Annotated in this window: 55 protein-coding genes, 1 tRNA gene and 1 other RNA gene (1 of these 57 cut by a window edge); 34 read left to right on the top strand and 23 right to left on the bottom strand. The window is 71.9% G+C overall.

Annotation, left to right across the window (positions count from 1 at the left end; genetic code table 11):
• The 3 genes from ACTHM3_RS07925 to ACTHM3_RS07935 form a co-directional block, all read right to left on the bottom strand.
• The coding region (locus ACTHM3_RS07925; protein WP_440405574.1) for an RNA polymerase sigma factor at positions 1-1,332 on the bottom strand (1,332 nt) is incomplete at its 3' end.
• A 122-nt stretch (positions 1,333-1,454) separates the two neighbouring features.
• Complete coding sequence (locus ACTHM3_RS07930; protein ID WP_440405575.1) at positions 1,455-2,816, bottom strand: MFS transporter; 1,362 nt, start codon at positions 2,814-2,816, stop codon at positions 1,455-1,457.
• Positions 2,817-2,851: 35 nt separating this feature from the next.
• Positions 2,852-3,763 (bottom strand): proteasome assembly chaperone family protein, encoded by a 912-nt coding sequence (locus ACTHM3_RS07935; protein WP_440405576.1) that lies wholly within the window; start codon positions 3,761-3,763, stop codon positions 2,852-2,854.
• A gap of 105 nt (positions 3,764-3,868) precedes the next feature.
• Between ACTHM3_RS07935 and ACTHM3_RS07940 the strand changes: the two genes are divergently transcribed.
• From ACTHM3_RS07940 to sucB, 3 genes are all read left to right on the top strand, one after another.
• The gene (locus ACTHM3_RS07940) at positions 3,869-5,356 is read left to right on the top strand and encodes a leucyl aminopeptidase (protein ID WP_440405577.1); all 1,488 of its coding nucleotides are present in this window, start codon (positions 3,869-3,871) and stop codon (positions 5,354-5,356) included.
• 97 nt (positions 5,357-5,453) lie between these two features.
• A complete protein-coding gene (lpdA, locus tag ACTHM3_RS07945; protein ID WP_440405578.1) occupies positions 5,454-6,827 on the top strand; it encodes a dihydrolipoyl dehydrogenase in 1,374 nt (457 codons plus the stop codon).
• A 45-nt stretch (positions 6,828-6,872) separates the two neighbouring features.
• Positions 6,873-8,483, top strand: coding sequence for a 2-oxoglutarate dehydrogenase, E2 component, dihydrolipoamide succinyltransferase (gene sucB, locus ACTHM3_RS07950; RefSeq protein ID WP_440405579.1), 1,611 nt, complete (start codon positions 6,873-6,875; stop codon positions 8,481-8,483).
• A gap of 24 nt (positions 8,484-8,507) precedes the next feature.
• Here the strand turns inward: sucB and ACTHM3_RS07955 are convergent, their stop codons facing one another.
• Positions 8,508-9,914 carry a protein kinase domain-containing protein gene (locus ACTHM3_RS07955; RefSeq protein ID WP_440405580.1) on the bottom strand — a complete coding sequence of 469 codons (1,407 nt, stop codon included), beginning with the start codon at positions 9,912-9,914 and terminating at the stop codon, positions 8,508-8,510.
• 106 nt (positions 9,915-10,020) lie between these two features.
• On the opposite strand from ACTHM3_RS07955, the gene lipB reads away from it, so the two are divergent.
• From lipB to ACTHM3_RS07975, 4 genes are read left to right on the top strand one after another with little or no spacing between them, the layout of a single operon-like run.
• Positions 10,021-10,683, top strand: coding sequence for a lipoyl(octanoyl) transferase LipB (gene lipB / locus ACTHM3_RS07960; RefSeq protein ID WP_440405581.1), 663 nt, complete (start codon positions 10,021-10,023; stop codon positions 10,681-10,683).
• On the top strand, positions 10,680-11,699 hold the full coding sequence (lipA, locus tag ACTHM3_RS07965; protein ID WP_440405582.1) for a lipoyl synthase: 1,020 nt from the start codon (positions 10,680-10,682) through the stop codon (positions 11,697-11,699). The genes lipB and lipA overlap by 4 nt, the downstream gene beginning before the upstream one ends.
• Positions 11,700-11,748: 49 nt before the next feature.
• A complete protein-coding gene (locus ACTHM3_RS07970) occupies positions 11,749-12,468 on the top strand; it encodes a DUF4191 domain-containing protein (protein WP_440405583.1) in 720 nt (239 codons plus the stop codon).
• Between the two features lie 8 nt (positions 12,469-12,476).
• Entirely contained in the window at positions 12,477-13,073 is a 597-nt protein-coding gene (locus ACTHM3_RS07975; protein ID WP_440405584.1) for a class I SAM-dependent methyltransferase, read from the top strand.
• 7 nt (positions 13,074-13,080) lie between these two features.
• Here ACTHM3_RS07975 and ACTHM3_RS07980 read toward each other — a convergent pair whose 3' ends face one another.
• Entirely contained in the window at positions 13,081-13,494 is a 414-nt protein-coding gene (locus ACTHM3_RS07980; protein ID WP_440405585.1) for an RDD family protein, read from the bottom strand.
• 150 nt (positions 13,495-13,644) lie between these two features.
• Here ACTHM3_RS07980 and glnA point away from each other — a divergent pair, with 150 nt between their 5' ends.
• A complete protein-coding gene (gene glnA / locus ACTHM3_RS07985) occupies positions 13,645-15,069 on the top strand; it encodes a type I glutamate--ammonia ligase (RefSeq protein ID WP_440405642.1) in 1,425 nt (474 codons plus the stop codon).
• Between the two features lie 294 nt (positions 15,070-15,363).
• On the opposite strand, the gene ACTHM3_RS07990 is transcribed toward glnA, so the two are convergent.
• Positions 15,364-15,978, bottom strand: a complete 615-nt coding sequence (locus ACTHM3_RS07990; protein ID WP_440405586.1) for a TetR/AcrR family transcriptional regulator — start codon at positions 15,976-15,978, stop codon at positions 15,364-15,366.
• Positions 15,979-16,041: 63 nt separating this feature from the next.
• Here ACTHM3_RS07990 and ACTHM3_RS07995 point away from each other — a divergent pair, with 63 nt between their 5' ends.
• Both ACTHM3_RS07995 and pnuC read left to right on the top strand, forming a co-directional pair.
• Positions 16,042-16,449 carry a hypothetical protein gene (locus ACTHM3_RS07995; protein ID WP_440405587.1) on the top strand — a complete coding sequence of 136 codons (408 nt, stop codon included), beginning with the start codon at positions 16,042-16,044 and terminating at the stop codon, positions 16,447-16,449.
• Positions 16,450-16,550: 101 nt separating this feature from the next.
• Positions 16,551-17,261 carry a nicotinamide riboside transporter PnuC gene (gene pnuC / locus ACTHM3_RS08000; protein WP_440405588.1) on the top strand — a complete coding sequence of 237 codons (711 nt, stop codon included), beginning with the start codon at positions 16,551-16,553 and terminating at the stop codon, positions 17,259-17,261.
• Positions 17,262-17,298: 37 nt separating this feature from the next.
• Here the strand turns inward: pnuC and ACTHM3_RS08005 are convergent, their stop codons facing one another.
• On the bottom strand, positions 17,299-20,181 hold the full coding sequence (locus ACTHM3_RS08005; RefSeq protein ID WP_440405589.1) for a bifunctional [glutamine synthetase] adenylyltransferase/[glutamine synthetase]-adenylyl-L-tyrosine phosphorylase: 2,883 nt from the start codon (positions 20,179-20,181) through the stop codon (positions 17,299-17,301).
• A 22-nt stretch (positions 20,182-20,203) separates the two neighbouring features.
• Complete coding sequence (locus ACTHM3_RS08010; protein WP_440405590.1) at positions 20,204-21,541, bottom strand: glutamine synthetase family protein; 1,338 nt, start codon at positions 21,539-21,541, stop codon at positions 20,204-20,206.
• A 67-nt stretch (positions 21,542-21,608) separates the two neighbouring features.
• On the opposite strand from ACTHM3_RS08010, the gene ACTHM3_RS08015 reads away from it, so the two are divergent.
• Positions 21,609-23,360, top strand: a complete 1,752-nt coding sequence (locus ACTHM3_RS08015; RefSeq protein ID WP_440405591.1) for an NAD+ synthase — start codon at positions 21,609-21,611, stop codon at positions 23,358-23,360.
• A gap of 246 nt (positions 23,361-23,606) precedes the next feature.
• On the top strand, positions 23,607-24,425 hold the full coding sequence (panB, locus tag ACTHM3_RS08020; protein ID WP_440405592.1) for a 3-methyl-2-oxobutanoate hydroxymethyltransferase: 819 nt from the start codon (positions 23,607-23,609) through the stop codon (positions 24,423-24,425).
• A gap of 19 nt (positions 24,426-24,444) precedes the next feature.
• Here panB and ACTHM3_RS08025 read toward each other — a convergent pair whose 3' ends face one another.
• Positions 24,445-24,927 (bottom strand): hypothetical protein, encoded by a 483-nt coding sequence (locus ACTHM3_RS08025; protein ID WP_440405593.1) that lies wholly within the window; start codon positions 24,925-24,927, stop codon positions 24,445-24,447.
• A 120-nt stretch (positions 24,928-25,047) separates the two neighbouring features.
• On the opposite strand from ACTHM3_RS08025, the gene ACTHM3_RS08030 reads away from it, so the two are divergent.
• Positions 25,048-25,866, top strand: a complete 819-nt coding sequence (locus ACTHM3_RS08030; protein ID WP_440405594.1) for a DUF72 domain-containing protein — start codon at positions 25,048-25,050, stop codon at positions 25,864-25,866.
• A gap of 13 nt (positions 25,867-25,879) precedes the next feature.
• On the opposite strand, the gene ACTHM3_RS08035 is transcribed toward ACTHM3_RS08030, so the two are convergent.
• Positions 25,880-26,059 carry a methionine aminopeptidase gene (locus ACTHM3_RS08035; protein ID WP_440405595.1) on the bottom strand — a complete coding sequence of 60 codons (180 nt, stop codon included), beginning with the start codon at positions 26,057-26,059 and terminating at the stop codon, positions 25,880-25,882.
• Between the two features lie 11 nt (positions 26,060-26,070).
• Here ACTHM3_RS08035 and map point away from each other — a divergent pair, with 11 nt between their 5' ends.
• Positions 26,071-26,940, top strand: coding sequence for a type I methionyl aminopeptidase (gene map / locus ACTHM3_RS08040; protein WP_440405596.1), 870 nt, complete (start codon positions 26,071-26,073; stop codon positions 26,938-26,940).
• Here map and fgd read toward each other — a convergent pair.
• Positions 26,937-27,944, bottom strand: coding sequence for a glucose-6-phosphate dehydrogenase (coenzyme-F420) (gene fgd, locus ACTHM3_RS08045; protein ID WP_440405597.1), 1,008 nt, complete (start codon positions 27,942-27,944; stop codon positions 26,937-26,939). The genes map and fgd overlap by 4 nt on opposite strands.
• 50 nt (positions 27,945-27,994) lie before the next feature.
• On the opposite strand from fgd, the gene ppgK reads away from it, so the two are divergent.
• The 5 genes from ppgK (at position 27,995) to ACTHM3_RS08070 (ending at position 31,861) form a co-directional block, all read left to right on the top strand.
• On the top strand, positions 27,995-28,756 hold the full coding sequence (gene ppgK, locus ACTHM3_RS08050; protein ID WP_440405598.1) for a polyphosphate--glucose phosphotransferase: 762 nt from the start codon (positions 27,995-27,997) through the stop codon (positions 28,754-28,756).
• 75 nt (positions 28,757-28,831) lie between these two features.
• A complete protein-coding gene (locus ACTHM3_RS08055; RefSeq protein ID WP_440405599.1) occupies positions 28,832-29,359 on the top strand; it encodes a histidine kinase in 528 nt (175 codons plus the stop codon).
• 74 nt (positions 29,360-29,433) lie between these two features.
• Complete coding sequence (locus ACTHM3_RS08060) at positions 29,434-30,270, top strand: DUF4097 family beta strand repeat-containing protein (RefSeq protein ID WP_440405600.1); 837 nt, start codon at positions 29,434-29,436, stop codon at positions 30,268-30,270.
• A gap of 32 nt (positions 30,271-30,302) precedes the next feature.
• On the top strand, positions 30,303-31,094 hold the full coding sequence (locus ACTHM3_RS08065; protein ID WP_440405601.1) for an ABC transporter ATP-binding protein: 792 nt from the start codon (positions 30,303-30,305) through the stop codon (positions 31,092-31,094).
• Positions 31,091-31,861 (top strand): ABC transporter permease, encoded by a 771-nt coding sequence (locus ACTHM3_RS08070; protein ID WP_440405602.1) that lies wholly within the window; start codon positions 31,091-31,093, stop codon positions 31,859-31,861. Before ACTHM3_RS08065 ends, ACTHM3_RS08070 begins: the two co-directional genes overlap by 4 nt.
• A gap of 30 nt (positions 31,862-31,891) precedes the next feature.
• On the opposite strand, the gene ACTHM3_RS08075 is transcribed toward ACTHM3_RS08070, so the two are convergent.
• Complete coding sequence (locus ACTHM3_RS08075) at positions 31,892-33,787, bottom strand: amino acid transporter (RefSeq protein ID WP_440405643.1); 1,896 nt, start codon at positions 33,785-33,787, stop codon at positions 31,892-31,894.
• 136 nt (positions 33,788-33,923) lie between these two features.
• Between ACTHM3_RS08075 and ACTHM3_RS08080 the strand changes: the two genes are divergently transcribed.
• The 10 genes from ACTHM3_RS08080 to ACTHM3_RS08125 all read left to right on the top strand — a co-directional run bounded on the left by ACTHM3_RS08080 (position 33,924) and on the right by ACTHM3_RS08125 (position 43,132).
• The gene (locus ACTHM3_RS08080) at positions 33,924-34,463 is read left to right on the top strand and encodes a DUF6611 family protein (protein WP_440405603.1); all 540 of its coding nucleotides are present in this window, start codon (positions 33,924-33,926) and stop codon (positions 34,461-34,463) included.
• Entirely contained in the window at positions 34,441-34,569 is a 129-nt protein-coding gene (locus ACTHM3_RS08085) for a hypothetical protein (protein WP_440405604.1), read from the top strand. The genes ACTHM3_RS08080 and ACTHM3_RS08085 overlap by 23 nt, the downstream gene beginning before the upstream one ends.
• Complete coding sequence (locus tag ACTHM3_RS08090; protein WP_440405605.1) at positions 34,566-34,655, top strand: potassium-transporting ATPase subunit F; 90 nt, start codon at positions 34,566-34,568, stop codon at positions 34,653-34,655. The genes ACTHM3_RS08085 and ACTHM3_RS08090 overlap by 4 nt, the downstream gene beginning before the upstream one ends.
• A complete protein-coding gene (kdpA, locus tag ACTHM3_RS08095; protein WP_440405606.1) occupies positions 34,655-36,343 on the top strand; it encodes a potassium-transporting ATPase subunit KdpA in 1,689 nt (562 codons plus the stop codon). Before ACTHM3_RS08090 ends, kdpA begins: the two co-directional genes overlap by 1 nt.
• Positions 36,344-36,347: 4 nt before the next feature.
• Positions 36,348-38,465 (top strand): potassium-transporting ATPase subunit KdpB, encoded by a 2,118-nt coding sequence (kdpB, locus tag ACTHM3_RS08100; protein WP_440405607.1) that lies wholly within the window; start codon positions 36,348-36,350, stop codon positions 38,463-38,465.
• A gap of 24 nt (positions 38,466-38,489) precedes the next feature.
• A complete protein-coding gene (gene kdpC / locus ACTHM3_RS08105; RefSeq protein WP_440405608.1) occupies positions 38,490-39,083 on the top strand; it encodes a potassium-transporting ATPase subunit KdpC in 594 nt (197 codons plus the stop codon).
• A gap of 15 nt (positions 39,084-39,098) precedes the next feature.
• Positions 39,099-41,588, top strand: a complete 2,490-nt coding sequence (locus tag ACTHM3_RS08110) for an ATP-binding protein (RefSeq protein WP_440405609.1) — start codon at positions 39,099-39,101, stop codon at positions 41,586-41,588.
• The gene (locus ACTHM3_RS08115; protein ID WP_440405610.1) at positions 41,588-42,277 is read left to right on the top strand and encodes a response regulator; all 690 of its coding nucleotides are present in this window, start codon (positions 41,588-41,590) and stop codon (positions 42,275-42,277) included. The genes ACTHM3_RS08110 and ACTHM3_RS08115 overlap by 1 nt, the downstream gene beginning before the upstream one ends.
• Before the next feature lie 110 nt (positions 42,278-42,387).
• Positions 42,388-42,591: a transcription antiterminator/RNA stability regulator CspE gene (gene cspE, locus ACTHM3_RS08120; protein WP_440405611.1), complete on the top strand. Its 204-nt coding sequence runs from the start codon at positions 42,388-42,390 to the stop codon at positions 42,589-42,591.
• Between the two features lie 109 nt (positions 42,592-42,700).
• Positions 42,701-43,132 carry a VOC family protein gene (locus tag ACTHM3_RS08125; protein ID WP_440405612.1) on the top strand — a complete coding sequence of 144 codons (432 nt, stop codon included), beginning with the start codon at positions 42,701-42,703 and terminating at the stop codon, positions 43,130-43,132.
• Between the two features lie 10 nt (positions 43,133-43,142).
• Here ACTHM3_RS08125 and rnpB read toward each other — a convergent pair.
• Positions 43,143-43,534: RNase P RNA component class A (rnpB, locus tag ACTHM3_RS08130), an RNA gene on the bottom strand.
• A 39-nt stretch (positions 43,535-43,573) separates the two neighbouring features.
• Between rnpB and ACTHM3_RS08135 the strand changes: the two genes are divergently transcribed.
• Positions 43,574-44,386 carry an HAD family hydrolase gene (locus ACTHM3_RS08135; RefSeq protein WP_440405613.1) on the top strand — a complete coding sequence of 271 codons (813 nt, stop codon included), beginning with the start codon at positions 43,574-43,576 and terminating at the stop codon, positions 44,384-44,386.
• Here ACTHM3_RS08135 and ACTHM3_RS08140 read toward each other — a convergent pair.
• From ACTHM3_RS08140 to ACTHM3_RS08170, 7 genes are read right to left on the bottom strand one after another with little or no spacing between them, the layout of a single operon-like run.
• Entirely contained in the window at positions 44,383-44,802 is a 420-nt protein-coding gene (locus ACTHM3_RS08140) for a reverse transcriptase-like protein (RefSeq protein ID WP_440405614.1), read from the bottom strand. The two genes, ACTHM3_RS08135 and ACTHM3_RS08140, sit on opposite strands and share 4 nt — an antisense overlap.
• Positions 44,799-45,539: a zinc ribbon domain-containing protein gene (locus ACTHM3_RS08145; protein ID WP_440405615.1), complete on the bottom strand. Its 741-nt coding sequence runs from the start codon at positions 45,537-45,539 to the stop codon at positions 44,799-44,801. The genes ACTHM3_RS08140 and ACTHM3_RS08145 overlap by 4 nt, the downstream gene beginning before the upstream one ends.
• A 10-nt stretch (positions 45,540-45,549) precedes the next feature.
• The gene (locus tag ACTHM3_RS08150) at positions 45,550-46,365 is read right to left on the bottom strand and encodes a Nif3-like dinuclear metal center hexameric protein (RefSeq protein WP_440405616.1); all 816 of its coding nucleotides are present in this window, start codon (positions 46,363-46,365) and stop codon (positions 45,550-45,552) included.
• 9 nt (positions 46,366-46,374) lie between these two features.
• Entirely contained in the window at positions 46,375-48,996 is a 2,622-nt protein-coding gene (locus tag ACTHM3_RS08155; RefSeq protein ID WP_440405617.1) for a cytosine permease, read from the bottom strand.
• A gap of 11 nt (positions 48,997-49,007) precedes the next feature.
• Positions 49,008-50,063, bottom strand: coding sequence for a hypothetical protein (locus tag ACTHM3_RS08160; RefSeq protein WP_440405618.1), 1,056 nt, complete (start codon positions 50,061-50,063; stop codon positions 49,008-49,010).
• Positions 50,060-51,226 carry a hypothetical protein gene (locus ACTHM3_RS08165; protein ID WP_440405619.1) on the bottom strand — a complete coding sequence of 389 codons (1,167 nt, stop codon included), beginning with the start codon at positions 51,224-51,226 and terminating at the stop codon, positions 50,060-50,062. Before ACTHM3_RS08165 ends, ACTHM3_RS08160 begins: the two co-directional genes overlap by 4 nt.
• Positions 51,223-51,864: a response regulator transcription factor gene (locus tag ACTHM3_RS08170; RefSeq protein WP_440405620.1), complete on the bottom strand. Its 642-nt coding sequence runs from the start codon at positions 51,862-51,864 to the stop codon at positions 51,223-51,225. Before ACTHM3_RS08170 ends, ACTHM3_RS08165 begins: the two co-directional genes overlap by 4 nt.
• Before the next feature lie 94 nt (positions 51,865-51,958).
• Between ACTHM3_RS08170 and ACTHM3_RS08175 the strand changes: the two genes are divergently transcribed.
• Positions 51,959-52,129 carry a hypothetical protein gene (locus tag ACTHM3_RS08175; RefSeq protein ID WP_440405621.1) on the top strand — a complete coding sequence of 57 codons (171 nt, stop codon included), beginning with the start codon at positions 51,959-51,961 and terminating at the stop codon, positions 52,127-52,129.
• 3 nt (positions 52,130-52,132) lie between these two features.
• On the opposite strand, the gene ACTHM3_RS08180 is transcribed toward ACTHM3_RS08175, so the two are convergent.
• Positions 52,133-52,206: transfer RNA gene (locus tag ACTHM3_RS08180), tRNA-Val, on the bottom strand.
• A gap of 25 nt (positions 52,207-52,231) precedes the next feature.
• Between ACTHM3_RS08180 and ACTHM3_RS08185 the strand changes: the two genes are divergently transcribed.
• Complete coding sequence (locus ACTHM3_RS08185) at positions 52,232-52,876, top strand: DUF1345 domain-containing protein (RefSeq protein ID WP_440405622.1); 645 nt, start codon at positions 52,232-52,234, stop codon at positions 52,874-52,876.
• Entirely contained in the window at positions 52,876-53,577 is a 702-nt protein-coding gene (locus tag ACTHM3_RS08190) for a hypothetical protein (protein WP_440405623.1), read from the top strand. The genes ACTHM3_RS08185 and ACTHM3_RS08190 overlap by 1 nt, the downstream gene beginning before the upstream one ends.
• A 3-nt stretch (positions 53,578-53,580) precedes the next feature.
• Here ACTHM3_RS08190 and ACTHM3_RS08195 read toward each other — a convergent pair whose 3' ends face one another.
• On the bottom strand, positions 53,581-54,477 hold the full coding sequence (locus ACTHM3_RS08195) for an SDR family oxidoreductase (protein WP_440405624.1): 897 nt from the start codon (positions 54,475-54,477) through the stop codon (positions 53,581-53,583).
• 83 nt (positions 54,478-54,560) lie between these two features.
• On the opposite strand from ACTHM3_RS08195, the gene ACTHM3_RS08200 reads away from it, so the two are divergent.
• Positions 54,561-55,124, top strand: a complete 564-nt coding sequence (locus tag ACTHM3_RS08200; RefSeq protein ID WP_440405625.1) for a TetR/AcrR family transcriptional regulator — start codon at positions 54,561-54,563, stop codon at positions 55,122-55,124.
• Here the strand turns inward: ACTHM3_RS08200 and ACTHM3_RS08205 are convergent.
• On the bottom strand, positions 55,121-55,519 hold the 3' portion of the coding sequence (locus tag ACTHM3_RS08205; protein WP_440405626.1) for a peroxiredoxin. The gene runs 75 nt beyond the window's last position; only the last 399 of its 474 coding nucleotides appear in the window; its start codon lies off the right edge, out of view; its stop codon occupies positions 55,121-55,123. The two genes, ACTHM3_RS08200 and ACTHM3_RS08205, sit on opposite strands and share 4 nt — an antisense overlap.

Below are 55,519 nucleotides of genomic sequence, written 5' to 3' on the forward strand. Positions count from 1 at the left end.
CTTCGACTCGATCTGGCGGATCCGCTCCCGGGTCACGCCGTACACCTTGCCGATCTCGTCGAGGGTCTTCGGCTGGCCGTCGGTGAGGCCGAACCGCATGGAGACCACGCCCGCCTCCCGCTCGGACAGGGTGTCGAGCACCGAGTGCAGCTGCTCCTGCAGCAGCGTGAAGCTCACGGCGTCGGCCGGGACGACGGCCTCGGAGTCCTCGATGAGGTCACCGAACTCGCTGTCGCCGTCCTCGCCGAGCGGGGTGTGCAGCGAGATCGGCTCGCGGCCGTACTTCTGCACCTCGATGACCTTCTCCGGGGTCATGTCGAGCTCCCGGCTCAGCTCCTCCGGGGTGGGCTCGCGGCCCAGGTCCTGCAGCATCTGGCGCTGCACGCGGGCGAGCTTGTTGATGACCTCGACCATGTGGACCGGGATGCGGATGGTGCGCGCCTGATCGGCCATGGCGCGCGTGATCGCCTGGCGGATCCACCAGGTGGCGTAGGTCGAGAACTTGAAGCCCTTGGTGTAGTCGAACTTCTCGACGGCACGGATGAGGCCGAGGTTGCCCTCCTGGATGAGGTCCAGGAACTGCATGCCGCGACCCGTGTAGCGCTTCGCGAGCGAGACGACGAGACGGAGGTTCGCGCCGAGCAGGTGCGACTTGGCACGCTGACCGTCGCGGGCCACCCAGGCGAGCTCGCGCCCGAGCTGCGTCCGCTTCTCCTGGTCGGTCATGCCGCCGAGCTTCTCCTCGGCGAAGAGGCCGGCCTCGATGCGCATCGCGAGCTCGACCTCCTCCGCGGCGTTCAGCAGCGCGACCTTGCCGATCTGCTTGAGGTAGTCCTTGACCGGGTCGGCCGTGGCACCCGTGATCGCGGCGGAGTAGACGGGGACCTCGTCCTCGTCGTCGGTCATCGAGAGCCGGAGCGCCCCGCTCGGCAGCACCTCGATGGGCTCGTCGCTGTCCTCCTCCGTCTCGTCGGCGGCGTCCTCGTCGGACGCCTCCGCGTCGGCCTTGGCGGGGGCGGCGTCCGCATCCGTGTCGTCGGTCGCGGTGTCGTCGGCGACGACGTCGTCCCCGTCGAGCTCGGCGACGTCGGTCGGTTCCAGCTCGTCGTCCTCGTCGTCGTCCGACGCCGTGGCCTTCGATGCCTTGGCGGGCGCGGCCTTCGAGGCGGCCTTCGCGGGCGCCGCCTTCTTCGCGGCGGGCGCGGCCTTGGCGGGCGCGGCCTTCTTCGCGGCCGGGGCGGACTTGGTGGCCGTCTTCGCCGCCGCCGTCTTCGTCGTCGTTGCAGCGGGGCGGTCCTCGTCGACCGTCTTCGCAGAGCTCCGGGTTGCCATGGTGACCCTTTCCGGCCCGCCGTCGGTGTACCGCGGGCATCACTAGGACCCATGTCAAGTCCCCCGCGCCATTCGCCGAAACGAAGGTGTCCGAGGGAACCCGACCGGGTCCTGAAGAACGATTATCGCACAGGCTGCGACGGCATTCCGCCGTCACCACCCCTGTTCGGGCGACGTCGTCCACCGCGCACCCGTCGGAAGAGTGCAACCCAGAAGGGGGCGATGATTATTCCGTCCTCGAGGAACATCCGCGCTCGGGTGCGGCGGCGCGCGACCAGCAGGCCGACGAGCGCGACGAGCGCGACCCCGAAGGGCGCGAGGAACGCGACTCGGAACGCGTCGTACGAGTACAGGACCGCGACCGGCGCGTCGTGACCGGCTCGTGCGTCGAGGAGCAGGCCGATCGCGAACATCCCCACGAACGCGCCGATGAAGCCGCCCGAGTTGGCGATCCCGCTCGCAGAGCCGCCGGCGTGCGACGGGTTGAACGTGCGCGCGAAGTCGAGACCCACCATCGATCCCGGCCCGGCGACGCCGATCCCGAGGAACGCGAGCATCACGAACCAGAGCGGCGGGATCCCGGGCCAGAGGAGCAGGAGCGCCAGGAAGCCGTAGCTCAGCGCCCCGACGCCGAGCACGAGGTTGCTGCGCCGCATCGGGAAGCGCGCGACGATCCATCCGATGGTCGGACCGCCCACGACCGAGGCGGCGACGAAGAGCCCCATGACCGCCGCCGCGAGCCCGATCGGCAGCCCGATCGCCTGGGTCAGGAACGGGTACCCCCAGAGCACGCCGAGGAGGTTCGGAAGCGCCCCGAGCATCATGTGCGCCCAGAACCCCAGCTGCGTGCCCGGCCGGGCGAGGGCGCTGCGCAGGATGGCGGGGCGGCCGCCGACCGGGATGGGCGTGGTGAGCGGCAGGGGCTCGCCGGGTCGCACCAGCAGGAGGACGAGCACCGTCGACAGCACCGACAGGGCCACCGCCGAGAGGAAGGCGACCTGCCAGCTCGTCTCCCGCAGCAGCAGGGCGAACGGCAGGGCCGAGACGATCTGGCCGAGCGATCCGAGCATCCCGACCCACTGGAGCAGCTGCGGCAGCAGCCGCGGCGTGAACCAGCCGGGCAGCAGCCGGATGACGGAGAGGAAGGTGAACGCGTCGCCGCAGCCGACCAGCACTCGGCCGACGACCGCGACGCCGACCACCGGCGAGAACGCCACCACCAGCTGACCGAGCGCCATGAGCGCGGCGCCGATCGCGAGGATGCGCCGCGAGCCGAAACGGTCGAGGAGCACGCCGACCGGCACCTGCAGGAGGCCGTAGACGGCCGTCTGCACGACCGCGACCGTCGAGAGCGCCGCCGCCGTCGTCGCGAACCGCTGGGTGGCCTCCACCCCGGCGACGCCGAACGTGCTCCGCTGGGTGACCGCGACGAGGTAGGCGAAGACGCCGATCCCGAAGACGAGCCAGGCCCGGCGGGAGTTCATCCCCTCAGGCTAGAGGCGCGTGCGCGCGGGTCGGCTCAGCGATCGTCGTCGCGGCGGTTGGCGAGGAACTTCTCGAGCTCCGCGGCGATCGACTCGGCGCTCGGCAGCTCCCCGCTCTCGTCGACGAGCGGCGACGGCAGCGGGTTCTCCTCCATGTACGAGTCGTGGCGCGCCTCGAGCGTGCCGACGAGGCGCTGCAGCTCGGGGTTGTTCTCGACCTGGTCGTCGACCTTCGCGATGAAGTCGCGGTTCTCCTCGCGCAGCTTCTCGGTCGGGAAGATGAGGCCGGTCGCGGCACTGATGCTCTCGAGCGCCGTCACCGCGGCCATCGGGAACTCGGTGTCGGAGAGGTAATGCGGGATGAGGAGGACGAACCCGGCGGTCGGATGGCCGAGCTCCGCGAGACGGTACTCGACGAGATGCAGGGCGTTCGAGGGCAGCTGGGTCGACGGCTTCCACACCGACATGGCGTCGATGAGGTCCGTGCGGTTGCCGCTCACCGTGACGCCGATCGGACGGGTATGCGGGGTCGGCATCGGGATGGCGTGCACCCAGGTCGTGTCCCTCACCTGGTAACGCTGGACGAGCTGGATGATCGCCTGGCTGAACCGCTCCCACTGGAAGTCGGGCTCGAAGCCGGTGAGGAGCAGGAACGGCTGGCCCAGCTCGTCCTTGGCGAGGTAGAGCGAGAGCTTGGCCGGCTTGTAGTCGGTCAGATGATCCTGCACGAAGGTCATGATCGGACGCCGCGCCCGGTAGTCGAGCAGCGCGTCGGTGTCGAAAGCCGCGATCTCACGCATCTCGAGGTTGTCGAGGAGGTACTCGCTCACCTGGCTCACCGCGCCCCCGGCGTCGGAGAAGCCGGTGAGCCCGGCGACGAGGTGCAGCCCCGCGGGCACGGTCGTCGCGTCGAGGGAGAGGTCGTAGAGTCCGCCCGGGTCGCGCATGCGTCGATTTTAGGGCGGCGCCTCGCGCGACCGCCGGAGGCGGAGGCCCCCTCCGGCACGCCCACAGCGAACAGGGCGCAGCCGCCGCGGAGATAGCGTGGCGACATGACCTCCCCTGCTCTCGCCTTCCGCACCGATCCCCTCGTCGACGTCGACGCCGACGTCCTCGTCGTGGGGGTCGTTCCCGGCGATGACGGCCCGCGGCTCGCCTCCGACCACCCCGCGCTCGCCGGCATCGACGCGGCGCTCGCGTCCATCGGCGCGACCGGCCGGGCGGAGCAGCTCGTGCGGGTGCCCTCACCCGAGGGGTTCCGCGCGCCCCTCGCCCTCCTCGGCCTCGGCGCCGCGGAGCCGACCCCGGACGCGTTGCGGACCGCGGCGGGGGCTGCCGCCCGCCAGCTCGCCGGCGTCGGAACCGTCGCCTTCGCACTCCCGGGCGCCGACTCCGCGTCCCTGTCGGCCGTCGCCGAGGGGGCCGCGCTCGGGGCCTACGCCTTCGCCGGCTACCGCACCGAGGCGCCCATCGCGCCGGTGGAGCGCGTCGAGCTCGTCGTGACCGCGGCGCCGGATGAGCCGGAGGCGCTGCTCGCCCGCGCCGCGGCCGTCGCCGACGCGGTCCACGGGGTCCGCGATCTCGCCAGCACCGCCCCCAATCTGCTCGACCCCGCGGCGCTCGCCCAGGCCGCGGTCGACGCGGCGCGCGACCTGCCCGTGGAGGTCGAGGTCCTCGACGAGCAGGAGCTCGCCGCCGGCGGCTTCGGCGGCATCCTCGCGGTGGGCAAGGGGTCGACCCGACCGCCGCGGCTCGTCGTCGTCCGGTACGCGCCGGAGGGCGCGGAACGGCACCTCGCGCTCGTCGGCAAGGGCATCACCTACGACTCGGGCGGCTACTCGATGAAGACGGTCGAGGGGCTCATCGGCATGAAGTACGACATGACCGGCGCGGCCGCCGTGCTCCACGTCGTCCTCGCCGCGGCGCGCCTCGGCCTGCCCATCCGGCTCACCGCGTGGCTGTGCATCGCCGAGAACATGGTCTCGGGCGACGCCATGCGTCCGGACGACGTGATCACGATCCGTGGCGGCAGGACCGTCGAGGTGCTCAACACCGACGCCGAGGGACGGCTCGTCATGGCCGACGGCATCGTCGCTGCGAGCGAGGAGCAGCCCGACGCGATCGTCGACGTCGCGACCCTCACCGGCGGCGCGCGCATCGCGCTCGGCGAGCGGATCATCCCGGTCATGGGCGACGCCGAGCTGAGCGAGCGGATGGTCGCCGCGGGCGAGCGGGTCGGCGAGACCCTCTGGCGGATGCCGCTCCCGTCCGACGTGCGCACGCTGCTCGACAGCGACGTCGCCGACATCCTCAACTCGCGGCCCGGCAAGCGGCAGGGGCACATGCTCCAGGGCGGGCTCTTCCTGCAGTTCTTCGTCGGGACACGCCCGGACGGCACGCCGATCCCGTGGGCGCACCTGGACATCGCCGGACCGGCCAACAACCCCGGCGGCGCCTACGGCTTCACGCCCAAGGGACCGACCGGCACCGCGGTCAGGACCCTGCTCGCGCTCACGGAAGACTTCGCCCGAAAGGGCTAGGGTTGACGACGGCAGGAATCACCTGCCGTTTCGTCCGCACCGCGACGCCACCCCTTTGCGCGGTGCTCACTCCGCTTCATGCACAGGGAGATGCCGGGTGTCCGAGCAGAACTTCGACCTCGTCGTGCTGGGCGCCGGAAGCGGGGGCTACGCCGCCGCGCTCCGGGCCGCCGAGCTGGGCCTCACCGTGGGCCTCATCGAGAAGGGCAAGGTGGGCGGCACGTGCCTCCACGTCGGGTGCATCCCGACGAAGGCGCTGCTGCACTCCGCCGAGATCGCCGATCACGCGCGTGACGCCGCCCGCTTCGGCGTGCAGGCCACGCTGAACGGCATCGACCTCGGTGCCGTCGCGCAGTACCGGGACAGCATCGTGTCGAGCAAGTGGAAGGGTCTGCAGGGGCTCATCAAGGCGCGCGGCATCACCACCATCGAGGGCGAGGGGCGCCTCACCTCGCCCACGACCGTGCAGGTCGGCGATGTCACGGTCATCGGCAAGAACGTCGTCCTCGCGACGGGTTCCTACTCCCGCACGCTCCCCGGTCTCGAGATCGGCGGGCGGGTCATCACCTCCGAGCAGGCGCTCAACCTGGACTTCGTGCCGCGCAAGGCGCTGGTCCTCGGCGGCGGCGTCATCGGTGTCGAGTTCTCCAGCGTCTGGAAGAGCTGGGGAGCCGACGTGCAGATCATCGAGGCGCTGCCGCACCTCGTCCCGAACGAGGACGAGTCGGTCTCGAAGCAGTTCGAGCGCGCGTTCCGCAAGCGCGGCATCGAGTTCAGCCTCGGCGTGCGCTTCCAGTCGGTCACGCAGGACGACCAGGGTGTGCATGTCACGCTCGAGAACGGCGCGACCTTCGACGGCGACATCCTCCTCGTGGCGGTCGGCCGCGGGCCGGTCACCGCGAACCTCGGCTACGAGGAGGTCGGCGTCGCCATGGATCGCGGCTTCGTCCTGACGAACGAGCGACTCCAGACCAACGTGCCGGGCGTGTACGCCGTCGGCGACATCGTCCCGGGGCTGCAGCTCGCGCACCGCGGATTCCTGCAGGGCATCTTCGTCGCCGAGGAGATCGCGGGCCTGAACCCGATCCGCCTCGAGGAGTCGACGATCCCGCGCGTCACCTACTCTGATCCGGAGGTCGCGTCCGTCGGCATCACCGAGGCGAAGGCCAAGGAGACCTACGGCGACGACCAGGTGGTCGCGTACGACTACAACCTGGCCGGCAACGGCAAGAGCCACATCCTCGAGACCTCGGGCTCGGTCAAGGTCGTGCGGGTGAAGGACGGCCCGGTCGTGGGCGTGCATATGATCGGCGCCCGTGTCGGCGAGCTGATCGGCGAGGCGCAGCTCGCGGTGGGCTGGGAGGCCTACCCGGAGGACATCGCGCCGTACATCCACGCGCACCCGACGCAGAACGAGGCGCTGGGTGAGGCGTTCCTGGCACTCGCCGGTAAGCCGCTCCACGCGATCTGACCCCCGGACTACCCTGAACAGCACCACGAATAAGGAGCATCACCGATGAGCGAATCCGTCAGCCTTCCTGCGCTCGGGGAGAGCGTCACGGAGGGCACGGTGACCCGCTGGCTCAAGAAGGTCGGCGACCGGGTTGAGGTCGACGAGCCGCTGCTCGAGGTCTCGACCGACAAGGTCGACACCGAGATCCCGTCGCCGGTCGCCGGGGTCATCGAGCAGATCCTCGTGCAGGAGGACGAGACGGTCGAGGTCGGCACCGCCCTCGTGACCATCGGGGACGGCTCGGGTGGCGGCGACGCTGCTCCGGAGGCGCCCGCCGCGGCGGCTCCCGAGCAGGCGGCACCGGTCGAGCAGCCGGCGGCGCCGGTGCAGGCCGCACCGGTCCCGGAGGACGCGCAGCCCGCTCCCGCACCCGAGCAGAGCGCGCCGCAGGCGGCCGCGGTGCAGGCTGCCGCGACGCCGACCGTGCCCGCTCCGCAGCCGACACCGGCGGAGACCGGTGTGCCGTCGACCGAGCAGCCGGCCGAGGCCGAGCAGGCCGCCCCCGCTCCGCAGCAGCCCGTCGCCGAGCCCGCCGCGCCCGAGCAGCCGCAGGCGGCACCGACCGTCGACGCCGGTGCCTCGTACGCGACGCCCTCCCCCGCCGCCGAGACCGCGGCGCCCGAGGCGGCGTCCGCTCCTCCGGCTCCCGCCGCTCCGGCCGAGCCCGCCCCGGCGCCCGCCGCCGAGGCGCAGCAGAATGCCGCGTCGCACGCCGGCTACGTGACCCCGATCGTGCGCAAGCTCGCCCACGAGAAGGGGATCGACCTCGGTTCCGTCACCGGCACCGGGGTCGGGGGCCGCATCCGCAAGCAGGACGTGCTCGACGCGTCGTCGGCACCGGCCGCCGCCGAGGCTCCGGCCGACAGCGCCGCGCCGCGAGAGGCCGCCGCGGTGTCGCCGCTGCGCGGCACGACCGTGCCGATGTCGCGCCTGCGCAAGGTGGTCGCGGAGCGTGCTGTCGTCTCCATGCAGACGCTGGCGCAGCTCACGACCGTCGTGGAGGTCGACGTCACCAAGGTCGCCGCGCTGCGCGATCGGGTGAAGGGCGACTTCCTCGAGAAGACCGGCACCAAGCTGAGCTTCCTGCCGTTCTTCACCCTGGCGGCCGCGGAGGCGCTGCGCCAGTTCCCGATCATCAACTCGACGGTGGACGGCGACAGCATCGTCTACCCCGACCACGAGAACATCAGCATCGCGGTCGACACCGAGCGCGGCCTCCTCACCCCGGTGATCCGCGACGCGGGCGAGCTGAACATCGCGCAGCTGTCGCAGCAGATCGCCGACCTGGCGGCCCGCACCCGCGACAACAAGCTGAAGCCCGACGAGCTCGCCGGTGGCACCTTCACGGTGACGAACACCGGCTCGCGCGGCGCGCTGTTCGACACCCCGATCGTGTTCCTGCCGCAGTCGGCGATCCTCGGGACGGGCATCGTCGCGAAGAAGCCGGTCGTGGTCAGCGAAGACGGCCTCGACGCGATCGCGATCCGGTCGACGGTCTACCTCGCCCTCTCCTACGACCACCGCATCGTGGACGGGGCCGACGCCGCCCGCTTCCTCGGCGCCGTCAAGGAGCGCCTCGAGGCCGCGGACTTCGCCGCTGACCTCGGCATCTGATCCGATCCCGCAGCGCCGACGCCGTCACCTTCCGGGTGGCGGCGTCGCCGTCTGTCCGGGTGTCGCGGCCGGCTCCGGCGCGATGATGTCGCGGATGCGCCACCCGTCGTCGCCGCGCACGAGCAGCAGCGAGACTCCCCCGCCGACGGCGATGAGCGCCGACCCTCCGATCCGCTCGGTGAGCGCCGGGGGCGCGTCGCCCGCGCCGGCCAGGGGGTCGGGCGGGAGCCGACCGCCGACCTGCCCGACCCGGATCGCCTCGCGGTCGGCATCGGCCGCCGCCGAGTCCGGCTGATCCGCCGCGTCGAGACACAGGATCGACAGCTCGTCCCGGCACGATGCGCGGGCACGGAGCAGGGGCGTCGCCGCGGCGACCGGATCGTCGCCCGTGACGGCGGGGTCGGTCGCGGCGTCGCGCGACGAACCGGTGGACGTCGCAGCGGGCGCCGGGGACGCGGACCGCTCCCCCGCGGCGACCGCGCCGCCCGGAGTCGGCGCAGGGATCACCAGGACCGCCACGACGAGAGACAGCGCCCCGGCGCCCACGCCGAGCACCAGCCGCCGCCGCGCGGACGACCACCGCGCCCAGCGTGCGCGCGCCGCGGCGGCGAGCTCCGCGGCGGGCGAGCGGTCGAGGAGCTCCTCGACACGCGTGGCCCACGCCCACGCCTTCGGCGTCGGCCGGACCTCCGCCACCGGGGAGCCGACCGGGACGACGCGTCCGTGCGCGGACCCCGTCGTCGTGGGCGCATCGCCCATCCGGACCGGCAGGGCCGCGGCGACCTCGAAGATCCCGCCCGCGATGCGCCCGGCGATCTCCGCGTCCGGCGCCGCCAGCACCTCGACGTGCAACCGCTGCGCCGCCTCGCGCCGGGCGCCCCCGACACGCGCGAGCACCGCCGCGGCGAGCTCACGGAGCGCCGCCCGGTCGGCCGCGACCTCCGGGACCCGCTCGAGCGCGACCTCGGGCAGCCCCGCCTCGAACACGCTCGACGAGCCGAACCCGGTCAGCGTCGGCGCGCCGTCCGCATCGAATCGCACGCAGGCTGCGGTCAGCGCCCCGTGGGCGACGCCCGCCGCGTGCAGCCGCCGGACGGTCTCCGCGAGCGGCGCGAGGATCGTGACGGCCTCGCCGCCCTCGAGCTCCGCGCGTTCGGCCAGGAGGTGGGCGAGGTCGTCGCCGAGTCGCGGCAGGACGAGGACGAGCCGATCGTCGTCGGCCGCCGCATCCCGCAGCTCGATGATGTGCGCGCCAGCTCCGCGATCGAGTGCCGCCGCCTCCCGGAGCGCGGCCGGATCGTCGGCCCCGGTCACCTTCAGCACGACCGTACCCGGGGGTTCGCCGCCGTGAGCGAGGAACACGGTTGAGCGTGCGCCGCGCTCGATCCGGCGCAGCACCCGGTATCCCGCGATCTCGCCCGCCTCGTCCACCGGTCCATGCTCACCGCACGCCGGCGGCCTGCGGGACCGCACGCCACGCGCTGTGGATCGACCGCGCGCACCACGGCCCGGGGTGGAGCGGCGTAGGGTCGACGCCATGGTCGATTACGTCGACACGGGGCTAAGCGCCAACTCCGTGCCGTATTCGACCGCCCTCCAGCAGCAGCGTGCCGTGCACGCCGCGGTGGTGAGCGGTCGGGCGCCCGATACCGTCATCCTCCTCGAGCACCCCTCGGTGTACACCGCGGGCAAGCGGACCGAACCGCACGAGCGCCCTACCGACGGCACCCCCGTCGTCGAGGTCGACCGCGGCGGCAAGATCACGTGGCACGGCCCGGGGCAGCTCGTCGGCTACCCCATCGTCCGGCTCGCGGATCCGATCGACGTCGTCGGCTACGTGCGCCGGCTCGAGGGGCTCCTCATCGACGTGCTCGCCGAGCTCGGCGTGCCGGGCGTCCGGGTGGAGGGTCGATCGGGCGTGTGGATCGTCGACCCGTCGCGACCGACCGGTGACAAGATCGCCGCCATCGGCATCCACGTCGCGTCGGGTGTCACCACCCACGGCTTCGCGCTCAACTGCAGCAACGCGTTCGACGCCTACGAGCCGATCGTCGCCTGCGGGCTCGCCGATGCGGGCGTGACGAGCATCACACGCGAGCTCGGCCGCACGGTCACGCCGTCGGACGTCGCCCCGCTCGTCATCGAGCGCTTCGAACGCCACCTCGCCCCGAGCCTCGCGGCCGCGGTCGTCGCCGCATGAGCGCTGTGACGAACGGGATCGCGCCGGGCAACCCGCGCGACGCGGGCGCCCGCAAGCTCCTGCGCCTCGAGGTCCGCAACGCGCAGACCCCCATCGAGCGGAAGCCCGACTGGATCAAGACGCGGGCGAAGATGGGCCCCGAGTTCACCGAGCTGTCGAAGCTCGTGAAGGAGGAGGAGCTCCATACGGTCTGCCAGGAGGCCGGCTGCCCGAACATCTACGAGTGCTGGGAGGATCGCGAGGCCACCTTCCTCATCGGCGGCAGCCAGTGCACGCGACGCTGCGACTTCTGCCAGATCGACACCGGCAAGCCCGCCGACTACGACACCGACGAGCCGCGGCGGGTCGCGGAGTCGGTCACGGCGATGGGGCTCCGCTACGCGACCGTCACCGGGGTCGCGCGCGACGACCTGCCTGACGAGGGGGCCTGGCTGCACGCCGAGACGGTGCGCGCCATCCACGCGGCGAACCCCGGGACCGGGGTCGAGATCCTCGCGACCGACTTCTCCGGCGATCCGGACCTGCTCGGCGAGGTGTTCTCGAGCCGGCCCGAGGTCTTCGCGCACAACGTCGAGACGGTGCCGCGGATCTTCAAGCGGATCCGGCCGGCGTTCCGCTACGAGCGCTCGCTCGGCGTGCTGACGCAGGCGCGGGCGGCGGGGCTCATCACCAAGTCGAACCTCATCCTCGGCATGGGCGAAGAGCACGCGGAGGTCGAGCAGGCCCTGCGCGACCTGCACGAGGCCGGCACCGACATCATCACGATCACGCAGTACCTGCGGCCGAGCCCGCGACACCTGCCGGTCGCGCGGTGGGTGCCCCCGCAGGAGTTCGCGGAGTTGAAGACGGTCGCGGAGGAGATCGGATTCCTCGGCGTCCTCGCCGGCCCGCTCGTGCGCTCGAGCTACCGGGCGGGGCGTCTCTGGGCCACCTCGATGCTGGCGAAGGGCCGCGAGATCCCCGAGCCGCTGCGGCATCTGGCACAGAATCAGGAGTTCGCCCAGGCGGTGTCCTGAGCAGCTGCCGCAACGCGGACGCGCGCCGAGGGGCCGTATTCTGAACCCCATGGCCCGCGCGACCGAGAAGACCGAGAAGCCCGAGAAGGAGCCCAACCGGCTCAAGCAGATGTGGCAGGTCTTCCAGATGACCCGCCGATACGACGGGACCATCGTCTGGTGGATGCTGCTGTGCCTGGTGCTGCCGATCGCGGCCGGCATCGTCGTCGCGCTGCTGACCGCGCGCGACAACGTGTTCAGCCTCGTGCTCTACATCATCGTGGGCGTCCTGGTCGGTGTCCTGCTGGCCATCATCGTGCTCGGCCGACGGGCGGAGCGCGCCGCCTACGCCGGGATCGCGGGCCAGCCGGGCGCGGTCGGGGCCGTCCTCAAGAACAGCCTGCGCCGCTCCTGGGTGGGCAGCGAGATGCCGATCAACATCAGTCCGCGCACCCAGGACGCCGTGTACCGGGCGGTCGGCCGCGGCGGCGTCGTCCTCATCGGCGAGGGCCCGCGGTCGCGCACCCAGCCGATGCTGGAGAAGGAGCGCGCGAACGTCGCGCGCATCCTCCCCAACGTCCCGATCAACTTCCTCTACGTCGGCCCGGACCCCGACTCGACCCCCCTCCACCGCATCGTCCCGAGTCTCGGCAAGTTCAAGGGCACCCTCACCAAGGCCGAGGTCTCGGCCGTGTCGAGCCGGCTCGCGTCGCTCAGCCGCGGCATGGGCGGTATCGGCATCCCCAAGGGCATCGACCCGCGCCGCGTGCGCGCGCCGCGCCCGCGCTAGATCCCCGCGTGGCCTGGAACCACAGCATCCAGTACCTGCCCTGGGTGCTCCGCACCGTCTCTCCGCGCTCGGGCCGCGTCGCGAACGCCCTCGACGTCGGGACCGGCGACGGCGATCTCCCCGCGCTGCTGACACGGGTCGCCGACGAGGTCGTGGGGCTCGACGCCGATGCCGGCCAGTCCGCGGCGGCCGCGGCGCGGCATCCCGACACCCGCGTCCGCTTCGTCACGGCCGACGTGCTGGAGGCGGAGGTCGACGGGGCGCCCTTCGCGATCGTCACCTGCCTCGCCGCCCTGCACCACATGGACCTGGAGGCCGGCCTCACCCGGCTGCGCGACCTGACCGCGCCCGGCGGCGTCCTCGTGATCGTCGGGCTGGCCACCGATGCGACGGCGCTCGACCGAGTCCGGAGCGCGCTCGCGGTGCCGGTATCCGGCGTCAAGCGCCGGGTGCTCGGCTGGTACGACCACGGCGCACCGATGCAAGCCGCGTCGCTGCCCTCGACTCGCGTCCGCGAGGCCGCGGCGCGGATCCTGCCCGGATCGCGCTATCGCACCCGGCTGTACTGGCGTTACTCGCTGGTCTGGCGCGCACCCTCGCGCTGACTCCGCGTCAGACCCGCACGAGGATGGTGGCCGCGGCGCGGTCATGCAGCCCGCGCTGATCCTGGTCCGGGATGATCGCCGGGATCACGAGGCAGACGAGCAGCGTGCGGACGAACGGCTGCCAGGGCGCGAGCCGCCCGCCGGTCACCGGGACGACCCGCATCCGCAGGATCAGGTGCCCGGGGCTGCCGAGGAAGAACAGCTCGAACAGGATCGTGAGCACCGCGAAGACGGCGAGGATGATCCAGCCGGCGACCGTGAGGTCCCGCCCGTGGAAGATCGCCCACGCCAGCGCGTAGGAGATCGCCCAGTCGATCGCGAGCCCGCCGATGCGACGACCGAGCCGGCCGATCGAACGCGGACCCTCCTCCGGGAGCCCGAGCCGACGGCCGGGCCAGGTGCGGGAATCGGAGGCGGGCACGCGACGAGCCTATGAGAGGCTGACTGCGTAACATCCCCGAAACAATGCGGTCACGGTCGGGAAACCGCCCGCCCCTAACCTGCCAGCAGGTTGCTGCCCGCAATCCCCCGTTTCCACGGCCACTGGAGAGTTCCACCTATGTCCACGCCCCTGTTCAGCGACTCGTCCGAGGTCCTGAAGTTCATCAAGGACACGGATGTCAAATTCCTCGACATCCGCTTCACCGATCTGCCCGGCATCCAGCAGCACTTCAACATCCCGGCCTCCACGGTCGACGAGGACTTCTTCTCGGTCGGTCAGCTGTTCGACGGCTCCAGCATCCGCGGCTTCCAGTCGATCCACGAGTCCGACCTGCAGCTCATCCCGGACATCTCGACCGCCTACGTCGATCCGTTCCGCACCGAGCGCACGCTCGTGATCGTCTTCGACATCTACAACCCGCGCAACGGCGAGGTCTACGGCCGCGACCCGCGTCAGGTCGCGAAGAAGGCGGAGAAGTACCTCGCCTCCACCGGCATCGCCGACACCGCGTTCTTCGCGCCCGAGGCGGAGTTCTACATCTTCGACGACGTGCGCTACGAGGTGCGCCAGAACAAGAGCTTCTACGAGGTCGACTCCTCGGAGGCTGCCTGGAACACCGGTCGCGAGGAGGAGGGCGGCAACCTCGCCAACAAGACCCCGTACAAGGGCGGCTACTTCCCCGTCACGCCGGTCGACCAGCACGCGGACCTGCGCGACGACATCGTCGTGAAGCTCATGGAGGTCGGCCTCGAGGTCGAGCGCAGCCACCACGAGGTCGGCACCGCCGGCCAGGGCGAGATCAACTACAAGTTCGACACGATGGTCCACGCGGCGGACGACATCCTGAAGTTCAAGTACATCGTCAAGAACACGGCGCTCGAGTGGGGCAAGGTCGCGACCTTCATGCCGAAGCCGCTCATGGGCGACAACGGCTCGGGCATGCACACGCACCAGTCGCTCTGGAACGACGGCAAGCCGCTCTTCTACGACGAGAAGGGCTACGGCGGCCTGTCGGACATCGCGCGCTGGTACATCGGCGGCATCCTCAAGCACGCGGCCGCGATCTCCGCGTTCACGAACCCGACGGTCAACTCCTACCACCGCCTGATCCCGGGCTTCGAGGCCCCCGTCAACCTGGTCTACTCGGCCGGCAACCGCTCGGCCTCGATCCGCATCCCGATCACGGGAACCAACCCCAAGGCGAAGCGCATCGAGTTCCGCGCGCCGGACGCCTCGGGCAACCCGTACCTCGCGTTCGCGGTGCAGCTCATGGCCGGCATCGACGGCATCCAGAACAAGATCGAGCCGCACGAGCCGGTCGACAAGGACCTCTACGAGCTCCCCCCGGAGGAGGCCAAGAACATCCCGCAGCTGCCGGGCTCGCTCGGCGAGGCGCTCGAGGCCCTCGAGGCCGACCACGAGTTCCTGCTCGCGGGCGGGGTCTTCACCGAGGACCTCATCCGGACCTGGATCGACTACAAGCGCGAGAAGGAGCTGCTGCCCTTCGCGCAGCGGCCGCATCCCTTCGAGTACGAGCTGTACTTCGGGGTCTGATTCCTCGACTGCCCGGCCACCGGCTCACTCCCGCTCCCGCGGAACGTCCGGTGGCCGGGCAGCGTCGTCCCCGGGGCCGACGCAGCGCGTGCACCCGTCCGGGGATTCGGGGAGCGTCCGCTGTGAGACAGGTCTGTTCACCCTGCCACCCGCGCGACGGCACGTAGCTTTGCCGGGTCTCGGCATCCCCCACGTCCGAGACGACGGACGTCGGTCAGCCCCCGATGGCCCGTCCACCCGAGTCTTCCCGGCCGCACGTCTCGGCATGCGGCCGGGAAGCAGGGCGCATCTCGATCAGCCGGCGCGTCTCCCGCCGGAGGGCGCGAACAGACGGATGAGCGCCTCCTCGTGCAGGTCACCCTCGGCCGCACGCTCCCCCTCGACCAGCTCCTGGGTCGCGAGCCCCTGCGCTGCCGCGAGCAGGAGGCGCGCCAGCACAGGTGCCGCGATGTCGTCGCGGAACTCGCCCGCGTCCTGTGCCGCCTGCACCGCCGCCGCGAGCGAGGTCCGGAGACGCGCCGACCGTTCCCGCATCGCTCGGCCGACCGAGCTCTCGCCGTCGATCACGGCGCGAGCAGTGAGCAGGGCCGTCAGAGCCGCCGACCCGCGCGCCGCGTACGCCGAGCGCACGGCCGCTGCGACCCGTTCCGGCAGGGGCTCGTCATCCGCGCTGAGCCGGGCGTTGCGGGCGTCGTACTCCCCCTGCAGAGCGAGGAGCAGGTCGCTCACCGTCGCGAAGTAGTGCCGCACCGCTTCGCGCGACACCCCCGCCGCCTCGGCGACGTCCGCCAGGGTCAGATCACAGCCGCGACGTTCGAAGGCGCTCATCGCCGCGGCGACCAGCCGGGCGCGCTGGGCCAGGCCCTTTCGGTAGGGGCCTCGCCGCGCGGCCGGATCATTCGGTTCCACGGGCATAGACTAACTAAACAACCACTGTGGTGGTTTTTATCACTCGACCCGTGGAAGGGCGTCATGAACTATCTGCTCCGTTGGCTGCTGATCTCGGGGGGCGCCGCGGCGCTCGCGCGCATCGGCGGAGGCCCGTTCCGTCGCGCATCGGATCAGCGGATCCTGGCCGGCGCGACGCTGGTCCTGGGCGGCTCCTGGATCTTGACCGTCGCCGACGCGTTCCTTCCCGTCATGGCGGTCCCTCCCCTCGGGCTGCTGTCGTTCCTGCTGGCCAACGTCGTCTCGATCGCCTCGGCCATCGCAGCCGGAGCCCTGTCGGTGCTGGTGCTCGCCCGGCGCACCGGCCGCGTGCCGGTACCGGCCGGGGGAACCCGGGTCGGTGTCGGGCTGCCGCTCCTCGTCATCGTCGCGGCGGTCGCCAGCTTCATCGGCGAGCGGGCGCTCAGCATCATCGCGGCCGTGGGCCACTGAGCGACGAACCCCGCCGACGGAGCCTGGGGCGCCGCTGTCGTGCCGCGGTCTAGGCTCGAGATGCCCGCCACCCGAGCGTCGCTCCCGTTCCGAGGATCCGCGTGAACCCGCTGCTCTGGCTCTTCGATGCGCAGATCCGCATCGGCGACCAGGTCGTGCTCTGGCGGGAGGTCCTCGGCAACGTGTTCGGGCTGCTCAGCGCCCTCGGCGGCATGCGGCGGCGGGTCTGGGCCTGGCCGGTGGGGATCGCCGGCAACGTCCTCCTGTTCACGGTCTTCCTCGGCGCCGTGTTCGACACCCCGCACCCCGTCAACCTGCTGGGTCAGGCCGGACGGCAGGTCATGTTCGTGATCGTGTCGGCGTACGGCTGGTGGCGATGGAGTCGGCGCGGCGAGGCCCGCGCGTTCAGCCCGCGCTGGGCGTCGTGGCCGGCGCGCATCGGCATCGTCGTCGTGATGGTCGGCGGCACGCTCGCCCTCACGCCGCTGTTCCGGGCACTCGGGTCCTACGAGCCGGTCTGGAGCGACGCCTGGATCTTCGTCGGCTCGCTCCTCGCGACCTACGGCATGGCGCGCGGCTGGGTGGAGTTCTGGCTGATCTGGGTCGCGGTCGACGCGGTCGGGGTGCCGCTGCTGTTCTCCGCGGGCTACTACGCCTCCGGTGCGATGTACGCGTTCTACGGAGCGTTCACGATCTTCGGCTTCGTGGTGTGGGCGCGCTCCAGGCGGCCGCAGCGGGTGCTCCCGGGCACGCAGCCGGCGACGGCCGGTGTCGAGACCGCGTCGCCGGCGCCGGACCGGGCGGCTCCGTGAGAGAGGGACGGGTGATTGCCGTCGGCAGCTGGGCGCCTCAGGCGTCGTCGCCGTAGAAGCCGCGCTCGAAGACGCGGCGGGCGATGCGCGTGACGCGGAGGTAGTCCTCCTCCAGTCGGCTCGCGCTGCCGGGCGGATACTCCAGGAGCCGCGCGACGCCCTCGAGCGCGCGCCGGTCGGTGGGCAGCACGTCGGCCGTCTTCGCGGTCCACAGGGTGACGGCCGACCGCACCCGGGAGGCGAGACGCCAGGCGGTGCCGAGTCGCTCGGCGTCGGCCGCGTCGACGAGCCCGGCCTCGGCCGCGGCGTCGAGTGCGCGTAGCGTCGACGTGGTGCGGAGCTCCGGCACCGCGGCGGCATGCTGCAGCTGCAGGAGCTGCACGAACCACTCCACGTCGCTCAGGGACCCGCGCCCGAGCTTGAGGTGCCGCGATGGATCCGCACCCTGCGGCAGCCGCTCCGACTCCACCCGTGCCTTGATCCGCCGCACCTCGCGGGCGTCGGCCTCCGACAACGCGGCGGGGTAGCGCGTGATGTCGGCCACCTCCTCGAACGCGGCCAGCAGCGGCGCGTCGCCGGCGACCCCCCGCGCGCGCAGCAGCGCCTGCGCCTCCCAGGTGAGCGACCAGCGGGCGTAGTAGGCCCGGTATGACTCCAACGACCGCACGACCGCGCCGTTGCGGCCCTCCGGCCGGAGCCCGATGTCGAGCTCGAGCGGCAGGCGGAGATCCTCCGAGAGCCGGTTCAGGTCGCGGACGATCCGCTCCGCGGTGCGCTGCGCCTCGTCGCCCGGCGTCTCCTCGCCCGGCGCGCCGGCAGGGCGGTACACCCACATGACGTCGGCGTCGCTGCCGAAGCCGAGTTCGGCTCCCCCATACCGCCCCATCGCGATGACCCCGAACTCGATGCCGTCGCCCGGGCGGTGCACGAGGTCGAGGACGCCCTGCAGGATCACGGTCGTGACGTCGGCGAGGCCCTGCGCGATCTCCTCGATTGACAGCAGTCCGAGGATGCCGCCGAGCGCGATCCGCAGGACCTCGCGGCGGCGCGCCGTGCGGAGCACCCCGGCGGCGGCGTCCGGGTCGTCGGCGTGGCGCGCGACCGTCGCGCGCGCCTCCTCGAGCAGGGCCGCGAGCGGGCGCGGCCGGAGCTCGGCGTCGTTCTCGAGCCAGGCGGCGGCCTCCGGGATCCGCTCCAGCAGGCCGCCGACGTAGCGCGAGCCCGAGAGCGCCTCAGTGAGGCGCTTCGCGGCCCCCGACGAGTCGCGCAGCATCCGCAGGAACCAGTACGCCTCGCCGAGCTCGTCGCTCAACCGGCGGAACGCGAGCAGCCCGTAGTCGGGGTCGGGCCCCTCCGAGAACCACTGGAGCATGACCGGGAGGAGGGTGCGCTGGATCTGCGCGCGCCGCGACACCCCGCTCGTCAGCGCCGCGATATGCCGGAGCGCGCCGCCCGGATCCTGGAAGCCGATCGCTGCGAGACGCGCCTCGGCCTGCTCGCTCGTGAGCGCGTAGCCGTCGTCCGGCAGCGCCGCGACGGCCGAGAGCAGCGGACGGTAGAACAGCCGCTCGTGGAGGCTGCGCACCTCGAGCTTGACCGCCTGCCACGCGTCGAGCAGCGCCGACGCGCTCGTCGCGATCCCGGTCGCGCGCGCGAGGACGCGGAGCGCGTCCTCGTTCCGCGGCATGAGGTGCGTGCGTCGCAGGCGGGACAGCTGCAGCCGGTGCTCCATCGTGCGGAGGAACCGGTAGTCGCGCGCGAACTCCGCCGATTCCACGCGGCCGATATACCCCCGCTCCGCGAGCACCTGCAGCGCCTCGAGCGTCGATCGCACCCGCACGGCCGGGTCGGCGTGCCCGTGCACGAGCTGGAGCAGCTGCACCGTGAACTCGACGTCGCGCAGGCCCCCGGGCCCGAGCTTCAGCTGCACGTCGACCTCGTCGGTCGGGATGTTCTCGGTGACCCGCTCGCGCATGCGCTGCACGTTCTCGACGAAGCCCTCGCGGGTCGAGATCGCCCACACCATGGGCGCGACGCCGGCGACATAGCGCTCTCCCAGCTCCCGGTCGCCGGCGAGCGGCCGCGCCTTCAGCAGCGCCTGGAACTCCCACGACTTCGCCCAGCGCTCGTAGTACGCGAGATGGGACTGGAGGGTGCGGACCAGCGCGCCGTCCTTGCCCTCCGGTCGGAGGTTCGCGTCGACCTCCCAGAGCCCCGGCTCGATCGCGAGCTCTTGAATCCCCCGCATGGTCTCGCGCGCGAGTCGCGTCGCGCGCGAGACCGCGGTGTCGTCGCCCTCGGTGACGAAGATGACGTCGACGTCGCTCAGGTAGTTGAGCTCACGCGCCCCGGCCTTGCCCATCCCGATGATGGCGAGCGGCGTCGGGTCGCCTCCCGCCCCGGCCCGCGCGATGAGGAGCGAGGCGTCGAGCGCGGCGCCCGCGAGGTCGGCGAGGGCGGAGGCCACCCGGTCGACCACGGCCGTCGGATCGGGCTGGGCGAGGGCCCACGCCGCGAGCCGCAGCAGCTCTCGGCGGTACGACACCCGCAGCGTGCTCCACGCAGCTTCGCCGGTGCCGGCGACGACGATCGGGCCGAGTGCCTCCGGCGCGGCGACCGGTTCGCGCAGTGCCGCGAGGTGCTCGGGATGCCGGTGCAGGAAGGTCGCGAGCCCCTCCGACGCGCCGAGGACGCGCACGAGCGCCGCGGCGGAGGTCGGGTCGTCGAGCGCGGCGCCCGTCGCCTCCGGAGCCGACTCGAGCAGCCCCAGCAGCAGGCGGAGCGCCTGGTCGGGGTCGGCCGCGTCGGCGAAGAGCGGCACCAGCCCGGCCGGCACCTGCTCGAGGCGCTCGGCGGCCTCGCCGAGACCGGCGAAGCCCAGCCGAGCCAGCTCGGTGAGGGTGGTGGTGCCCCGGCTCATCGGTGCGCGACGCCGCGGCGCGTCAGAGGATCTCGAGGTTGCTCTCGAGCTCGAACGGTGTCACGCGGGCGCGGTAGCCGTTCCACTCGCGGCGCTTGTTGAGGAGCACGTACTCGAACACCTGCTCGCCGAGGGCCTCAGCCACGAGCTCGCTGCGCTCCATGAGTCGCAGCGCCTCGTCGAGGCTGCCGGGGAGCCGCTCGTAGCCGAGGGCGCGGCGCTCGGCGTTGGTCAGGCTCCAGACGTCGCCCTCGGCCTCCGGCGGGAGCTCGTAGCCCTCCTCGATGCCCTTGAGCCCGGCGCCGAGCAGCAGCGCGAAGCTGAGGTACGGGTTGGCGGCCGAGTCGATCGCGCGGTACTCGATCCGGGCGCTGTTGCCCTTGCCCGGCTTGTAGAGCGGGACGCGGACGAGCGAGGACCGGTTGTTGTGGCCCCAGGTGATGTAGCTGGGCGCCTCGTCGCCGCCCCAGAGCCGCTTGTAGGAGTTGACGAACTGGTTCGTGACGGCGGTGATCTCGGGCGCGTGGCGCAGGAGCCCGGCGACGAACTGCCGCCCGATCTGCGAGAGCTGGTACTGCCCGCCCGCGTCATAGAACGCGTTCGTGTCGCCTTCGAAGAGCGACACGTGTGTGTGCATCCCGGAGCCCGGGTGGTCGGAGAGCGGCTTCGGCATGAAGGTCGCGTACGACCCCTGCTCGATGGCGACCTCCTTGACGACCGTGCGGAAGGTCATGATGTTGTCGGCCATCGTGAGCGCGTCGGCGTAGCGCAGGTCGATCTCGTTCTGGCCGGGGCCCGCCTCGTGATGGCTGAACTCCACCGAGATCGACAGGTCCTCGAGCATGCGGACCGCGCGTCGGCGGAAGTCGTGCGCCGTGCCGCCCGGCACGTTGTCGAAGTAGCCGGCCTTGTCGACGGGGACCGGCTCGCCGTTGACGAGCTCGGCCGACTTCAGCAGGTAGAACTCGATCTCGGGATGCACGTAGAACGTGAAGCCGCGGTCGCCCGCCTTGGCGAGGGCGCGCTTCAGCACGTTGCGCGGATCGGCCACAGCGGGCTGCCCGTCGGGCGTCGTGATGTCGCAGAACATCCGCGCCGTGGGGTCGACCTCGCCGCGCCACGGGAGGATCTGGAAGGTCGTCGGGTCGGGATGCGCGAGCACGTCCGCCTCGTACGAGCGGCTCAGCCCCTCGATCGCCGAGCCGTCGAAGCCGACGCCCTCGTTGAAGGCGCCCTCCACCTCCGCTGGAGCGAGCGCGACGGATTTGAGCGTTCCGACCACGTCGGTGAACCACAGGCGCACGAACTTGACCCCGCGCTCCTCGATGGTGCGGAGGACGAAGTCACGCTGCTTGTCCATGTTTCCCTCCTGCGCCGCTGCGACGCCGCTCCGGCCCTGCGGGACGGGGCGTCAATAGGCTACTGGCATGCCCCGACTCCGCTTGGCTCTCGCACAGACGAATCCCGTGGTCGGCGACATCTCCGGCAATCTCGAGGCCGTCGTCGCCGCGGCGCACCGGGCGAGGGAGGCCGGGGCCGAGATCCTGCTGGCGGGCGAGATGGTCGTCTCGGGCTACCCGATCGAGGATCTCGCGGCGCAGCCCTCGTTCCTCCGCGCGGCGCACGACGCGGTCCCGCGCCTGGCCGCCCGGCTCGAGGCCGAGGGGCTCGGCGACCTCGTCGTGGTGGTCGGCTACCCCGACGGACCGTTCGAGCCGCGACTGCTCGGCACCTCCAACGCGCCCACGGCGATCGCGCAGAACGCCGCCGCGGTGCTGCAGCACGGCGGGGTGCGGGCGCGCTACGCCAAGCACCACCTGCCCAACTACTCGGTGTTCGACGAGTATCGCATCTTCATCCCGGGCGACGAGCTCCTCGTGCTGCGCGTGGGCCGGCCCGGCGAGCCGGCGGCCGACGTCGCCCTCATCGTGTGCGAGGACCTGTGGCGCGACGGCGGGCCCGTCGGGCGGGTGCTCCAGGCGGACGCGGGGCTGCTCCTCGTGATCAACGCATCGCCGTTCGAGCGCGACAAGGACGACGTGCGTCTGCCCCTCGTGACCCGGAGGGCGCAGGAGACCGACACGATCGTCGCCTACGTCAACATCGTGGGCGGCCAGGACGACCTCGTGTTCGACGGCGACAGCGTGGTCGTGGACGGACGCGGCGCGATCCTCGCGCGGGCGCCGCAGTTCCGCGAGCACCTGCTCGTCGTCGACGTCGACCCCGCGGATGCCGGTGACGCGCCGCTGCCCGAGGACGTCGCGCGCGTCGAGATCGCGCTCCCCGCCCGCCGGGCCGTCCCCGACATCCCGCGCGACGTGGCGACGCCGCCGGACGACCGCGAGCAGCTCTGGAACGCCCTGGTGCTCGGGCTCCGCGACTACGTCGAGAAGAACCGCTTCCCGTCGGTCGTGCTCGGGCTCTCCGGCGGCATCGACTCGAGCGTCGTCGCGGCGCTCGCGACCGACGCGCTCGGCCCCGACCGTGTCTACGGCATCTCGCTGCCGAGCCGGTACAGCTCCCCGGGGTCGAAGGACGACGCGGCCGACCTCGCCGAGCGTCTCGGCATCCACTTCACCACGCAGCCGATCGCGGAGCTCGTGCAGCCCATCGAGGACGCGCTGCAGCTGAGCGGCACGGCCGCGGAGAACGTGCAGGCGCGCATCCGCGGCCTCGTCTGGATGGCCGAGTCGAACATGCACGGCCACCTGGCGCTCACCAACGGCAACAAGACCGAGGTCGCGGTCGGGTACTCGACGATCTACGGCGACGCCGCCGGGGGCTTCGCGCCGATCAAGGACGTGCCGAAGACGCTGGTCTGGGAGCTGGCGCGCTGGCGCAACGAGCACGCGCGCTCACGCGGCGAGACCGAACCGATCCCGGCCGCGTCGATCGAGAAGCCGCCGAGCGCCGAGCTGCGCCCCGACCAGACCGATCAGGACACGCTGCCGCCGTACGAGCTGCTCGACGCGATCCTCGAGCTCTACGTGACGCAGCGACTCGGCCGCGACGACATCGTGGCCCGCGGCTACGACCACGACACCGTGTACTTCGTGGCGAAGCTCGTCGACCAGTCGGAGTGGAAGCGCCGCCAGGGCGCGATCGGCCCGAAGATCTCGGGCATGGCGTTCGGGCGCGACCGCCGACTCCCGATCACCTACCGGCCGAACCTCGGTTGAGGTGTCGTGTTCCGCGGGACGAATGACGGATCCGCCGAACCCCGCGCGCGGCGCATCGGGGACGAATGACGGAGCAGACAGTCCGCGAGGCTGCGGACTCCCCGTGACAACGCGCTCGCATCGGTGACGCGGGCGCGGACCTCCGCCATTCGTTCCGCGAGCGCGGTGCGCGATCCGTCATTCGTTCCGGGGTGCCGTGCCCGGATGCCCCGGACGGCGGGTCGGCGGCGTCGGTAGGCTCGTCGCATGGCCGATGGCGTCGTCAAGCGGGTCCGCACCCGGCACTTCCAGAACGCGAAGGAGCAGGGCATCCCGATCACCGGCCTGACCAGCTACGACGCCCTCACCGCCGGGATCTTCGACCGGGCCGGGATCGACTTCCTCCTCGTCGGCGACTCGGCCGGCAACAACGTGCTCGGCTACGACACCACGCTGCCCGTCACGGTCGACCAGCTGATCCCGCTCACGCGTGCCGTCGCCGGCGCCGTCCAGCGCGCTCTGGTCGTGGCCGACATGCCGTTCGGCTCGTACGAGACGGGACCCGACGAGGCGCTCCACACCGCGTTCCGGTTCATGAAGGAGACCGGCGCGCACGCCGTCAAGCTCGAGGGCGGGGTGCGCTCCGCGGAGCAGATCCGGCGGATCGTGGCGGCCGGCATCCCGGTGATGGCGCATATCGGCTTCACGCCGCAGAGCGAGCACGGGCTCGGCGGCCACGTCATCCAGGGCCGACAGGGTGAGGGCGTCGAGCAGCTGCTCGCCGACGCGCACGCCGTCGAGGCCGCGGGCGCGTTCGCGGTCGTGCTCGAGATGGTCCCCGCCCAGGCCGCCCGTCAGGTGACGGAGCAGCTCTCGATCCCGACCATCAGCGTCGGCGCCGGCCCGCACACGACCGGCCAGCTCCTGGTCTGGACCGACTGGGCCGGGCTCACGACCGGACGGATCCCGAAGTTCGTCAAGAAGTACGCGGAGCTCGCCGAGATCCTCGACGGCGCCGCGAGGGCGTACATCGCCGACGTCGCATCCGGGGCCTACCCGGACGAGGCCCATTCGTACGAGGACTGACGACCCGGTTCGCCGTGCATCAGCGCAGGCGGAGGACCACCAGCGCCCAGACCACGGACATCCCGATCCCCAGGCCCCCGAGCACGATGCCCGCGATAGAGGTCCCGCGCCCGGACGCCTGGACGCCGGCCTCCCGCAGCCGCCGGATCCGGGCGACGCCCAATGCCCCCCAGACGATCGCGAAGATGCTCGGTACGAGCATCACGTTGAGGACGAGCGACACGATCCCCCAGATGAGCGCGCGCGGCCCCAGCGACTGCTGGGTCGGTACGACCAGGTTGACCGCGGTGAAGCGATCACGGCTCGGTGGTGCGACCACGGAATAGCCGTGCGCCCACCCCGGCGACGGACCCGGCCGGGTCGCTGCCGGGAGCGCGTCCGCCGAGCGGAGCGTCCACGGGTCGGGCGGCGGCGGGGTGCCGATCGACGACGCCGCGACTGCCGTCGGAACCGGGAACGTGACCGGCGCGGCGAATGCGGGTGCTACGGATCCTCCTGCCATGGCGGCCCCGGACTCCGGTGCGGAATGTCGTCCCATGGCCCCCCTCCCGATCGACCCATCCTCATCTCCGTGCGGGCACAGCGGGAGCCCCCGAACGGGTCCCGCGCGTAGCCTGAGCGCATGGCGCGCGCGTGGGTGGGCATGTCCGGCTGGACCTACGCGCCGTGGCGCGGCGTGTTCTACCCGAAGGGACTGCGGCAGGCCGACGAACTCGACTACGCGTCGCATCACGTCTCGTCGATTGAGATCAACGGCTCGTTCTACTCACTGCAGAAGCCGTCGAGCTGGATCTCGTGGCGCGAGGGGACGCCGAGCGACTTCCTCTTCGCGGTGAAGGCGCCGCGGTTCATCACCCACATCAAGCGGCTGAACGGCATCGAGGAGCCGATCGCGAACTTCTACGCGTCGGGCGTGCTCGCGCTGGGCCCGAAGCTCGGGCCGATCCTCTGGCAGCTGCCACCGAACCTCGTGTACGACCCGGAGGTGATCGAGGCGTTCCTGGCGCTCCTGCCGCACACGACGAGCCAGGCCGTGCAGGTCGCGAAGGGCCGCGGCGTCGAGCGCATGAAGGACCGGGAGCACCTGGGGACCGACGCCGACCGGCCGGTCCGGCACGCGATCGAGGTCCGCGACTACTCGTTCGACGACCAGCGGTTCGCGGATCAGCTGCAGGCGCACGGCGTCGCGATGGTGCTCGGCGACAGCGCGGGACGCTGGCCGATGCTGGACTGGGTCACCGCCGACTTCGCCTACGCCCGGCTGCACGGTGACAAGGAGCTGTACACGAGCGGCTACGACGAGGCGGGACTCGACACCTGGGAGGAATGGACGCGCGACCACCTCGACCACGACCGCGACGTGTACGTGTACTTCGACAACGACCAGAAGGTGCGGTCGCCGTTCGACGCGATGTCGCTGCTGGAGCGCCTGCGCCGGTGATCGCGCCGCGGAGTCAGTCGTCCTCCGCGTTCCACTTCGCCGCGCGCTCCTGCGCGATCTGCGGAGCGCGCTCGGCCTCCTCGCGAGACGCGTACGGCCCGTCGCGGTCGACCCCCAGCGACTGCGGGCCCTCCTCGACCTCACCGGTCTTGTTGTTGTACCACCAGTGCTTCTCGGCGTCGGCGTCGCTCATAGGGTGAGCGTATGCCCCGCGACACCGCCGGTCACCTCGTCCCCGGCCGCATCTCACCGCACCGCGAGGTGCCCGCCTTCATTCCCCGTCCGGAATACGTGGGCAAGGCGGAGCCCGACGAGCGCGGCGTCGGCAATCTGTACTCCCCGGAGGAGGTGGAGCGGATCCGACACGCCGCTCGGATCGCCGCCCAGGCCGTCGAGGTCGCCGCCGCCGCGATCGCGCCGGGGGTCACCACCGATCGGCTGGACGCGATCGTGCACGAGTACCTGGTGGCGCACGGGGCCTACCCCTCCACGCTCGGCTACCGCGGATTCCCCAAGTCGAGCTGCACCTCGGTCAACGAGATCATCTGCCACGGCATCCCCGACGACACCGCGCTCCTCGAGGGCGACGTCGTGAAGCTCGACGTCACCGCCTACGTCGACGGCATGCACGGCGACCTCTGCGCGGCGTACCCCGTGGGCGACGTGTCGGCCCAGGCCGCCCTGCTCATCGAGCGGACGCGCGAGGCCATGATGCGTGGCATCCGCGCCGCGGCTCCGGGCCGCGAGGTGAACGTCATCGGACGCGCGATCGAGAGCTACGCGAAGCGCTTCGACTACGGGGTCGTGCGCGACTACACGGGTCACGGGGTCGGGCGCGCGTTCCACACGGGGCTTGTCATCCCGCACTACGACGCCGCGCCCGCGTACGACACGGCCATCGAGCCGGGCATGGTCTTCACGGTCGAGCCGATGCTCACGCTCGACGGGAGCTCCTCCTGGGACCTCTGGCCGGACGACTGGACCGTGGCGACCCGTAGCCGCGCGCTCACCGCCCAGTTCGAGCACACGATCCTCGTCACCGAGACGGGGACCGAGATCCTGACCCTGCCCTAGCTGCGCAGCGCCGGGAGGATCTCCTCGCCGTAGAGGCGGAGGAAGCGCTCCTGATCGGGCCCGGGCGCGTGGAAGACGAGGTGGGTGAAACCCATGTCGACGTACTCGCGGATGCGCGCGGTGTGCTCCTCGACGTCGTCCGAGACGATGAACCGACTCGCGGTCCGCTCGACCGGGAGCGCGTCGGCGAGCCGCTGCATCTCCACCGGGTCCTCGACGCCGGTCTTCTCGTCCGGCGTGAGGGCGAGCGCGCCCCAGAACCGGGTGTTCTCGGCGGCGTGCTCAAGGTCGTGATCGAACGACACCTTGACCTCGAGGAGCCGGTCCACCTCGGCGTCCTCGCGGTCGGCCTTGTCGATGCCCTCCTCGAGCGCCGGGATCAGGGTGTCGACGTACAGCTCGCGTCCCTTGCCGCTCGTCGTGATCCAGCCCCGGGCGATCCGGCCGGCGAGCCGCGTCGCGGCCGGGCCGGCGCCGGCGATGTAGATCGGGACCTCGACCTCCGGCTTGTCGTAGATCGTCGCGCGCTCGGTCGAGTAGTAGGTGCCCTGGTAGTCGACGCGGTCCTCGCGCCACAGGGTCTGGATGAGGTCGACGGCCTCCTTGAGGCGGGCGAAGCGCTCCTTCTGCTCCGGCCAGTCGATCCCGAGCGGCTTCTCGTTCATGGCCTCACCCGAGCCGACGCCGAGGATCACGCGCCCCGGATAGAGCTCGCCGAGGGTCGCGAACGCCTGCGCCACGACCGCGGGGTGGTACCGGAAGCTCGGGGTCAGCACGCTCGTGCCCATCACGATGCGCGAGGTCGCGGCACCGAGCGCCCCCAGCCACGGGAGCGCGGCCGGGGCATGCCCGCCGTCGTGCCGCCACGGCTGCAGATGGTCGCTGACGAACACCGAGTCGAAGCCGTGCTCCTCGGCCTGCACGCCGTAGCGCAGCAGCTCCGAGGGTCCGAACTGCTCCGCCGACGCCTTGTATCCGAACTTGAGGGGACGCGAACCTGTCACAGGGCTCACGCTACGCGTCGGCGGCCTCCCGACGCTGACAGGATGGACTCATGACGACGAGGGCCATCGGCATCGACATCGGCGGCACGGGCATCAAGGGCGCGGTGGTCGACCTCGACGCCGGCGAGCTGATCACCGATCGGGTGAAGGTGCCGACACCCAAGGGCGGCGAACCCGAGGACATCATCGCGGCGGTCTCGCAGATGGTCGAAGGATTCGGCGACGTGGCCAGCGAGGTCCCGATCGGCGTCTGCTTCCCGGCCGTCGTCCTGCACGGCGTCACGATGTCCGCCGCCAACGTGTCGAAGAAGTGGATCGGGCTGAAGGCCGAGCAGCTGTTCGAGACGGCGCTCCAGCGCGACATCGTGTTCGTCAACGACGCGGATGCCGCGGGCGTGGCGGAGGTGCGTTGGGGCGCGGCCAAGGGGCGCGACGGTCTCGTGATCCTGACCACCCTCGGCACCGGCATCGGCAGTGCGCTGCTCTGGAACGGTCAGCTGGTGCCCAACAGCGAGCTCGGCCACCTCGAGGTCGACGGGCACGACGCCGAGAAGAAGGCGGCGTACTCGGCGATGGAGCGGGAGGACCTCGACTGGAAGCACTGGGCGAAGCGCCTGCAGAAGTACTACGACACCGTGGACGCGCTCTTCTCCCCCGACCTCATCATCGTGGGCGGCGGCGTCTCCAAGCACGCCGACGACTTCCTGCCGCTGCTGAAGCTGCGCCCCGAGATCGTGCCGGCGGTGCATCTGAACAACGCCGGGATCCTCGGCGCCGCCGCGCTCGCGGGCGACAAGGCCGACGCCGCCTGAGTCGGAGGGACGCCGTGACACCACGTGGTGTCACTGGTGCTTGCGTTGACACCAATGTGGTGTCACACTGGTGTCATGGACCTCGATCGCTACGTCACCGACCTCCGCGCCCAGCTCGCCGCGGCCGCCGAGACCGGCGGCGATGACGCCCGTGCCCTCGCCGAGCGGCTCAGCACCTCGCTCGACGCCGCTGCGCGACTGGTCCTGCTCGAGGCCCTGAGCGACGCCGCCGGCGAGATCACCCGCGAGCTCGCCCCCGGCTCGGTCGACGTGCGACTCCGCGGCCGCGATCCCGAGCTCGTCGTGACCCGCCCCGGCACCACGGAGGTCGCGCCGACGCCCCCGCCGACCGACGTCGCGCCGGCCGACGCCCCCGATCCCCTCGACGACACCGTCAGCTCCCGCACCACGCTCCGGCTCCCCGACCAGCTCAAGGCGCGCGTCGAGCGCGCTGCGGCCGACGCGGGGATGTCCGTGAACTCCTGGATGGTCCGCGCGATCGCGGCCGCCCTCGACGCCCCGTCCCCCACCGAACCGCGGAGCACGCGCATCACCATCAGCTCCGGCCGCACAGGAGACCGCTTCACCGGCTGGGTCCGGTAGCGCGTCGCCCCCACCCCTCAATTCCGCCGGATGCCGGCGGGATCGATCCGTCACGCCCACCTGGAGGTACCGCCATGCCCGCATTCGCCGTCACCGCGCCCGTCGACGCCGACCTGGAGGTCAGCATCGGCTCGCTCGACATCGTCGCCTCGGACCGCGCCGACGTCGTCGCCGAGCTCCTGCCCACCCACCCCGGTCGCGCCGGCGACGAGTCGCTCGCCCGCGAGTCGACCGTCTCGTTCGACGGCGGCCGACTCCGTGTCCGCGTCCCGCGCCGCATCACGCTGTTCGGCCAGTCGGACTCCGTCGACGTGCGCGTCGAGCTGCCGACCGGTTCCCGCGTCGTCGCCCAGAACAACTACGGCTCCCTGCGCCTCCGGGGCGCGCTCGGCGCGAGCCGGCTGACCGCGAAGTACGGCAACGTCACGGCCGACGAGGTGGGCGATCTCGTGCTCTCGACGCCCTACGGCACCGCCGAGATCACGGCCGTCACCGGCACGCTCGACGTGACCGCCGGGCACGGGCACGTGCGGATCGGCCGGGTCGCGGGCAGCGCCCGGCTGCGCGGGGCGCACGGGACGATCGAGCTCGGCGAGGCCGGCGGCGCCGTCGACGCGAGCACGTCGGGCCCGCTCACGATCGACCGCACGCTCGCCGACGTGACCGCCCGGAGCGCGCACGGCGCCATCCGGATCCGCTCCGCCGAGGGCGGGGTGCTGCAGCTCGAGAACGGCTACGCCGAGATCGAGGTCGGCGTGCCGGGCGGTGTCGCCGCGTGGGTGGACGCCGCATCCAAGCACGGTGCCGTCCGCAACGAGCTGACGCCCGATCCGGCCGCCGCCTCCACCGATCGCACGGTCGAGCTGCACCTGCAGACCGACTGGTCGGACGTCATCATCCGCCGTGCCTGACGCGGCATCCACCATCACCGAAGGAGAACCGCATGACCAGCGTCATCGACGTGCGCGGCCTGGAGAAGTCGTTCACGCAGCTGCACGTGCTCCGCGGCGTCGACCTCGCGGTCGAGAAGGGCAGCATCGTGGCCCTCCTCGGCTCGAACGGCGCCGGCAAGACCACCATGATCCGGATCCTGTCGACGCTGCTGAAGGCCGATGCCGGCTCCGCGGTCGTCGACGGGCACGACGTCGCGTCGAGTCCCGCCGCCGTCCGCGAGGCGATCAGCCTGACCGGGCAGTTCGCCGCGGTCGATGAGAAGCTGAGCGGCCGCGAGAACCTCGTGCTCATCGCGCGACTGCGCGCCCAGCGGGATCCCGGCGCCATCGCCGACCGGCTCCTCGCCCGGTTCTCGCTGACGGAGGCCGGCGGCCGCAAGGTCGCGACCTACTCGGGCGGGATGCGGCGCCGGCTCGACATCGCCATGAGCCTCATCGGCGACCCGTCGGTGATCCTCCTCGACGAGCCGACCACGGGCCTCGATCCCGAGGCCCGCAACGAGGTCTGGGACACCGTGAAGCAGCTCGCCCGGGGCGGTACCACGGTGCTGCTCACCACCCAGTACCTCGAGGAGGCGGAGCAGCTCGCCGACCGGATCGCGATCCTGCACCGCGGTCGGATCATCGTCGACGGCACCCTCGCGGAGCTCCGCGCGCTGCTGCCGGCGGCGACCACGGAGTACGTCGAGAAGCAGCCGAGCCTCGAGGAGGTCTTTTTCGCCCTGACCGGGGAGAAGGAGACCGAGGAGCACACCGACACCACGAACGGAGAGACGAGATGACCCGCTTCCTGCGCGACACGGCGGCCCTGACCGGCCGGTCGCTCACCCACATCGTGCGGAGCCCCGACACGATCATCACCACGGCGATCATGCCGATCGCGTTCCTGCTGCTGTTCGTGTTCGTCCTGGGCGGCGCGATCGACACCGGGTCCGGCGCCGGCAAGGGCAGCTACGTCGCCTACCTGCTCCCCGGCATCCTGCTCATCACGATCGCCTCCGGCATCTCGTACACGGCGTACCGGCTGTTCCTCGACATGCAGGGCGGGATCTTCGAGCGGTTCCAGTCGATGCCGATCGCGCGATCCTCCGTCCTCTGGGCGCACGTCGTCACCTCGATCGTCTCGATCCTGGTGTCGCTCGCGCTCGTCGTCGGCGTCGCGCTCCTCATGGGCTTCCGGACCGGCGCCGGGATCCTCGGCTGGCTCGCCGTCGTCGGCATCGTGACGCTGTTCACGCTGGCGCTCACCTGGCTGGCCGTGATCCCGGGCCTGACCGCGAAGTCCGTGGACGGTGCGAGCGCGTTCTCCTACCCGCTCATCTTCCTGCCGTTCATCAGCTCGGCCTTCGTACCCACCGCCTCGATGCCGGGGCCGGTCCGCGCGTTCGCGGAGTACCAGCCGGTCACGTCGATCGTGAACACGATCCGCGCGATCTTCGAGCAGCGGCCGGTGGGCGGCGAGATCGGCATCGCCCTCGCCTGGATGGTCGGTCTCCTCGTGGTCGCCTACATCATCTCGATGGTGATCTACCGCCGGCGGATCAGCTAGCGCTCGAGGTCCCGCCCGCGTTCCTCGCGGTCAGCTCACGTGCACGTCGGGCCGGCGCTCGCGCCGCGGCTCGGCGCGCCGGAGCACCTCGCGCGTGATGGGCGCCACCTCGCCGATGCCGGTGATGAGGTAGCGGAGCATGTTCGATACGGGGTTCCCCTCGGTCCACTCGAAGTAGACGTCCGGCACCACCCCGGTGCGGTCGCGGATCTCGAACAGCACGCTCGCGATCGTGTTGGGCACGTTGCCGCTCTCGACGCGGAGCACGCGGAACCCCTCGGTCGCGCGCCCCTCGACCACCAGGTCCTCCTCGAAGTCGGAGGAGTCGGCGGGGTGCACCTCGAGGAAGATCACCGGCGAGCGCTGCGGGATCCCGGAGTCGCGCCGCTCGTCGGCCGCCTTCTGCACGTACTCGGCGGCGTCGCCCGCGTCGGGCTCGTTCGCGATCACGCGGATCGAACCGAATTCGTCGGCGTCCTCCGTGACGAAGTCGAGGGCCTGCGCGTCGAGCGTGACGCTCCGTGCGCGCAGCTGGAACGAGCGCTGCACGCGCGACACCACCGACACGACGATGATGCCGAGGATGAAGAGCGCCGCGATCCGCACGCCGTCCGGCCGTTCGATGATGTTCGCGACCGTCGTGTAGGCGAAGACGAGCGCGACGATCGCGAACACGACCATGCCCACCCGGCTCCGTCGATGCAGCGCGGACAGCCACACGGCGACGGTCGCGGAGGTGATGAGCACGAGCACGCCGGTCGCGTAGGCCCCGCCCTGCGCGTTGACGTCGGCGCGGAACACGAGGGTGATGACGACCGCGATCACCCCGAAGACGAGCACGAGCGGTCGGACCGCGGCCGCCCACTGCGGCGCCATTCCGTAGCGGGGCAGGTAGCGCGGCACGAGGTTCAGCAGGCCCGCCATCGCCGACGCCCCGGCGAACCACAGGATCGCGATGGTGCTCACGTCGTAGACGGTGCCGAACACCGGGCCCAGGTAGTCGTGCGCGAGGAGCGCGAGGGCACGGCCGTCGGCGGCGCCGCCCGGCTTGAACTCCTTCTGCGGGATCAGCACGGTCGTGGCGAAGCTCGAGGTGATGAGGAAGGCGCTCATGATGACGGCGGCCGTCGTGAGCAGCTTCTTCGCCCCCGAGATGCGCCCGGCGGGAGTGTGCGGGTCGTCGTCGGGCCGCCCCGTGATCTGCGGCATGACCGCGACCCCGGTCTCGAACCCGGAGAGCCCGAGCGCGAGCTTCGGGAACACCAGGAGCGCGATCCCCACCATGATGAACGGATTCGCGTTCTGGCGGGTGAGAGCGCCCCACCAGTCCTGCACCAGCACGGGATGCCCGCCCACGTGCGCCAGCGCAACGACGATGACGACGGCGTTCAGGGCGAGGTAGACCGCGACGAGCACCGTCGAGATGCCGATCGCCTCGCGGAAGCCCTTGAGGAAGACGGCCGCCAGCAGGGCCACGAGCACCAGGGTGACGGCGATGTTCTGGCCGTGCAGCCAGGACGGCGCGAACGGGTTGGCGATCGCGTGCGCGGAGGCGTCGGCCGCCGACAGCGTGATCGTGATCATGAAGTCGGTGGCGGCGAACCCGAGCAGCACGAGCACGAAGAGCTTGCCGCCCCACCACGGCAGCAGCCGTTCGAGCATGGCGATCGATCCCTCGCCGCGCGGGCTCTCGCGGGCGACGCGGCGGTAGACGGGCAGTGCGCCCAGCAGGGTGAGCAGCACGAGCACGATCGTCGCGAGCGGCGAGAGGAGCCCCGCCGCCACCGCCGCGATGGCGGGTTGGTAGCCGAGGGTCGAGAAGTAGTCCACGCCCGTCAGGGTCATGACCCGCCACCACGGATGCGTGTGACCGACGTTCTCGACGTGCGGCCCGTCGTGCGCGGCGGTCGCCGCCATGTCGCGCATCAGCCAGGATCGCGCGCGACGTCGCTCGGAGCTCACCCGACCATCCTGACGGAGGTTCCGTGCGGATCCGCTGCGCACGCGTCAGGATTCCGTCAGGATCGGCGCTCCCCCGCCCCGCCGCGCGCAGCATCGGGGCATGCGGCGGCTGGTCTCGCGCGTCCTCGACGGTCCTCATCCCTGGGGGGAGTTCCAGGTGGGCGTCGCCGCCCGCGGGGCCTGGTGCACCTACCGGCTCATGGTGCTGCCGCCCGGCGTCGATGCGACCGGCCGGCGACTCATGCGACTGCGCCTGGCGTGGCCCGCGGCGGGCGCGCTCCTCGGCTTCCTGGTGCTCGTCGCCGGCGCCGGTCACGTCGGTCCGCTGCGCCTCACCTCGTGCGTCGTCACCGGCTACATCGCGAGCACCCTCCTCGTCCTGCGCGCAACCCGCCGGATCGCCCGGACCACCCTGCGGATCTCCGCCGCCGAGTACCGGATGGCCGGCGACGCCGAACAGCTCGGCGACGTCCGTGCGATCCGCGAGGCGGTCGCGGCGTTCGAGCGCCTGGACCGCGCGGCGCTCGATCCCGTCGCGTACGAAGCCGGCTGGTGGCGGATCTACGCCCGCCTCGCCGACGAGCCGTCAGGATCCCGCCGGGCGGCGTCAGGGTTCCGTGAGGATCGCCATCGGGCATGATGCGGCGGCGTTCACTCGTCACGTGCTCGACATCGTCTACGTCGTCGCGATCCTCGCGCTGACGGCTCTCGTGGTCCTCGTGGCCAAGGGGGTCGAGAAGCTGTGATCGCGTTCACGATCATCGCCGCCCTGCTCGCCATCGCCGCCATCGGCTACGTCGTGGTCGCCCTCGTGCGACCGGAGAAGTTCTGATGGCGCCCGGCGGAACCGAGTGGCTCCTGTTCGGCGCGCAGCTGCTGACCCTCGCGGTCGCGCTCGTGCTCCTGCAGATCCCGCTCGGCGACTACATCTCCCGCGTCTTCATGAGCCCGAAGCACCTGCGGGTCGAGCGCGGCTTCTACCGCATCATCGGCGCCGACGGCGACGCGGAGCAGAGCTGGGGCGTCTACCTGCGCTCGGTGCTCGTCTTCTCGCTCGTCGGCATCCTGCTCGTCTACCTCGTCCAGCGCCTGCAGACGTGGCTTCCCTGGTCGCTCGGCCTCGGCACCCCCGGGGAGTCCCTGTCGTTCAACACGGCGGTGTCCTTCGTCACGAACACCAACTGGCAGTCGTACTCGCCCGACACCACGCTCGGCTACACGGTGCAGCTCATCGCGCTCGCGGTGCAGAACTTCGTCTCGGCGGCCGTCGGCATCGCCGTCGCCGTCGCGCTGATCCGCGGGTTCTCGATGCGCCGCACCGGAACGATCGGCAACTTCTGGGTCGACTTGACCCGGGCGACGTTGCGGATCCTCCTGCCCCTCTCGGTCGTCGCCGCGGTGATCCTGCTCGCGGGCGGCGTGATCCAGAACTTCGCCGGGTTCCAGCACATCACCACCGTCGCGGGAGCCAAGGGCGTGATCCCGGGCGGCCCGGTCGCCTCGCAGGAGGCGATCAAGCTCCTCGGCACCAACGGCGGCGGGTTCTATAACGCGAACTCCGCGCACCCGTTCGAGAACCCCTCCGCGTGGACGAGCCTCTTCGAGGTCTTCCTGCTGCTGCTGATCCCGTTCGCGCTGCCGCGCGCGTTCGGCCGGATGATCGGCGACCGGCGGCAGGGCACGGCGATCCTCGCCACGATGGGCGTCTTCTGGATCGTCTCGAACGTCCTGCTCTTCTGGGCGGAGATCGCCGGTTCCGGCACCGCGCCGCGGCTCGCGGGCGGGGCGATGGAGGGCAAGGAGGATCGTTTCGGCATCGCGCTCTCGACCATCTTCGGATCGTCGACGACGCTCACCTCGACCGGCGCGGTGAACTCGATGCACGACAGCTACACCGCGCTCGGCGGGGCGGTGACCCTCACCGACATGATGCTCGGCGAGGTCGCGCCCGGCGGCGTGGGATCCGGGCTCTACGGCATCCTCATCCTCGCGATCATCGCGGTCTTCGTGGCCGGCCTCATGGTCGGTCGGACGCCGGAGTACCTCGGCAAGAAGATCGGACCGCGCGAGATGAAGCTCGCCAGCCTCTACATCCTCACCACGCCGACCCTGGTTCTGCTCGGGACCGGCCTCAGCTTCGCGATCCCCGGGGTCCGCCAGGACGTCGAGAAGACGTCGATCTGGAACCCCGGCTCCCACGGGCTGAGCGAGGTTCTCTACGCGTTCACCTCGGCCGCGAACAACAACGGCTCGGCGTTCGCGGGGCTGACGGCGAACACCCCGTGGTTCAACACGGCGCTCGGGGTGGCCATGTTCCTCGGCCGGTTCGTGCCGATCGTGTTCGTGCTCGCCCTCGCCGGCTCGCTCGCGCAGCAGGACAGGGTCCCGGTCACGGCCGGCACCCTGCCGACCCACCGCCCGCTGTTCGTCGGGATGCTCATCGGCACCTCGCTGCTCGTCACCGCTCTCACCTACTTCCCGGTGCTCGCGCTGGGACCCCTCGCAGAAGGACTGAAGTAACGCCATGACCACCGTCACCACCGAGACGCCGGCCCCGTCGGGCAAGGGGAGCCGCCGTGGCGGCGCCCTCTCCTGGGCGCAGGTCGTCCAGGCGCTGCCCGGCACCGTCCGCAAGCTCGACCCGCGGCTGATGTGGCGCAACCCCGTCATGTTCGTCGTCGAGGTCGGAGCCGCCCTCACGACGGTCTATGCGATCGCCGAACCCTTCATGAACGTGCCCGTCTCGAGCGCGGGCCGGCTGGCCCCGAGCTTCAGCGCCGGCATCGCGATCTGGCTCTGGCTCACCGTCCTGTTCGCGAACCTCGCGGAGTCGGTCGCCGAGGGGCGCGGCAAGGCACAGGCGCAGTCGCTGCGCGCGACGCGCACCTCCACACTGGCCCATCAGGTGCTCCGGTACGACGCCGCGGGCGACCCCGAGGCCCTGCGCGCGGAGCTCGGCGAGATCGCCTCGTCGGAGCTCAAGCTCGGCGACGTGGTCGTCGTCACCGCGGGTGAGGTCATCCCGGGCGACGGTGACATCATCGCGGGCATCGCGAGCGTCGACGAGTCGGCGATCACGGGCGAGTCAGCGCCGGTCGTGCGCGAGCACGGCGGCGACCGGAGCGCCGTGACCGGCGGCACCCGGGTGCTCTCCGACCGCATCGTGGTGACGATCACGTCGAAGCCCGGCGAGACGTTCGTCGACCGGATGATTCGGCTCGTGGAGGGCGCCGCCCGGCAGAAGACCCCGAACGAGATCGCGCTCAACATCCTGCTCGCGAGCCTCACGATCGTCTTCCTCGTCGTCGTGCTCGTGCTGAATCCGATGGCCGACTACCTGCACGGCGCGACCACGATCGTGATCCTGATCGCACTGCTCGTCTGCCTGATCCCCACCACGATCGGCGCCCTGCTGAGCGCGATCGGCATCGCGGGCATGGACCGGCTCGTGCAGCACAACGTGCTCGCGATGTCCGGCCGCGCCGTCGAGGCAGCCGGTGACGTCACCACGCTGCTGCTCGACAAGACCGGGACGATCACCTACGGCAACCGACGCGCCACCGCCTTCGTGCCGCTGCGCGACATCGCCCAGGACGCCCTCGTGCAGGCGGCGCGGCTCTCGTCGCTCGCCGACCCGACGCCGGAGGGCACCTCCGTCGTCGAGCTCGCCGGCGGCGCCGTCGACGTGCCTGCAGGCGCCGAGATCGTCCCGTTCACCGCGCAGACCCGCATGTCGGGCCTCGACCTGGCCGACGGATCCCAGATCCGCAAGGGCGCCGGGTCCAGCGTCGCGGCATGGATCGGCGGCGAGGAGCCGCGCGACCTCGCCGAGATCGTGGAGCGGATCTCGCAGTCGGGCGGCACCCCGCTGGTCGTCGCGACGAAGGACGCGCAGGGCGAGGGTCGCGTGCTCGGCGTCATCCACCTCAAGGACGTCGTCAAGGAGGGCCTCCGCGAGCGCTTCTCCGAGATGCGCGCCATGGGCATCCGGACCGTCATGATCACGGGCGACAACCCGCTGACCGCGAAGGCGATCGCGGCCGAGGCGGGCGTCGACGACTTCCTCGCCGAGGCGACCCCGGAGGACAAGCTCGCGCTCATCAAGAAGGAGCAGGAGGGCGGCAACCTCGTCGCCATGACCGGCGACGGCACCAACGACGCCCCCGCGCTCGCGCAGGCGGACGTCGGCGTCGCGATGAACACCGGCACCTCCGCCGCGAAGGAGGCCGGCAACATGGTCGACCTCGACTCCGACCCGACGAAGCTCATCGACGTCGTCCGGATCGGCAAGCAGCTGCTCATCACGCGCGGCTCGCTCACCACGTTCTCGATCGCCAACGACGTCGCGAAGTACTTCGCCATCATCCCGGCCATGTTCGCGGGGGTGTTCCCCGGGCTCGCGGTGCTGAACATCATGCAGCTGCACTCGCCGGCGTCGGCGGTGCTGAGCGCGATCATCTTCAACGCGCTGGTGATCGTGTTCCTGATCCCGCTCGCGCTGCGCGGCGTGAAGTACAAGCCCCGCGCCGCCTCCCAGATCCTCAGCCGCAATCTGCTGATCTACGGCCTCGGCGGCCTGATCGCGCCGTTCATCGGCATCAAGATCATCGACCTCGTCGTCACGCTCATCCCCGGGTTCTGAAGCCCGGACCAAGGAGACAGAACCATGAAGCTCAGCCGTCAGGCATGGACCGCGATCCGCGCCATGATCGTCCTCACGATCGTCCTCGGCATCCTCTACCCCGGTGTCATCTGGCTCGCGGGTCTGGCCATGCCGAGCCAGGCGAACGGGTCGCTCCTGCGGAACCCGTCCGGCGAAGTCGTCGGGTCGTCGCTCATCGGGCAGTCCTTCACCGACAAGAAGGGCAACCCGCTCCCCCAGTGGTTCCAGTCCCGCCCGTCGGCGGCCGGCACCGGATACGACGCGAGCGCGTCCTCCGGCTCCAACTGGGGCCCGGAGAACCCCGACCTCATCAAGGCGATCACGTCCCGGCAGTCGCAGATCGAGAAGCTCGACGGCGTGACGAAGGCGCAGATCCCGGCCGACGCGGTCACGGCCTCCGGGTCGGGGCTCGACCCCGACATCAGCGAGGCCTACGCCCTCTTGCAGGTGCCCCGGGTGGCGCAGGAGCGCGGCATCTCGGAGTCGAGCCTCCGCGCCCTCGTCGAGCAGCACGTCGAGGTCCGGACCCTCGGTTACATCGGGGAGCCCGTGGTGAACGTCGTGGAGCTCAATCAGGCGCTCTCGCAGCTGAAGTAGCGGCAGACTGCACCCATGAAGCGCGGTCGTCTGCGGGTGATGCTCGGCGCCGCTCCCGGCGTCGGCAAGACCTACGCGATGCTCGAGGAGGGCGCACGGCTGCAGAGCGAGGGTCGCGACGTCGTCGTCGCGGTCGTGGAGACGCACGGCCGCGCCGCGACGTCCGCGCTCCTCGACGGGCTCGAGGTGCTCCCGCGCGTGGAGGTCGCGCATCGCGGGGTCGCGCTCGACGAGATGGACCTCGACGGGGTGCTCGCGCGTGCGCCGGAGCTCGCGCTCGTCGACGAGCTCGCCCACACCAACGCGCCCGGCTCCCGGCACGCCAAGCGCTGGGAAGACGTGACGACCCTCCTGGACGCCGGCATCGACGTCATCTCGACCGTCAACATCCAGCACATCGCGTCGCTCAACGACGTGGTGCAGCAGATCACCGGGGTCCCGCAGCGCGAGACGATCCCCGACGCGGTGCTCCGCGACGCCGACCAGGTCGAGCTCGTCGACCTGGCGCCGCAGGCGCTCCGCGACCGCCTGTCCCAGGGCGTCGTCTATCCCGCTGCGCGGGTGGACGCGGCGCTCAGCAACTACTTCCGGCTCGGCAACCTCACCGCGCTGCGCGAGCTCGCGCTCCTCTGGCTCGCCGACGAGGTCGACAGCGCGCTCCGCGCCTATCGCGCTGAGCACGGCATCTCGGCTCCGTGGGAGGCGCGGGAGCGCATCGTCGTCGCGCTGACCGGCGGCCCCGAAGGCGATACCCTCCTGCGCCGCGGGGCGCGCATCGCCCAGCGCTCGGGCGGAGGCCAGCTCTACGCGGTCCACGTCACGAGCCCGGACGGCCTCGCACGTCCCGGGGCGGGCATCCTCGCCGCCCAGCGCGCCCTCGTCGAGACCCTCGGCGGCACCTTCCACCAGCTCGTCGCCGAGCAGGTGCCGCAGGCGCTCGTCGAATTCGCCCGGAGCGTCAACGCCACCCAGCTCGTCATCGGGGTGAGCCGACGCGGGCGCCTGCGGGCACTGCTCGGGGGTGCCGGGACCTCGCAGGGCGTCATCCGCCTCGCCGGCGACATCGACGTGCACATCGTCTCGCACGCGCAGGCGGGCCGCATCGGCCTCCCGAAGCTGAACGGGGCCCTCTCGGTCCGGCGCCGGATCGTGGGCCTCATCGTCGCCGTGGCGGGGCTCCCGCTCCTCACCGCGCTCCTGGCGCTGTTCCGCAGCGACCAGACCATCACGACGGACGTGCTGCTGTTCCAGCTCCTGGTCGTCGTGGTCGCCCTCATCGGCGGCATCTGGCCGGCGCTCGTCGCGGCGATCGCCGCCGGCTTCTTCCTCGACTTCTTCTTCCTGCCGCCGCTCTACGTCGTCCGCATCGCAGATCCGCTCCATGCCCTGGCGCTCGTGATCTTCGTCTCGGTCGCGGCGCTCGTGAGCGTGGTCGTCGACCAGGCGGCCCGCCGCGCGACGGTCGCCGCGCGCGCCTCCGCCGAGGCGGAGGTGCTCGTCGCGGTCGCCGGCAGCGTCATCCGCGGCGGCGACGCCCTCTACGTGCTGGTCGGGCGGCTGCGCGAGGCGTTCGCCCTCGCGAGCGTCCAGGTGCGGCAGGGCGACGAGATCGCCGCGGCGTCGGCGGACCCCTCGATCGCACGCGACGGCGACGAGGAGACCGTGCTTCCGCTCGGCGAGAAGGCCGAGCTGGTGCTCCGCGGGCGCGTGCTCGACGCCTCCGACCGCCGCGTACTGGGAGCGTTCGCCTCCCAGGTCGAGGCCGCGCTGCTTCAGCGACGCCTGACGGAGGAGGCCGAGGAGGCCCGTCCGATCGCCGAGGCCGACCGACTCCGGAGCGCCCTGCTGGCGGCGGTCGGGCACGATCTCCGTCGACCGCTGGCCGCCGCGACGGCCTCCGTCACCTCCCTGCGCTCCCCCGACGTCCGGCTCAGCCGGGCGGACCGCGCCGAGCTGCTGGAGACGGCCGACGAGAGCCTGCGCGCTCTCGGAACCCTGGTGACCGACCTCCTCGACGTCAGCCGACTGCAGGCCGGTGTGCTCGGCGTCGCGTCCCGCACCGTCGCGCTCGACGACGTCGTCGGCGGGGCGCTGGACGAGCTCGGACTCGCACCCGGCGACATCCAGCTGGAGCTGACCCGGGTCGCTCCCGTGCAGGCGGACCCGGTGCTGCTGCAGCGCGCGGTCGTGAACCTGCTCTCGAACGCGATGCGCTACGCGCCCGCGGGCCACCCCCCGGTCGTCGCGACGAGCGAGCTCGGCGACCGGGTGCAGCTGCGGGTCATCGACGCGGGGCCAGGGATCCCGGCCGAGCGGCGCGAGGATGTCTTCGTGCCCTTCCAACGCCTCGGCGACACCGACAACACCCTCGGGATCGGGCTGGGCCTCGCCCTCTCGAAGGGTTTCGTCGAGGCGATGAGCGGCACCCTCGAACCCGAGGACACCCCCGGCGGCGGGCTCACGATGGTGATCGAGCTCCCCGCGACGACGGGACGGAGGCCCTGATGCGCGTCCTCATCGCCGACGACGACCCGCAGATCCTGCGCGCCCTCCGCATCACCCTGACCGCGCGCGGCTACGAGGTCACCGTCGCCTCGGACGGCCGCGCCGCGCTCGACGCGGCGACCCGCACGCATCCGGACATCGTGGTTCTCGACCTCGGGATGCCCGGGCTGACCGGCGTGGAGGTGATCGAGGCGCTCCGCGGCTGGACGCAGGTGCCGATCCTCGTCGTCTCGGGCCGCACGGAGTCGTGGGACAAAGTGGAGGCGCTCGACGCCGGCGCCGACGACTACGTCACCAAGCCGTTCGCGGCCGACGAGCTGCTGGCCCGCATCCGCGCGCTCGGGCGCCGCGCGCCCACCGCGCCCGAGACCCCCGTCGTCGAGTTCGGGGACGTCGTCGTCGATCTCGCGTCCCGGGTCGTCACCCGGGCCGGTCAGACCGTGCGCCTCACACCGACCGAGTGGCGCCTGCTCGAGGTGCTGCTGCGGCATCCCGGCCGGCTCGTGACCCGCGAGACGCTGCTCACCGAGGTGTGGGGGCCGCAGTACACGACCGACACCGGGTACCTGCGCCTCTACCTCTCGCAGCTGCGCAAGAAGCTGGAGCCGGAGCCCGGTTCGCCCCGGTTCCTGCTGACGGAGGCGGGCATGGGCTACCGCTTCGCACCCGATCCGGGTGACGGGAATTGATTTCGGTTCGGTGAATTTCCCCGCCCGGCCTCCGAACGTGGGGTGGTGTGCGCTACTGTCGGGGCCTAACAGTTCCGGAACCGTCGGGACAGTAATAGAAAGCAGTACGCATGCCCACTGGAACCGTCAAGTGGTTCAACGCCGAAAAGGGTTTCGGCTTCATCACCCCCGACGACGGATCGCAGGATCTGTTCGCGCACTACTCCGCCATCCAGACCTCGGGCTACCGCAGCCTCGACGAGGGCCAGCGGGTGGAGTTCGAGGTCACGCAGGGCCAGAAGGGCCCGCAGGCCTCCAACATCACCGCGGTCTGACACCACGGACCACCGACGCGCCGCTCCTCCGGGGGCGGCGCGTCGTCGTTTCCGGGATGACCGCGGGACGGATGTGGACACCGTTCACATCCGGGTCTAGCTTGTCGGCATGAGCGCGATCCTGAATCCCTACATCAACCTCGGCGGCACCGCCCGCGAGGCCCTCGAGTTCTACCACGGCGCCCTCGGCGGCACCGTCAGCGTCATGACCTTCGAGGAGGGGGGCATGGGCGACCAGGTCGGCCCCGACGAAAAGGATCTCGTCATGCACGGCCAGGTCGACGGCGACCACGGCTTCACCCTCATGGTGTCCGACTCCCCCGCGCACATGGGGGGCGCGAAGCCCCTCAGCGGCGTCTCGATGTCGCTGAGCGGCGACGACGAGACCCTGCTCACCGGTCTCTGGGAGAAGCTCTCGGCGGGCGGATCGATCCAGGAGCCGCTGAGCCGCGCCCCCTGGGGCGACTCCTTCGGCATGTTCACCGACCGGTTCGGGGTGCCGTGGATGGTCAACATCCGGGGCGCCGGCGCGTCCGCCTGACCTCGGGCGGGGAACGGGCCGGCCGATACGCCGGGTTCTGTCCGGCCGGCGCCTCGCGGCTCCGGCCGGGACGGCCATCTCTCTCGGGAATGCGTTGCCGCAGCCCTCCAGCGGTCTACCCGACACCTCGGCGAGCAGCGTCATCGGTGTCTGTCCGACCTTGCTCCGGGCGAGGTTTACCCAGCGAGCCCTGTCACCAGGGCTCCTGGTGGTCTCTTACACCACCGTTTCACCCTTACCGCCGGCACGCCCCCGAAGGCGCGGACCGGAGGCGGTCTGCTCTCTGTTGCACTTTCTCGCGGATCACTCCGGGTGGGTGTTACCCACCGCCCTGCTCTGCGGAGCCCGGACGTTCCTCGGCGCGCGCCTCGCGGCACGCGACGCGACCGTCTGGCCGGCCCGTTCGTGTCGAGTGTATCGGCGGGATGCGAGGATGCGGTCGTGAAGGCCTCCCCCATCCGTCTCGTCGCGACCGACCTCGACGGGACCCTGCTGCGCTCCGACGGGACGGTAAGCGAGCGGACGGTCGCGCTGCTGGGTGCGCTGGAGGAGAGCGGTACGGTCGTCGTCTTCGTCACCGCGCGCCCGGTGCGCTGGGTGCGGGAGCTGCGCGCGATCGTGCACGGCCACGGGGTCGTCATCTGCGCGAACGGAGCCGTCGTGTACGACGCCCACGCCGATCGGGTGATGGAGTCCCGCACCCTGCCGGGGTCGATCGCGCGGGCGATCGTCGCCTCGGTCCGCGCCCGCGCTCCCGGCGCCCGTTTCGCGCGCGAGGCGCTCAGCGGCTTCGGGAAGGAGCCCGACTACCCTGAACGGCATCCGACCCCGGCGGGCAGCCTCGTCGGCCCGATCGAACCCCTGCTCGCCGATGACACGGTCAAGCTCCTGATCCGCGCGGAGGCCTCGGCCGCCGAGGAACTGGAGTCCGCGGGCGCCGAGATCGTCGGCGACCGTGCGGAGGCGACGACCTCCGACGGGAGCGGCGTCGTGGAGGTCAGCGGGCGCGGCGTGACGAAGGCGGCGACGCTGGCGCGGTTCTGCGCGGCGCGCGGGATCACGGCGGCCGATGTCCTCGCGGTGGGCGACATGCGGAACGACCTGCCGATGCTGGGCTGGGCGGGCACGGCGGCGGCGGTCGCGAACGCGCATCCCGACGTCCTCGCCGCGGTCGACCGGGTCGCGCCCTCGAACGACGAGGACGGGGTCGCGATGCTGCTCGGCGAGCTGCTGGAGGCCGGGCCCCGCCGCTAACGCTCGAACGATGCGCGCGTGTCCATGGCCTCGTTCGCGAGACGGTCGGCGCGGGAGTTCTCGGCGCGCGGGATCCACTCGAAGGTGACGGGGACGTCCGCCAGGATCCGTCGGGCCTCCCGCGCGAGATCGGCCATGTCGGGGTGCTTGATCTTCCACCGGCCCGACATCTGCTCGACGACGAGCTTCGAGTCCATCCGCACGTGCAGCTCGGCGTCCGGCGCGATCTCCAGCGCCTTCGTCACGCCGGCGATCATGCCCTTGTACTCGGCGACGTTGTTGCTCGCGATGCCCACGTACAGGCCGATCTCGGCGAGGATCTCGCCGGACTCCGCGTCGATGACGAGCGTGCCCGAGCCCGCGAGGCCGGGGTTGCCGCGCGACCCGCCGTCGGCCTCGACGATGAGGCGGGTCACAGCCCGGACTCCGCGGTGCGGACGAGGATCGCGCCCGACTCCTCCTCGACGATCACGTCGTCCGGCGCCGCGGCGCGCACCCGGCCGAGGTCCGACGCGCCGAGCATGACCCCGGTCGCGGAGGACATGCCGCGCTCCAGGTGCGACGCGCCCACCCCGTAGCGGGCGCGCTGCTTCTCGTACAGGGCGAGGAGGTCCGCCGGGATGCGCGCGGCGACCGTCCCGCGGTCGGCCTCGGCGTGCTCGCGGTCGGTCGCGATCGCGGAGAGGGCGGCGTCCCGCGCGGCCTGGGCGTCGACGATCGAGGCGTCGAGCGCGGCGAGAGCCGCGCGGGAGGTCTCCAGCTCGGCCGCGCGGTCCTCGACGGTCTGCATGACCTCGAGCTCGATGTCCTCGAGGTCGGAGCGGCGCTTCGCCAGCGCGGCGAGCTCCTGCTCGAGCGCAGCGATGTCCTTCGGCGAGGAGGAGCTCTGCAGCCGCTCCCGGTCCCGCGCGACCCGCGCCTCGACCACGGCGACGTCGGACTCGGTGCGCGCGAGCTCCGCCTTCGCGTCCTCCCACGCGCCCGTGCGGTCTCGGACGATCGCCTGCATGTCGTCGCGGCGGCCGGTCAGCTCCTGGAGCGCAGCGATCTCCGGCAGCCGCGCGGCGCGATGGGCGAGCTGGCCGAGGCGGGTGTCGAGCGCCTGGAGCTCGAGCAGGAGCGCCTGGTACTCGGGGGCGGCCTTCAACGGCATGCGGGTCCTCTCATACGATCGCGAACTCCCACGGGTCGGTGCGGAGCTCGCTGACGGCTATCTCGATGTCCGGAAGGGCGGCGCGGAGCTGCTCGGCGGCGACGTCGAGCCAAAGCCACTCGCTGGCCCAGTGGGACACGTCGATGAGCGCGGGGCCGCGACCGAGACGCGCGGCCTCCGCGGCCTCCGACGCGGGATGGTGCCGGAGGTCGCTCGTGACGTACACGTCGGCGGCCAGCACGGCCGGATGCTGGAGGAACGCGTCGCCCGCGCCGGCACAGAGCGCCACGGTGCGCAGCTCGCGCTCGTACTCGCCCGCGACGCGGATCCCCTGCGCGGTCGGCGGCAGGACGTCGGCGACCGCGCGCGCGAATCGCCCGAGCGCCATCGGGTGCTCCAGCCGGCCGACCCGGCCGAGTCCGACCGACGGCTCCGACCCGGGCACGAGCGGGCGGGCGTCCCGCAGTCCGAGGCGGGCGGCGAGCACGGCGGACGTGCCGCGCTCCACGACGTCGGCGTTGGTGTGGGCGGCGATGAGCGCGCAGCCGCCGCGGATCAGGCGCGCGACGACGGCGCCCTTGTAGCGGTCCTCGGCGACGCTGGTGACGCCGCGCAGCAGCAGCGGGTGGTGCGTCAGCAGCAGTTGGGCGCCGCTCGACACGGCCTCGTCGACGGTGTCGAGCACGGCGTCGACGGCGAGCCGGATCCGCGTGATCGGAGCGGCGGGGTCGCCGGCGACGAGGCCGACCGCATCCCACGACTCGGCGCCCGATCGCGGCCAGAGCGCCTCCACGACGTCCTGGACGTCGGCGAGGGTGGTCGGCATCCCCTCAGTCTAGGTTCGCGCCGCGACCGCACCGCCGACCGCGACGGGGGTCGCGGACTCCTGGCGCCGGATCGCGGGCACGGCCGACACGAGCGGGAGGACGATGCCGAGCAGGAGCGCGATCGCGACGCCGAGGTCCGCCGCCGCGAGCGGATCGCCCGACCGGACCCCGAGGAGGCGCCAGCCGAACCCCTCCCAGCCGAGCCAGGCCGTCGTTCCGCTGATGAAGGCGTAGCCGATGACCGAGATGACGACGAGGCCGATCAGGTTGGGCCAGCGCACGTCCGGGTAGACGCCGCCGCGGGCCAGCAGCGACGCGGGGTGGAATCGGCGCTGGCGGATCATGATCTCGGCCGCGAAGATGCCGGTCCAGGCCGCGCCGGGCACGGCCAGGGTGACGGCGAGGTCGGTGACGATCGTGCGAGCCTGCGCGTCGAGCAGCACGAACACCGCGCCGAGGACGAGCGAGAGCAGGGCCGCCACGATCACCCCCGTGATGCGCGGAAGCCGCGGCGTCAGGTTCTGCATCGCGAAGCCGCCGGAGTAGATCGAGAGCGCCGTGCCCGAGAGCAGCCCCACCACCGCGGCGAGGAGCAGGGGGATGATCGCCCACGCCGGCACCGCGCCGATGATCGCTTGGAACGGATGCGTGGCCAGCCCGGAGGCGAGTCTCGGGTCCGAGGCGGCGAGCAGGGCACCCCATGCGATCAGCAGGAACGGCGGGATCGTCGCGCCGAACGTCGCCCAGAGCATGGACGATGCGCCCGACCCGCCGGGGTTCTGGTAGCGGGCGAGATCGGACCCGGAGAACGCCCACACCAGACCGATGAAGCTGAAGACGAGGACGCCACCGCCCACCACCAGGATCCAGGAGCCGTCCTGGTGACGCAGCGCGGCTCCGAGGTCCACTCGCGGCAGGGTCGCGATCGCCGCGACCACGACGAGCACCCCCGCCACGATGCTCAGCACGAGCTGCACCCGCGCGAGGAGTCCGTATCCGACGGCGGCGACGAGTCCGGTGAGCAGGAGCGCGACCGCCATCGCGATGATCGCCCAGCGCGTGGCGCCGAAGCCGGCGTCGACGCCCTCTTCGACGAGCGTCCGCCCGACGGCGTCGCCCAGGAGCCAGAGCAGCGCCCCGCCCCAGAACACTCGGACCAGGACGGCCAGCACCGTCGGGAGCACGTTGCCCGTCACGCCGAACGCGGCCCGCGACAGCACGAGGGTCGGCTGCGCGTTCCATTTGCCGGCGAGCGTCGTGAACCCGAGCGGGATGAACGAGAGCGCGACGCCGACGACGATCGCGACGATCGCCTGCCGGAGGCTCATGCCCATCCCGATCATGACTGCGCCGAGCGCGACGCTGACCACCGAGGCGTTGGCTGCGAACCAGAGCCAGAACAGCCGGGCGGCGCGGCCGACCCGCCGTTCGACCGGCGTCGGCGCGGGGCCGGTGGTCTCGACCGCGAGAACAGATGCGGGCGTCGGCGGCGCGACGAGATCGACGGGCTCGGACGCGGCATCGGGCTCGGGCTCGAATTCGGGCGAGGCGGACGGCTCCGGGGGCGATGGCTCCCCGAACGCCGGCTCGATGGGTGCCGGCGCACTGAGCGTCGGCGTCACCGCGACGGGCGACGTGTCGTCGAAGCGCACACGGTCGCCGTCGTCGACCGCGTCGTCGTTCTCCTCGTCGGCGGAGGGCGCTGCCACGGAGACGGCGGTCGGCGCGGCGGCCAGAAGCTGCTGCCACGGGTCGAGCGGCACCGGACTCCCGTCGTCCGTGTATCCGGGCGGCGGCGGGAGCTCCGCGCGGTGCGCGACGTCCGGCAGATCGGTGGGCGGGGGAAGCAGGCGCGGCGCCGGCTCGGGTGTCGGCTCGGCCAGCTCGACGGGCGGGGACTCGATCAGGATCGGTGGTGCGAAGGACGGCGGGGGCGCCGCCCGCCACGGATCGGAGGCCTCCGCTGGAGCGGGTGACTCGTCGCCTGCGGGCGCGACACCGGCGGACGCCGCTGCGCTCTCCTCGGGGGCGGGATCCGGGCCGGGGGCGGGGGGCGAGACAGGCGGCTCGCCCCGGAAGAAGGGAGCCACGGCGGGGGCGATCGGGATCTGTCCCGTCGCCACCGCGCGACGGTGCAGTTCCTGCTCGAGGCGCTCGATCGCGTGCTCGGTCGATACCCCGTCGACCTCGCGAAGCAGCTCGTCGTCGTCGACCGGAGGCGGCGTGAACGGGTCGACCGCGATGTGGTCGGGCGCGGGAGCATCGGCGGGTACCGGCGACCCCGGAACGGCCGCAGCGACAGCGGGAGAGGCGGCCGGCGCATCCCACGAGAAGGGTCGGACCGTCTCCTGCGCGGCTGGCGGCTCGGTCGGCGCCGGCTCCGCCGCCGACGATGCCGGCTCGGACGCGGGGACCGGCTCCGCCGCCCGTCCCGGCGGCACGTTCGACAAGTCCGGCAGCGTGATCGGGGCGGTGTAGGTGCGCACCTGCTCCTCGAGCGCCGCAGCGAGGGCATCATCGTCCCAGACGTCGGACGAGGGTGGCGGCGTGTAGGTCGAGCGTCGCGGGCCCGCCGGCACGTAGGGCCCGGGCTCCTCCTGTCCGCTGGTGTCGGACGGAGTGTCGCTCATGCCTCCGGATTCTAGGACGCGCGGGCCCCACGGGGGTCGCGACGGGCCGCATCGGCCGATCCCGGCTGGTCACGCGAGCCCACCTCGTGCTCCCCGACGATCCCGTCGGCGTCGGCGATCGAGACGACGGGGCCGCCCTCCCCGGGGGCGATCCGGATCGTGGCGCGGGGCCCGGCGAGCACCTCCAGGCGCTCTGCGCACCAGTGCGCGACCTCGGCCGACTGCCGGGCGCTGAGCGGCCGGTCGCCGAGGTCGTCGAGCAGGAGCGCGTCCACGCCGCGGGCGCGCGCCCGCTCGAGCGCACTCAGCAGCGGTTCGACGGCGAGCGCCCGCCCGCGGATCCGATCGCGGAGCGCCGCCTCGAGCGCGAGCGCCTCGGTCGGATCCGCGTCCTCCCCCGCGGCGATGCGCTGCAGCAGCGGTCCCGCCAGCGACCGCACGTCGGCGAGCTCGGCAGCGCGATGCTCGTCCCCTGCCTTGAGCGCCGCCTCCTCGGCGGCGCGGGCACGTTCGGCGTCCTGCTGGGCGAAGATGAGGCGCGCCGCCCGCTGCAGCCCGATGGCGAAGATCGTCCCGGCGACGAGCGAGACCGCCTGCCCGTAGCTGAGGTTCACGCCGAGCCAGGGCGCCCCGGTTCGGAGGAGGCTCCAGCCCACGCTGATGGCGAGCACGGCCGTGGTGATCACCCACGCGGCCAGGATGCGCCCCCGCAGCTCGAGGACGAAGAGGATGAAGTTCACAGCGCCGAGCTGCCACGTCACGACCTGGAGCGGCTCCAACCGCGTCGGCAGATCGCTGTACATCACGAGGACCGCGCCGATCCCGAGGATGCCGATCGCCCCGACCCGCCACCACGGCAGCGGCGTCGGCGACGGGCTCGCGATCAGCAGGGCGCCGAGGATCACGCAGCCGAGCGACACCGCGGTGACGGGGGCCCCCGCTGTGGGGGCGCCCCCGATCACCGCCATCGCGAGGTAGACGGCGCAGTACACGCCGAACAACACCCAGGCCCAGCGCCCGACGACCCCCAGATACAGCCCGATGTCCCGATCGGGGTGCGGCGTCACGCCGGGGACCATTCGAGCACGACCGTGGTGCCGCGGCCGATGCGGGAGATCACGTCGGCGCGTCCGCGGATGAGGGACATGCGATGGATGATGCCCTCGCTGATGCCGAGACGTGTCGGATCGACGCCGGCGGATTCGAACCCCACCCCGTCGTCCAAGACGACGACGTGCACGCGCGCCTCGTCGATGTTCACACTCACCTGCCGCGAGACCCCGCTGCCGGCGTGGCGCAGACTGTTGCGGATCGCCTCCGACATCGCCTCCTCGACCGCCGCTGCGACCCGCGCCGGGACGTGACCCGCTCCGGATGCGTAGTCGAAACGGATCCGCGCGTCGAGCTCGGTGGTGAGCGCCTGGAGCCGCCAGGCGAACTCGCGCGCGGTCGGGTCGCCCAACGGCGTCGGATCCTGCAGCTCCTCGATCGCCGCGAGGGCGCGCACCGCCTCGCGGCGCGCCTGCTCGTCGCCCCCGGCCGGTCCCCGGCCGAAGGCGAGCAGCGCGACGATCAGTCGATCGTGGATGAGGGCCTCGACCCGGCGCCGCTGGGCGCGACGGGCCTCCGCCCCCGCGGCCGCCGACGCCTCCGCGACCGCGGATCGGACGGCTTCGTCGAGCATGTTCCCGGCGCGCCGCGATGCGATCGCCAGTGCCGCGAACAGGGCCGCGTAGAAGATGTTCTGGCAGTGGTGCAGCACCACGAGCTCGCGGATGCCCGGCTCGGCGAGGAACAGCCCGCCGGCCGTGAAGGTCGCGAGCGTCACGACCAGGTAGGCGATGGCCGACGGCACGGGCAGACCGGCGGCTGCGGCGGCCACGCCGATCACGGTGAGGTCGCTGAGCCAGGGGTCGAACGGCAGCGATCCGGGCGGAGCCGCGAGCGGGGCGAGCAGCGCGCCGAGGAGGATCACACCCGCCAGAACGACGAACGACGCGGTGGTCGCCGCGGTCGAACCGACGGCGCCCACCACCACGACGGCGATGCTCGCCCCGGCGACGAGCGCGATCGCCGAGGCCGTCCACCACGCTGCCATGGCGTGCGCCTCACCGAGGATCGTCGGAACGGCGAGACCCAGCAGGATCAGTCCGGCGATGCCGAGCGACACGCCCATGAGACGCCCGACGCGAGCGGACGCGCTCGGGCCCGCGACGAGCGCGACGCTCATCGCTCGGCGTCGGGCGCCGGGAGGATCCCGTCCTCCACCGCGCGCTGGTAGAGGTCGACCTTGGTGGCCGCGGGCCGGCCCGCGCGCACGTACTTCGCGCGGATCCGTCGGACGTAGTCGTCGACCGTCCCGACCGCGATGTGCATCTGCGCCGCGACCGCCTGCGCCTTGAGCCCGCGGGCGAACAGGCCGAGGACCGCCTGCTCCTGCGGGCTCAGGCCGGCGTCCGCCAGCTGCGGGTCGCCGTCGATCGCCGCGGCCCAGTCGGCCGACATGCTGTCCTCCCCCGCGGCGACGCGGCGGATCGCCTCCGCGAGCGACGCCACCGGCTCGGACTTGCGGAGCAGCCCCGCGATGGGCGCCTTGGAGACCGAGCGGACGAGGTACGGACTCTCGGCCGAGGTCAGGACGAGCACCCGCGCGCCCTGCGCGTCGAGGCGCTCGACGTTCGCGACCGGCGAGGAGCCGTCGGCGAGTCGGAGGTCGAGGATCGCGACCTCGAACTCCGGATGGGCGGCGAGCACATCCGCGACGGTCGGCGCCGACCCGAGGAATTCGACTCCCTCGACGCGCGCGACCGCCTCCTGGACCGCGAGCGCGACGAGCTCGTGGTCGTCGATGAGCACCACTCGCGTCACCCGGTCACCTTAGCCGCGAACGGCGCCGCGACCCGAACAAGTGCCTATGAAATCCGGGGCAGACAGGACGCTCCGGTTCCATGAGACTCGGCCCATGCCCATCAGGCGACCCGAGACCGCCGTCGAGCCCAGTCGTACCCTGCGCATCGCACGCGCCTGCGAGCAGCCGACGTGCGGCGCCGTGTACTACGTCGCGGTGGGCGCGGTCGGCGCCGTCTGCCCGGTGTGCGAGGGGCGGCGCTCCGACTTCCAGCTGTCCGCATGATCGTGGGCCCTGAGGGACTCGAACCCCCGACACCTGCGGTGTAAACGCAGTGCTCTGACCAGCTGAGCTAAGAGCCCTCCAGCGCCACCGTACACTCGCACCATGGTCGGCGCGGCACCTCTGAAGCCCGAGCACCGCTGGCCACCCGTCGCCGCCACCGCCGTCGCCGTCCTGCTCTACGCGTTCCTGCCCGACCGGTTCTCGTTCATCCCGTCCTGGGTGATGCCGGCCGTGGCGCTTGCCCTGGTCGTCCCGCTCATCGTCCTCAACCCGCGCCGGCTGACCCGCGAGGCGTGGTGGTCACGCGGTCTCGGCATCCTGCTGTCGTGCGTGATCCTCGCGGCCAACCAGGTGGCGGTCGTGGAGGCGATCGTCGCCCTGCTCGATCCGAGCGTCAAAGGGCGGACGGTGCTCGTCGCCATGCTGCAGGTCTGGGTCACGGACGTCATCGTGTTCGCGCTCATCTACTGGGAGCTCGACCGCGGCGGCTCCGTCGCGCGCCGCTTGCGGCACGATCCCGACCGCATCCACGACTTCCGTTTCCCGCAGGAGGACAACGGCCCGACCCCGTGGAAGCCGGCATTCACCGACTACCTGTTCTTCTCCCTCTCCACGATGATGGCGTTCAGCCCGACGGATGTCATGCCGCTGTCGACGCGGGGCAAGGCGCTCATGGCGGCGCAATCGCTCACCGGGTTCGTCGTCCTGGCGCTCGTGATCTCGCGCGCCGTGAACATCCTGTCCTGATGAACGCACCGCGGAAGCCGCAGCAACGCGCGGAGGCCGAGCGCCGGTGGCCGGTGGCCGTCGCGATCGCGGTCGCGCTGCTGCTCTACGGGCTGCTGCCCTCGACGTTCACGCCGGCGATCCGCTACGGCGTCGTCGCCGTGAGCACCGGGATCCTCGTCGCACTGATCTTCTTCAATCCGGCGCGCTTCGTCCGGGAGACGCGCTGGTCGCGGGTGCTGTCCGGCGTGCAGGCGCTCGTGCTGGTGGCGGGCAACCAGGTCGCGCTCGTGGAGCTCATCGTCCAGCTCGTCACGGCCTCGCACCAGAGCGGCCCGGGGCTCCTGCTCGCGGCCCTGCAGGTCTGGACGACGAACGTGATCGCCTTCGGTGTCCTGTACTGGGAGATGGACCGCGGCGGTCCGGTCGCCCGACGTCGGGACCAGCGGTCGGAGCTGCCGAGAGCCGACTTCCGATTCCCGCAGGACGAGGATCACGACACGATCGACGAGGTCCGGGCCGGCTCCTCGGAGAAGAGCGACTGGATGCCCGGCTACCTCGACTACCTCTACTTCTCGGCCACCGACTCCATGGCCTTCAGTCCGACCGACGTCATGCCGCTCACGGCGCGCGCGAAGGCGCTCATGCTCATGGAGGCGTTCGCCGGGTTCGTGATCCTCGCCCTGGTCATCGCGCGGGCGGTGTCGCTGCTGGGCGGCTGACGGTCACGCCGCGGGCACGTCGTAGCCGCCGGCCGCGATGTCCTCCAGCAGCGTCGGCCCCGTCGGATCCCATCCGTAGCGCTCCCGCGTGAGGGCGCTCGAGGCACGCAGGTCGAGCGGCCAGAAGCGGCCCATCCAGCCGAAATGCTCCATCGCGTCCGCCGGGTCGATCGACGCCACCGGGAGTCCGAGCCGGTCACCGAGCGCCTCCGCGATCGTCTTCGTCGGCACGCCCTCCTCCGCCACGGCGTGGATGCGCGTCGCGACCTCCGGCGACTCGATCGCGAGCCGTACGAGCCGGGCAGCGTCGTCGCGGTGCACCGCGCCCCAGGCCTGCGACCCGTCGCCGACGTAGGCCGCGACGCCCGTGCGCCGCGCGATCTCCGCGAGGACCCGGATGAAGCCGTGGTCGCCGCCCGTGCCGTGCACCGTCGGGGCGAACCGGGCGAGGATCGGGTGGATGCCGCGGTCGGCGAGCCGCAGCGCCGCGTGCGCGTTCGCGTTCCGGGCCTCGGCCGCGCCCTCGTCGTCCTCGGTGGACGGCCGCCCCTGAGCCAGGCCGGCCACGCCGGAGGCGATCACGAGGACCTCGCCGCCCTCCCGTGCGAGCGCGTCGCCGATGGTGTCGATCGCCGCCCGATCGATCTCCACCGAGCGCAGGAAGTCGTCGAAGGCATGGACGAATGCGAGGTGGACGACCCCGTCGGCGCCGGAGGCGGCCTCCCGCAGGACGTCCAGATCCGTCAGCTCGCCGCGCACGACCTCCGCTCCGAGCGCGGCGATCGTCGCGGCGGACTCGTCGGACCGCGCGAGTCCCACGACCTCGTGCCCCGCGCCGATCAGCTCCCGGGTGACGCCGGACCCGATCCAGCCCGATGCGCCGGTGATGAAGTACCTCATGTGAACCTCCATTGCCATGTCAGTGTCTGACATCGGAGACGCTAGCACTGATGTCAGCGACTGTCATGTCATACGATCGCAGCATGGTCCGATGGGAGCCCGATGCGGCCGGGCGGCTGCGGCGTGCGGCCGCCGAGCTCTTCGTCGAGCGCGGCGTCGAGGCGACCACGGTCGCCGCGATCGCGGAGCGGGCCGGCGTGACCGAGCGCACGTTCTTCCGTCATTTCGCCGACAAGCGCGAGGTGCTGTTCGGCGACGGCGTCCGGTTCACGTCCCTGTTCGTCGACCCGGTGCGCGACGCTCCCCCGGACGCGTCACCGCTCGACGCGGTCGCCGCCGGCGTCCGGGCGTCCGCCGCGTTCTTCCCCGATGAGCGGCGGGCCGACTCGCGCATCCGCGGGCGGATCATCGCCGACAACCCCGGCCTGCAGGAGCGGGAGCTCCTCAAGATGGACGCGATCGCCGCGTCGATCGCCGACGCCCTTCGCGAGCGCGGAGTCCCCGACCCCGCCGCGACGATCGTCGCCCGCGCCGGCGTGGCGGTCTTCAGCGCGGCATTCGTGGCCTGGCTGCGTGAGGACGAGACCCGCGAGATGGGCGAGCTGATCGAGGACGGCCTGCGCGAGCTCCGCGCGATCGCCTCCTAGGCGGCGGGGGCGAGGACCTCGGCGAGCGCCTCTCGATACGACTCGATCGACCGCGGCTCGCCGGGGGCCGTGATGAAGGAGGCGCGGATCACGCCGTCGGCGTCGATCACGAACGTCGCCCGGTTGGCGAAGCCCTTCTCCTCGAGGAAGACGCCGTACTCCTTCGCGACCGCGCCGTGCGGCCAGAAGTCCGCGAGCAGGGTGAAGTCGTAGCCCTCCTGCTCCGCCCAGGCGCGGAGGGAGGCCTTGGAGTCGACCGAGATCCCGAGCAGCTCGACGCCCTGCTGCTGGAAAAGCGCGAGGTTGTCGCGGATCGCGCACAGCTCCCCCGTGCAGACGCCCGAGAAGGCGAGCGGGAAGAAGACGAGCACGACCGGACGCACGCCGCGGAAGTC

Source organism: Pseudolysinimonas sp. (assembly GCF_051954455.1).
Taxonomy (GTDB): domain Bacteria; phylum Actinomycetota; class Actinomycetes; order Actinomycetales; family Microbacteriaceae; genus Pseudolysinimonas.

What these genes read in the sequence shown, in the direction of transcription:
- ACTHM3_RS07930 (WP_440405575.1), bottom strand. Translation starts at nt 2,816, where the DNA reads ATGAACTCCCGCCGGGCCTGGCTCGTCTTCGGGATCGGCGTCTTCGCC.
- ACTHM3_RS07935 (WP_440405576.1), bottom strand. Translation starts at nt 3,763, where the DNA reads ATGCGCGACCCGGGCGGACTCTACGACCTCTCCCTCGACGCGACGACC.
- ACTHM3_RS07940 (WP_440405577.1), top strand. Translation starts at nt 3,869, where the DNA reads ATGACCTCCCCTGCTCTCGCCTTCCGCACCGATCCCCTCGTCGACGTC.
- sucB (WP_440405579.1), top strand. Translation starts at nt 6,873, where the DNA reads ATGAGCGAATCCGTCAGCCTTCCTGCGCTCGGGGAGAGCGTCACGGAG.
- lipB (WP_440405581.1), top strand. Translation starts at nt 10,021, where the DNA reads ATGGTCGATTACGTCGACACGGGGCTAAGCGCCAACTCCGTGCCGTAT.
- lipA (WP_440405582.1), top strand. Translation starts at nt 10,680, where the DNA reads ATGAGCGCTGTGACGAACGGGATCGCGCCGGGCAACCCGCGCGACGCG.
- ACTHM3_RS07970 (WP_440405583.1), top strand. Translation starts at nt 11,749, where the DNA reads ATGGCCCGCGCGACCGAGAAGACCGAGAAGCCCGAGAAGGAGCCCAAC.
- ACTHM3_RS07995 (WP_440405587.1), top strand. Translation starts at nt 16,042, where the DNA reads ATGAACTATCTGCTCCGTTGGCTGCTGATCTCGGGGGGCGCCGCGGCG.
- ACTHM3_RS08005 (WP_440405589.1), bottom strand. Translation starts at nt 20,181, where the DNA reads ATGAGCCGGGGCACCACCACCCTCACCGAGCTGGCTCGGCTGGGCTTC.
- ACTHM3_RS08010 (WP_440405590.1), bottom strand. Translation starts at nt 21,541, where the DNA reads ATGGACAAGCAGCGTGACTTCGTCCTCCGCACCATCGAGGAGCGCGGG.
- ACTHM3_RS08015 (WP_440405591.1), top strand. Translation starts at nt 21,609, where the DNA reads ATGCCCCGACTCCGCTTGGCTCTCGCACAGACGAATCCCGTGGTCGGC.
- panB (WP_440405592.1), top strand. Translation starts at nt 23,607, where the DNA reads ATGGCCGATGGCGTCGTCAAGCGGGTCCGCACCCGGCACTTCCAGAAC.
- ACTHM3_RS08025 (WP_440405593.1), bottom strand. Translation starts at nt 24,927, where the DNA reads ATGGCAGGAGGATCCGTAGCACCCGCATTCGCCGCGCCGGTCACGTTC.
- ACTHM3_RS08030 (WP_440405594.1), top strand. Translation starts at nt 25,048, where the DNA reads ATGGCGCGCGCGTGGGTGGGCATGTCCGGCTGGACCTACGCGCCGTGG.
- ACTHM3_RS08035 (WP_440405595.1), bottom strand. Translation starts at nt 26,059, where the DNA reads ATGAGCGACGCCGACGCCGAGAAGCACTGGTGGTACAACAACAAGACC.
- map (WP_440405596.1), top strand. Translation starts at nt 26,071, where the DNA reads ATGCCCCGCGACACCGCCGGTCACCTCGTCCCCGGCCGCATCTCACCG.
- ppgK (WP_440405598.1), top strand. Translation starts at nt 27,995, where the DNA reads ATGACGACGAGGGCCATCGGCATCGACATCGGCGGCACGGGCATCAAG.
- ACTHM3_RS08055 (WP_440405599.1), top strand. Translation starts at nt 28,832, where the DNA reads ATGGACCTCGATCGCTACGTCACCGACCTCCGCGCCCAGCTCGCCGCG.
- ACTHM3_RS08060 (WP_440405600.1), top strand. Translation starts at nt 29,434, where the DNA reads ATGCCCGCATTCGCCGTCACCGCGCCCGTCGACGCCGACCTGGAGGTC.
- ACTHM3_RS08065 (WP_440405601.1), top strand. Translation starts at nt 30,303, where the DNA reads ATGACCAGCGTCATCGACGTGCGCGGCCTGGAGAAGTCGTTCACGCAG.
- ACTHM3_RS08070 (WP_440405602.1), top strand. Translation starts at nt 31,091, where the DNA reads ATGACCCGCTTCCTGCGCGACACGGCGGCCCTGACCGGCCGGTCGCTC.
- ACTHM3_RS08075 (WP_440405643.1), bottom strand. Translation starts at nt 33,787, where the DNA reads ATGCGCGACATGGCGGCGACCGCCGCGCACGACGGGCCGCACGTCGAG.
- ACTHM3_RS08080 (WP_440405603.1), top strand. Translation starts at nt 33,924, where the DNA reads ATGCGGCGGCTGGTCTCGCGCGTCCTCGACGGTCCTCATCCCTGGGGG.
- kdpA (WP_440405606.1), top strand. Translation starts at nt 34,655, where the DNA reads ATGGCGCCCGGCGGAACCGAGTGGCTCCTGTTCGGCGCGCAGCTGCTG.
- kdpB (WP_440405607.1), top strand. Translation starts at nt 36,348, where the DNA reads ATGACCACCGTCACCACCGAGACGCCGGCCCCGTCGGGCAAGGGGAGC.
- kdpC (WP_440405608.1), top strand. Translation starts at nt 38,490, where the DNA reads ATGAAGCTCAGCCGTCAGGCATGGACCGCGATCCGCGCCATGATCGTC.
- ACTHM3_RS08110 (WP_440405609.1), top strand. Translation starts at nt 39,099, where the DNA reads ATGAAGCGCGGTCGTCTGCGGGTGATGCTCGGCGCCGCTCCCGGCGTC.
- ACTHM3_RS08115 (WP_440405610.1), top strand. Translation starts at nt 41,588, where the DNA reads ATGCGCGTCCTCATCGCCGACGACGACCCGCAGATCCTGCGCGCCCTC.
- cspE (WP_440405611.1), top strand. Translation starts at nt 42,388, where the DNA reads ATGCCCACTGGAACCGTCAAGTGGTTCAACGCCGAAAAGGGTTTCGGC.
- ACTHM3_RS08125 (WP_440405612.1), top strand. Translation starts at nt 42,701, where the DNA reads ATGAGCGCGATCCTGAATCCCTACATCAACCTCGGCGGCACCGCCCGC.
- ACTHM3_RS08145 (WP_440405615.1), bottom strand. Translation starts at nt 45,539, where the DNA reads ATGCCGTTGAAGGCCGCCCCCGAGTACCAGGCGCTCCTGCTCGAGCTC.
- ACTHM3_RS08150 (WP_440405616.1), bottom strand. Translation starts at nt 46,365, where the DNA reads ATGCCGACCACCCTCGCCGACGTCCAGGACGTCGTGGAGGCGCTCTGG.
- ACTHM3_RS08155 (WP_440405617.1), bottom strand. Translation starts at nt 48,996, where the DNA reads ATGAGCGACACTCCGTCCGACACCAGCGGACAGGAGGAGCCCGGGCCC.
- ACTHM3_RS08165 (WP_440405619.1), bottom strand. Translation starts at nt 51,226, where the DNA reads ATGAGCGTCGCGCTCGTCGCGGGCCCGAGCGCGTCCGCTCGCGTCGGG.
- ACTHM3_RS08175 (WP_440405621.1), top strand. Translation starts at nt 51,959, where the DNA reads ATGCCCATCAGGCGACCCGAGACCGCCGTCGAGCCCAGTCGTACCCTG.
- ACTHM3_RS08185 (WP_440405622.1), top strand. Translation starts at nt 52,232, where the DNA reads ATGGTCGGCGCGGCACCTCTGAAGCCCGAGCACCGCTGGCCACCCGTC.
- ACTHM3_RS08190 (WP_440405623.1), top strand. Translation starts at nt 52,876, where the DNA reads ATGAACGCACCGCGGAAGCCGCAGCAACGCGCGGAGGCCGAGCGCCGG.
- ACTHM3_RS08195 (WP_440405624.1), bottom strand. Translation starts at nt 54,477, where the DNA reads ATGAGGTACTTCATCACCGGCGCATCGGGCTGGATCGGGTCCGGCGTC.
- ACTHM3_RS08200 (WP_440405625.1), top strand. Translation starts at nt 54,561, where the DNA reads ATGGTCCGATGGGAGCCCGATGCGGCCGGGCGGCTGCGGCGTGCGGCC.